General features: G+C 47.5%; 33 protein-coding genes (1 of these 33 cut by a window edge). 12 read left to right on the top strand and 21 right to left on the bottom strand.

The annotated features are described in order from the left end of the window. Positions 1-227 precede the first annotated feature (227 nt). From AABK40_RS17045 to AABK40_RS17025, 5 genes are all read left to right on the top strand, one after another. Positions 228-1151, top strand: a complete 924-nt coding sequence (locus AABK40_RS17045; RefSeq protein WP_338398271.1) for an oxidoreductase — start codon at positions 228-230, stop codon at positions 1149-1151. Between the two features lie 558 nt (positions 1152-1709). Then, positions 1710-2771: a ribosome small subunit-dependent GTPase A gene (rsgA, locus tag AABK40_RS17040; protein ID WP_338398270.1), complete on the top strand. Its 1062-nt coding sequence runs from the start codon at positions 1710-1712 to the stop codon at positions 2769-2771. Positions 2772-3335: 564 nt separating this feature from the next. Beyond that, positions 3336-4118: an SDR family NAD(P)-dependent oxidoreductase gene (locus AABK40_RS17035; RefSeq protein WP_332921397.1), complete on the top strand. Its 783-nt coding sequence runs from the start codon at positions 3336-3338 to the stop codon at positions 4116-4118. 218 nt (positions 4119-4336) lie between these two features. Further along, the gene (locus tag AABK40_RS17030; RefSeq protein WP_332921396.1) at positions 4337-6040 is read left to right on the top strand and encodes a glutamine--tRNA ligase/YqeY domain fusion protein; all 1704 of its coding nucleotides are present in this window, start codon (positions 4337-4339) and stop codon (positions 6038-6040) included. A gap of 171 nt (positions 6041-6211) precedes the next feature. Continuing rightward, positions 6212-7072: a DUF4382 domain-containing protein gene (locus tag AABK40_RS17025; RefSeq protein ID WP_332921395.1), complete on the top strand. Its 861-nt coding sequence runs from the start codon at positions 6212-6214 to the stop codon at positions 7070-7072. 86 nt (positions 7073-7158) lie between these two features. Here AABK40_RS17025 and AABK40_RS17020 read toward each other — a convergent pair whose 3' ends face one another. The 3 genes from AABK40_RS17020 to AABK40_RS17010 all read right to left on the bottom strand — a co-directional run bounded on the left by AABK40_RS17020 (position 7159) and on the right by AABK40_RS17010 (position 8957). After that, positions 7159-7755: a short chain dehydrogenase gene (locus tag AABK40_RS17020; protein ID WP_338398269.1), complete on the bottom strand. Its 597-nt coding sequence runs from the start codon at positions 7753-7755 to the stop codon at positions 7159-7161. Positions 7756-7818: 63 nt separating this feature from the next. Next, positions 7819-8379 carry an NAD(P)H-dependent oxidoreductase gene (locus AABK40_RS17015; RefSeq protein ID WP_338398268.1) on the bottom strand — a complete coding sequence of 187 codons (561 nt, stop codon included), beginning with the start codon at positions 8377-8379 and terminating at the stop codon, positions 7819-7821. Positions 8380-8537: 158 nt separating this feature from the next. Then, positions 8538-8957: a MarR family winged helix-turn-helix transcriptional regulator gene (locus AABK40_RS17010; protein ID WP_338398267.1), complete on the bottom strand. Its 420-nt coding sequence runs from the start codon at positions 8955-8957 to the stop codon at positions 8538-8540. 230 nt (positions 8958-9187) lie between these two features. On the opposite strand from AABK40_RS17010, the gene AABK40_RS17005 reads away from it, so the two are divergent. Then, on the top strand, positions 9188-9793 hold the full coding sequence (locus AABK40_RS17005; RefSeq protein WP_332921391.1) for a hypothetical protein: 606 nt from the start codon (positions 9188-9190) through the stop codon (positions 9791-9793). A 489-nt stretch (positions 9794-10282) separates the two neighbouring features. Here the strand turns inward: AABK40_RS17005 and AABK40_RS17000 are convergent, their stop codons facing one another. The 10 genes from AABK40_RS17000 to AABK40_RS16955 all read right to left on the bottom strand — a co-directional run bounded on the left by AABK40_RS17000 (position 10283) and on the right by AABK40_RS16955 (position 27305). Further along, positions 10283-13171 (bottom strand): endo-1,4-beta-xylanase, encoded by a 2889-nt coding sequence (locus AABK40_RS17000; RefSeq protein WP_338398266.1) that lies wholly within the window; start codon positions 13169-13171, stop codon positions 10283-10285. 159 nt (positions 13172-13330) lie between these two features. Then, positions 13331-15055: an FAD/NAD(P)-binding protein gene (locus AABK40_RS16995; protein WP_338398265.1), complete on the bottom strand. Its 1725-nt coding sequence runs from the start codon at positions 15053-15055 to the stop codon at positions 13331-13333. 73 nt (positions 15056-15128) lie between these two features. Continuing rightward, positions 15129-15566 (bottom strand): GNAT family N-acetyltransferase, encoded by a 438-nt coding sequence (locus tag AABK40_RS16990; protein WP_332921930.1) that lies wholly within the window; start codon positions 15564-15566, stop codon positions 15129-15131. A 266-nt stretch (positions 15567-15832) separates the two neighbouring features. Beyond that, positions 15833-18187, bottom strand: coding sequence for a GH92 family glycosyl hydrolase (locus tag AABK40_RS16985; RefSeq protein WP_338398264.1), 2355 nt, complete (start codon positions 18185-18187; stop codon positions 15833-15835). Between the two features lie 182 nt (positions 18188-18369). After that, positions 18370-19542: an MFS transporter gene (locus tag AABK40_RS16980; RefSeq protein WP_338398263.1), complete on the bottom strand. Its 1173-nt coding sequence runs from the start codon at positions 19540-19542 to the stop codon at positions 18370-18372. 7 nt (positions 19543-19549) lie between these two features. Continuing rightward, positions 19550-20881: a GH36-type glycosyl hydrolase domain-containing protein gene (locus tag AABK40_RS16975; protein WP_338398262.1), complete on the bottom strand. Its 1332-nt coding sequence runs from the start codon at positions 20879-20881 to the stop codon at positions 19550-19552. A gap of 417 nt (positions 20882-21298) precedes the next feature. After that, entirely contained in the window at positions 21299-24448 is a 3150-nt protein-coding gene (locus AABK40_RS16970; protein WP_338398261.1) for a GH92 family glycosyl hydrolase, read from the bottom strand. A gap of 180 nt (positions 24449-24628) precedes the next feature. Further along, positions 24629-25366 carry a GntR family transcriptional regulator gene (locus AABK40_RS16965; RefSeq protein WP_338398260.1) on the bottom strand — a complete coding sequence of 246 codons (738 nt, stop codon included), beginning with the start codon at positions 25364-25366 and terminating at the stop codon, positions 24629-24631. Between the two features lie 309 nt (positions 25367-25675). Further along, entirely contained in the window at positions 25676-25972 is a 297-nt protein-coding gene (locus tag AABK40_RS16960) for a putative quinol monooxygenase (RefSeq protein ID WP_332921924.1), read from the bottom strand. Between the two features lie 310 nt (positions 25973-26282). Continuing rightward, positions 26283-27305, bottom strand: a complete 1023-nt coding sequence (locus tag AABK40_RS16955; RefSeq protein WP_338398259.1) for an aldose epimerase family protein — start codon at positions 27303-27305, stop codon at positions 26283-26285. 316 nt (positions 27306-27621) lie between these two features. On the opposite strand from AABK40_RS16955, the gene AABK40_RS16950 reads away from it, so the two are divergent. Both AABK40_RS16950 and AABK40_RS16945 read left to right on the top strand, forming a co-directional pair. Beyond that, positions 27622-27753, top strand: coding sequence for a hypothetical protein (locus tag AABK40_RS16950; protein ID WP_338398258.1), 132 nt, complete (start codon positions 27622-27624; stop codon positions 27751-27753). Positions 27754-27778: 25 nt separating this feature from the next. Next, the gene (locus AABK40_RS16945; protein ID WP_338398257.1) at positions 27779-29509 is read left to right on the top strand and encodes an RluA family pseudouridine synthase; all 1731 of its coding nucleotides are present in this window, start codon (positions 27779-27781) and stop codon (positions 29507-29509) included. Positions 29510-29757: 248 nt separating this feature from the next. On the opposite strand, the gene AABK40_RS16940 is transcribed toward AABK40_RS16945, so the two are convergent. The 4 genes from AABK40_RS16940 to AABK40_RS16925 all read right to left on the bottom strand — a co-directional run bounded on the left by AABK40_RS16940 (position 29758) and on the right by AABK40_RS16925 (position 46589). Then, positions 29758-31383 carry a PfaD family polyunsaturated fatty acid/polyketide biosynthesis protein gene (locus tag AABK40_RS16940; protein WP_338398256.1) on the bottom strand — a complete coding sequence of 542 codons (1626 nt, stop codon included), beginning with the start codon at positions 31381-31383 and terminating at the stop codon, positions 29758-29760. A gap of 108 nt (positions 31384-31491) precedes the next feature. Beyond that, complete coding sequence (locus tag AABK40_RS16935; RefSeq protein WP_338398255.1) at positions 31492-38502, bottom strand: beta-ketoacyl synthase N-terminal-like domain-containing protein; 7011 nt, start codon at positions 38500-38502, stop codon at positions 31492-31494. 183 nt (positions 38503-38685) lie between these two features. Further along, entirely contained in the window at positions 38686-41151 is a 2466-nt protein-coding gene (locus AABK40_RS16930; protein WP_338398253.1) for an SDR family NAD(P)-dependent oxidoreductase, read from the bottom strand. An 8-nt stretch (positions 41152-41159) separates the two neighbouring features. After that, on the bottom strand, positions 41160-46589 hold the full coding sequence (locus AABK40_RS16925) for a beta-ketoacyl synthase N-terminal-like domain-containing protein (protein WP_338398252.1): 5430 nt from the start codon (positions 46587-46589) through the stop codon (positions 41160-41162). Positions 46590-47039: 450 nt separating this feature from the next. On the opposite strand from AABK40_RS16925, the gene AABK40_RS16920 reads away from it, so the two are divergent. Then, a complete protein-coding gene (locus AABK40_RS16920; protein ID WP_338398251.1) occupies positions 47040-47957 on the top strand; it encodes a DMT family transporter in 918 nt (305 codons plus the stop codon). Positions 47958-48598: 641 nt separating this feature from the next. On the opposite strand, the gene AABK40_RS16915 is transcribed toward AABK40_RS16920, so the two are convergent. The 3 genes from AABK40_RS16915 to AABK40_RS16905 are packed head-to-tail and all read right to left on the bottom strand — an operon-like array spanning position 48599 to position 50905. Next, on the bottom strand, positions 48599-48778 hold the full coding sequence (locus AABK40_RS16915) for a hypothetical protein (RefSeq protein ID WP_332921915.1): 180 nt from the start codon (positions 48776-48778) through the stop codon (positions 48599-48601). Beyond that, positions 48775-50169, bottom strand: a complete 1395-nt coding sequence (locus AABK40_RS16910) for a radical SAM protein (RefSeq protein WP_338398250.1) — start codon at positions 50167-50169, stop codon at positions 48775-48777. Before AABK40_RS16910 ends, AABK40_RS16915 begins: the two co-directional genes overlap by 4 nt. After that, positions 50159-50905: a prolipoprotein diacylglyceryl transferase gene (locus AABK40_RS16905; protein WP_332921913.1), complete on the bottom strand. Its 747-nt coding sequence runs from the start codon at positions 50903-50905 to the stop codon at positions 50159-50161. Before AABK40_RS16905 ends, AABK40_RS16910 begins: the two co-directional genes overlap by 11 nt. A gap of 627 nt (positions 50906-51532) precedes the next feature. Here AABK40_RS16905 and AABK40_RS16900 point away from each other — a divergent pair. The 3 genes from AABK40_RS16900 (at position 51533) to AABK40_RS16890 (ending at position 57260) form a co-directional block, all read left to right on the top strand. Continuing rightward, entirely contained in the window at positions 51533-52759 is a 1227-nt protein-coding gene (locus AABK40_RS16900) for a pyridoxal phosphate-dependent decarboxylase family protein (RefSeq protein WP_338398249.1), read from the top strand. Between the two features lie 335 nt (positions 52760-53094). Continuing rightward, positions 53095-54246 carry a DNA polymerase IV gene (gene dinB, locus AABK40_RS16895; RefSeq protein WP_332921911.1) on the top strand — a complete coding sequence of 384 codons (1152 nt, stop codon included), beginning with the start codon at positions 53095-53097 and terminating at the stop codon, positions 54244-54246. A 74-nt stretch (positions 54247-54320) separates the two neighbouring features. Beyond that, positions 54321-57260 (top strand): DNA polymerase III subunit alpha, encoded by a 2940-nt coding sequence (locus AABK40_RS16890; RefSeq protein WP_338398248.1) that lies wholly within the window; start codon positions 54321-54323, stop codon positions 57258-57260. 102 nt (positions 57261-57362) lie between these two features. On the opposite strand, the gene AABK40_RS16885 is transcribed toward AABK40_RS16890, so the two are convergent. Next, on the bottom strand, positions 57363-57671 hold the final stretch of the coding sequence (locus AABK40_RS16885) for a hypothetical protein (protein ID WP_332921909.1). Its footprint extends 975 nt past the window's final position; 309 of the gene's 1284 nt are visible here — the last part of the coding sequence; its start codon lies beyond the right edge, outside the window; its stop codon occupies positions 57363-57365.

Below are 57671 nucleotides of genomic sequence, written 5' to 3'. Positions count from 1 at the left end.
AGGGCGTGTTTAACATCAAAAGTTGATGAAGAAAACTCGGAGGATAAGCCCTCTTTTTAGCACGCTCTGAAAATTCTTTACCCCTTGCAGTCTCCCTGCAAGGGGTTATTTTTTGTTATTGAAGCAACAAATAGATAAAAATATCAATCATAATCACTACTTTAGTAGCATTACCACACTTTTTGTCAGCTTACCACTGACCTTTTTACCACACACAATTACTTAACATGCCATTTGATTTAGAAAATGTCGCCGTGCAGCCCCGCTATGTGGCCATTATAACGGGCGCAAATTCAGGCATAGGCCTGGAAACCGCCAAAGCATTGGCCCGCAAGCAAATGACCGTAGTCATGGCCTGCCGCAATGCAGAAAAAGCACTTCAGGCCATCAGCACCATTAAAACAGCAGTGCCCGAGGCCAAACTGACCTTTATTCCCCTGGACCTGGCCAACTTCTCTTCCATCGAGGAATTCGCCAGAAAATTCAAGGAGGAATTTCAGCAACTCCACCTGCTGATCAACAATGCAGGCGTGATGGTCCCTCCGCTCTCTTATACCGAAGAAGGTTTTGAAAGCCAGATAGGCATTAACTATTTGGGGCATTTTCACCTGACCAACCTGCTGTTTCCGCTCCTGGACAATACCCCAGACAGTCGGGTGGTTTCTCTCAGCAGCATCGCCCATAAAGGGGCCAAAATCGATTTCAATAATCTGAATGCTGAAAAGGGCTATTCAAAAATGAAGGCCTATGCGCAAAGCAAACTCGCCTGCCTGATGTTTGCTTTGGAGTTCAACAGAAAGCTCCACAAAATTCAGAGTGGCGTGAAATCCGTGGTGGCTCACCCAGGTGTTTCCCCTACCAACCTCATGCAACATTTACCCGATTTGCTGCTCAAAATTTCTGCACCACTCATGCCCATGATCTCCCATGAACCACAGGAGGCCGCACAGCCCATCATCATGGCAGCGCTCGATCCAGAGGCGATCGGTGGAGAATATTTCGGGCCCACAGGCTTTAAAGAAATGAAGGGCCCTCCAGGAATTGTACAAGCCAATACCAATGCTCACGACCAACGGGTGGCCGAACAATTATGGGAAGCCGCCGAGCTTTATACCAACAAAAAATTCAGTGTGATTACTGTTCCAAATTAGTGTTTTGGCACAGCGTTTGTTTATTACTTAGCATAGGTTGATGTTGGGTAGAAAGGGAGCTCAACCACTCGGTTAAGCTCCCTTCTTTTTTACTTTTGACATCCCGATAGAATGATGAAATCATAGTGATAATATAAGGTTATAGTTTGGTATAGTTGAAAGCTCGGAGTGGTTCCCGAGCTTTTGTTTTTTTTACCCCCGTCGATCATCAATTTCGCCTTATGGCAGGCAAACTCAAGCCGCTTAAATCACCCCATCCCTTAGCAGTTCAAATCATCATTACCTGTTAAATCAGGTACCCACTGACGCTTGCCCGTTCATCTGTAAATTCTTTATGGTGCCAATGCCATTCAGCCTGAGTCGAAAAAATATCACGGTGTACTTTGTTGCACTTCCTCAAAAATTGGCTAAATTTGAGGCTGATGATTGTATCAAAATTGTAAATAGCGCCCAAAAAAAGTGTCTTTCTGAACGCTTACTCAGCACCCTCTCCTGTTGCTGACTGGTCGCTGTACCCCAACTTTTCCACTTACAATTTTATACCCAAATTTATCAGCAATGATTAATCATCTCACTGCGTGGGGATTACCCACAAATTACCAGAATCCAACCCCAGAATTCCAGCTTGCCCGTGTTTTAAAAGCACATAAATCCAATTACGAGGTGGTGGCCGAATCGGGCATTTTCAAAGCCACCCTATCAGGAAAATTACTACACAGTACAGAAGACCCTTCGGATAACCCGCAGGTTGGCGACTGGGTGGGCATCATGATTTTCGATGAACAGACCGCCTTCATTATGGCCTGCCACCCCCGAAGCTCCGCTTTGCAAAGGGCAAGTGTGGGTGCTTTTGCACAGGCGCAGGTTCTGGCCGCTAATATCGATGTGGTTTTGATTGTTCAGGGCATGGATCACAATTATAATCTCAACAGGCTTGAACGTTATTTGGTGCAAGTCCGTGCCTGTGCTATTGAGCCGTTAATTATCCTGACGAAAGCCGACCTTTGTTCTGCCGAGGAATGCACAGAACGAAAAGAGGCCGTCCGTGGCATCGCCAATGGCGCAAGGGTTATCCTGCATTCGATGTTTCAGGAAGATTCTGAGGAAATCAACCAGTACCTCAGCCAAGGAAAAACGGCCGTTCTGGTCGGTTCATCAGGCGCAGGAAAATCCACTTTGGTCAACCTGTTGATGGGCACAACTCATATGGCTACGGCAAGCATCAGCGCATCCAATGCCAAGGGTCGCCATACCACCTCACACCGCGAGCTGGTTCAACTTCAAAATGGTGCTTTGCTCATCGATACCCCAGGAACAAGGGAATTTGGATTGACCGACAGCCCAGAGGGAATTGAAATGACTTTCGAAGAGATTTCACAACTCAGCGGAAGCTGTAAATTCAGGGGCTGCACCCACGAACATGAACCTGGCTGTGCCGTGCAGGACGCGCTGGAAGACGGCCGACTGGAAGCGAGAAGGTGGCACAGTTACCAAAAGCTACACCGTGAACAGGACCATTACGGTATGGATAAAGTACAAAGACGCAAAAAGGACAAGGCCCTCGGAAAAGTCTATCGTTCAGCACAAAACGACAGCCGACGCCGAAAGGGGCGATCTTAGAAAATCCCCACTGAATATTCATCAATATCTAATGTCGGGATCCAAGATTGGCACAAGCTTTGTTTAATACTTAGCATAGGTTGATGTTGGGTAGAAAGGGAGCTCAACCGCTCGGTTCAGCTCCCTTCTTTTTACTTTTGATGTCCCTATTTTGTATAGTATAATCATAGTGGTTCATAGGTTATAATTGGTATTAGTTTGAAGCTCGGAGTGGTTCCCGAGCTTTTTTTTACGCCCAAAATTCAATACCTACCTGGCAATAATTCCTGCTTGAACCGTCGATGAGGTGCCCATTAAAACAACAAATAAATAGGCGGTGCTTTCGGTTTTTGAAAAGAAGCCGATGCCAATCTCTTGAAGCAATTCTCAAGTTCAGCAAGATTTTTTCTTTGGGCTGAAATTCATGGATCAGGCGGGCAATCAAGGAGCGTTATAACACCTGCGACCGAAATCTCATTGAATATCCCTAAATTGGTCGCTGAATAACTCAAGGTAAATAATCGACATTTTTACCTGCCGAGCTAAAACGAATTCCGTTGTCTAATTCCAAACGTCCATAACCATATGAAACCAGTCGCATTAATTACAGGAGCATCAAGCGGGATCGGCAAAGCCCTGGCCCGCATCCATGCCGCTCAGGGTGGAGATTTAGTGATCATTGCCCGAAGTGAAGGTAAATTACTCGAACTCAAGGAGGAACTTTCCCAGAAACATCAAATTGCCGTCAAAGTCATTGTGAAGGACCTCACTGACGCCAATGCCCCCCAGGAAATATACGATGAGGTGCAGGCCAGTGGCATTTCCATAGATTTCCTGATCAACAACGCTGGTTTTGGCGGTGTCGGCAAATTTCATCAGCGGGCATGGGAAGACGATCTGGCGATGATCAACCTTAACATTGTGGCCCTATCGGCCCTCACCCGCCTTTTTCTGCCAGACATGGTCAAAAGAAATGCTGGAAAAATATTGAACGTTTCCTCCACGGCCTCTTTGGTGCCTGGCCCTTTGCAAGCGGTGTACTATGCCACAAAAGCCTATGTTACCTCTTTCAGCAATGCCATCGCACAAGAATTGCATGACACCAAAGTAACGGTTACCAACCTGATGCCTGGTGCAACAGCTACAGGTTTTGGGGAAATTTCTGGCATGGACAAAACGGCCCTATTCGACGAAACCGCCGACGCCGATCAGGTAGCACTCGATGCTTACTCAGGCATGATCAATGGTAAACTCGACGTAATCACAGGGCTGAAAACCAGTCAGAAAATCATGCTCAAAATGGCGCCCTTCGTTCCCAAAAAATTGATCCTGAAGCAGGTTCACAGCGCACAGAAAAGTAAAGAATGATATTTCCCCATGGAGGTCATTAGTGCAGCGCCTCTAATGGCCACATGCAAAGCCCTCTTGTATGCGGACAGTCTCCCTGCTCCATTTTGCGCCAAACAATCCTGCTGTGGCTTCCCCTGCCCTTCCGCTCAATTTTATCAATATATTCCTAATCACCTATTTTAAATGTGATCTGCATTAACGATCTTTGAACCCAAAGAAGATAAAATAATTCACATATGAGCCATAATGAGACAGATCATTCAGCTGAAGAGTACAAATCGCTGAATTTTATTGAGTCCATGATTGAAGAAGAAATCAAGGAAGGAAAGCACGGAGGTGTCGTACATACCCGTTTCCCTCCTGAGCCCAACGGGTACCTTCACATCGGACATGCTAAGTCTATTTGTTTAAATTTCGGATTGGCTCAGCAATACCAGGCAAAGTGTAACTTACGATTTGATGACACCAACCCATCAAAAGAAGACCAGGAATACGTTGATGCGATCAAGGAAGACGTTCAATGGCTGGGCTTCGAATGGGACGGCGAGCCAAAATATACTTCTGATTACTTCGACCAACTCTATGCTTGGGCAGTGAAGATGATCAAAAATGGCAAGGCTTATGTTGATGAGCAATCTGCCGAAGAAATTGCCAAACAAAAAGGTACTCCTACTGAAGCTGGCACGGCGAGCCCGTTCCGCGACAGACCAGTGGAGGAATCTTTGGCGATTTTCGAAAAGATGAAAAATGGAGAAATGGCGGAAGGTTCTGCGGTTCTTCGTGCGAAGATCGACATGGCCAACGCGAACATGCACATGCGTGACCCATTGATGTACCGCATCATCAACAAACCACACCATCGCACAGGAAGCAAGTGGCACATCTACCCAATGTATGATTATGCCCACGGGCAGTCGGATTACCTTGAAGGGATCACCAACTCTTTGTGTACTTTGGAGTTTGAAGTTCACCGCCCGTTGTATGAATGGTTTTTGGAGCAGGTTTACGAAGGAGGCATCAAGCCTAATCAGCGCGAGTTTGCCCGCCTGAACCTGAGCTACACCATCATGTCAAAGCGTAAGCTTTTGCAATTGGTAGAAGAAAATATTGTTACAGGATGGGACGATCCTCGTATGCCTACGGTTTCTGGCTTGCGCCGACGTGGTTATACTCCTGAATCGATCCGTAATTTCTGTAAAACCATCGGTATCGGTAAACGCGACAATGTGATTGATGTCGCTTTGCTGGAATTTGCCGTTCGTCAGCACCTGAACAAAATTGATGACCGTGTAATGGCGGTTTTGAATCCTGTGAAGCTGGTGATCGACAATTATCCTGAAGGACAGGAAGAGTGGCTGACCGCTGAAAACAACCCTGAAGACGAGAACTCTGGAACCCGTCAGGTGCCTTTCAGCAAAGTATTGTACATCGAGCGTGAAGATTTCATGGAAGATGCGCCACGTAAGTTCTTCCGCCTGTCGGTGGGTAAAGAAGTACGTTTGAAAAATGCTTATATCATCAAAGGGGAGTCCGTGGTAAAAGATGCCGAAGGCAACATCACGGAAATTCACTGTACTTATGATACCGACAGTAAGTCTGGTTCTGGCACAGAGGCTTCCTTGCGAAAAGTGAAAGGAACGATTCACTGGGTATCTGAAGCACACGCCCTGGATGCTGAAGTTCGCCTTTACGATCGCCTGTTTAACGATGAAGCACCCGACGGACACAAAGGAACGGATTTCAAAGAATTCCTGAATCCAAACTCCCTGACGGTCATTTCCAACGCCAAAGTGGAACCAAGCCTTAAAACGGCCAAGCCATTGCAAAGTGTGCAGTTCCAGCGTATGGGTTATTTCTGCGTGGATAAAGACAGCACAGCTGACCGCCTTGTTTTCAACAGAACGGTAGCGCTGCGCGACAGCTGGAGCAAGAAAAAATAATGATTGCCTGAGCAATCTTTCCAAAAACGCCTGACGGTACCCACTGTCAGGCGTTTTTTATTTATGCCATATTTAATATCAACATTAATAGTAATTTAACTTTTTATCATTTAAACATTACCTTTCATCCCTGAAAAGGATATATTTACACAAATTCAACAAATTACCTATATGAAATTGAATACCTTTTATCAACTGATCGTCCTTTTGGTGGCGATGACATTTACAGCATGTAGTTCCTCAGATGACAATGCCAGTACAGCACGTTTGTCTGTAAGAATGAGCAGCATGGAAGCGCCAGGCAACCTGAGAGTGAATGCCACTGCTGAATATGATTCCATTATTCTGAACATTGAGCAGGTGCGCATCAAAATGAGCAATGAAGGTTCATGGATCACCCTTGAAAACGCCAACCCTGGCCGTTACAACATCAGTAACCCACACCTTGACGGCCTTTTGGGCGAGGTACAATTGCCTGAAGGTGAAATTAAAGAGATCCGTTTTGTACTGGATCAGGACAATGAAATTTATGTAGATGGTGAGCAGCACGACCTGAAAACCCCTTCAGCGCAAACTTCTGGCTGGAAGCTTAAAAAAATCACCAACCCGACCATCAAAGCGGGTCATGCTTATACCCTGAGCATCGATCTTGATCCTTCCTCGATCAGCCATAATAACGGCATCGGCTATAAATTGGACCCTGTGGCTTCGGCAACATTACTGGAAGTGGGTACTGTAAAAGGTGCTGTGATGTTTACCAACATTGAGGGCATCGATGAGGCCTATGTAGAACTTTACAAAGGTGACGAGCTGATGATCTCTACCATGACGGTCGATCACCTTTTTGTATTCCCAGGTTTGTTTCCTGCCACTTACACCGTAAAAGTGGGTACGGCACTCAACGAGGATGGCCACATTGTCGATGGTACTTATATGGAGTCGCAGACCATCCGTGCGGTAAGCTCTCCTGCAATTGCTGTGGAAGCGGGCATCGAATATGAAATTGCACCATTGACACTGACCGCAGAATAATCCCTGCCGCCATATCAATGATACCAAAAGAGGCTGCCCTTTCGTCAGGGCAGCCTCTTTTTTTGATCAATAGCCGAATCGTATCTTTAGCCGACCACCTGTAAAACCGTTCCAGATTCCTCCACCGTTAAGGCTTTCAGATAATAGGTCGCCACCTCGCTCGCAGCTGTTCCCTCCGAACTGTCCATGCCCATCATCTCCATGGTTTCCTTCACCCAGCCAGGGCTCACCACCTGTATTTTCTGCTGATCGAGTTCCAGGCTTACCGCCCTCGCATATCCTTCAATGGCGCTGTTAATCATCGTCAGAGAGCTGCTGCCCTCCATCGGATATTGTGCCAACACCCCAGAGGTAAGGACAAAAACCGCCTTCTCTGCCGCGTATTTCCGACCAATATGCACCAAATTGACCTGCCCCATCAGTTTACTCTGTAATCCGAGCATATAATCCTGACCAGAAAGCGCCCCAATGTTGCCCCATTTTGCGGTGCCACTGGTGGCAATCAGGGCATCAAAAGCACCCACCTTCTTAAAAAAGGCCTCCACGGCTTCTGCCGATTGCATATCCAGCTGCGCATCACCACTGCTTCGGTTCACCGTTAAAACCCGATGACCTGCACTTTCAAGCTGCTGCAAAACTTTCTTTCCCAGTGTTCCTGTGGAACCTACCAAAATCACTTTCATTGTTTTGTTATTTATTTATGGTCTGAAAAACCCCGTTTTCCATCTTTCACTAATAATCCCCTTTTAGCCCTGAATGTTATCAAGCTGCTGAAACAGCCGATCCAGATGCGCCTGTGCCCTTTCGGTTACACCTTCCACCGTATTATATACTCCCTCGATATAGACCATCCCATGTGTATAAACAGGGTCGAAATAGTTCATCTGCGTCAGGTGGGCGGTCTGCTCTATGGGTTTCATAAATTCCTCAATGCGGAAATGATTATAACCCGTAGCTTTGTAAGCATCCTGTGGGCCACCAATGGTAAAACTTGCCATGAAGTTTTTCCCTTTCAGCTGATCTCCCTCTGGGCCATAAGCAAAGTTGAACGTCAGCACTTCATCACACCAGTGCTTCAGAATACCTGGCATATTGTACCAGAAAAATGGATACTGGAAAATGACCGTGTCTGCCGATTTCAGGGCTTGCTGTTCAGCGGCCACATCAATCTTGAAATCCGGATAAAGTGCCGTAAGGTCGCGCACTTCTGCCGAAGGGTATTTTTGCTGAATCCCCTCCACGATAGTTTTGTTGGCAATGGAATCCGAAATCGACGGATGCGCAAGAATAACTAATAGCTGTCCCATAATATTTATTGTTTTTTATTTGTATATACAAGTATTGGAAGGTGTTTAAAATCAGATATTCCTGATGAAAATCTGACGGCTTTCTATTGGAAAGTCAAAGTTTAGATACACCCCTGATATAAATCCCTAAAATGCGCAAATGTTGGCTGAGGTGCCGATTATTCCAATTTATTATTGGCTTGATAAACCCCCTGAATGAGTTTCAGGGCTGCAGCTTCCCCGAGGAGCTCACAGTAATGATCGTGAAGATTTTTTAATGCTGATGTGATCTTCGGAATCACCTCCTCCCCTTTGTTGGTCAAGGAAACTGTCACCACCCGCCCCTCTTTTTTCCGGACAATCAAATCCGCATTCACCAGCTTGTCCACAAAGCGGGTAATGGTGGAAGGTTTCAGGTGCATGCCATCCGCCAATTCACTTTGTAAAGCCGAAGGATTGCCCTGAATATAGATCAGCAAATAGGCATAAGAAGCTGGAATACCCACAGGAACAAAGGCCTCGTCGGCTAATTTGGAAATTTTCCGCGCCAGGGTATTGGCGGCAAAATACAAGCAATGTTCATCGTAAGTTTCATGCATAACGGCCCTATCAGGAGGTGATCGATTTTATAGTTGCACATACAACTATTACCATGCCAAAAGGTTTGTTTTCATTCAAATGAAAAAATATTACAATGAAAAAATTGTAAAGACATATTGCAGAAAAACAAAGCGATCATTTTTAGTTAAAGCGCGATAATTTAAAGGCGAGATGATGGTAAAATTAAATATTATTTAGATTTTACAGTAATTCCATTAAAATAACCTTCATGAATAACATCCAGCTCAACCCTGCCTTTATTCCATTTTCATCTTTCCTCAAGCGCCTGCCGACCTATGGTGAAGCGCACAACCTTTTGAATTCAAATGAAGGGCATTTTTTTATGGAAGAAAGGGGCCTGGCTTTACGGATCGATTATTTTGGGCCGAGCCATAACCAACTGTCCTCAAATGCACCCATTTCAACAGGTGCCAGCCGATGCTGGAAACATGCCCATCAATTAAAAAACCTGAATATTCAGTGCCCAACACCGCTGGGTTATATAGAAACTCAGCATGAAAAAGGGCTGATCAGTTTTTATATTTCACACCATGAACCTGCCAAATTTAACCTTCGGGATATTTTGCTGAGTGAACATGAGGACCGTGAGCTGATTATCGAAAATTACCTGTTTTTCCTTGAGAACAGTCTGCAAAAAAATGAAGTGATCCATCAGCATTTTGACGGCACAGAAACGCACATTCACTATCGGAATGGGGCTTATGAATTTAGTTTGAATAAAATGGTGGACCTGAATTTCGGGCAAAAATTCCGACTTAAAGAAGCCATTGCCTGCCTCCCTCCAATAGACCGTCCGGTAGAAAAAATGAACTAAATTGCCGACTGTTCAACCTCGGGCTTCAGGTTAAAACCCGAAGCGAATACAAAATGCACCTTCGGTACACCAGTCTTGAAAGGACTTTTTGTAATAGATATGGAATTCATTCCATGGTTAAATCGGGACGAGCAAATTTTATGTGGTTTGATAAATTGCAATCATATTGGTGTAACCCCTAATTATTACAAGGATTTATATTGTCCACAGATTACACAGATTTCCACAGATTTTTTATTTCGTAAATCGGATATCGCAAATCCAAAGACACTTTACTATTCTTTTTGATGAGGACGCCTTTAAGAAAAGTGTGCGTTATTTACGGATTGTAGCAATAATGCTGATTTTATGGATTTCACCTTAGGTTTATTCAAATTATTAGGGGAGTCGTCAGGAATAACACCGCGATAAGCATTTCAAATTCAGGTATAAATGGCGACCAGCGGAAGATTCCACCAGTCGCCATTCACAAATTTACTTTAAAAATTTTTATTGCTTCAGAATATTCACCTTTCCAATAAAGGTATGATCGGCCTTGTAAAGCATCAGTCGGTAAATGCCACTGTTTAAATCAGCGCATTGCAATTGCTGATCCATCACCGTCCGCTTGTGGCTACGTCCCATGGCATCAACCATCAAAACATACGCCACAGGCACCTCCAGCAGAATCTCACATTGGTCCTGCACGGGGTTGGGGGAAATGAGGCCGAAAAGGTTTTCATCAGCCACCAATGGCGGACGAGGATCCTCGATGGTCAGCACCTCACTGAAATCCGAAGATTGCCCATAAATATTACTGGAGGTGGCCGTGAGCATTAAAGGGTAATCCGATACCTGCACTTTCAGCACAGCCTCATTCACCTGCAACAGGGAATCATTCCATTGTTCATCATTCAGGTACAAATCATAGCCTGTAAAATTCCCATCACTGATGTTGTTCCACTGAATTTTATACTCATCCTCGGCAAGTTGTTCATAGCGCAGATTCTGAGGCACAAAGGTGTTCTCAAAGGAAACCACATGGAAGTAAATGGATAATGAAGGTGCACGACTCGGGAAAAGGTCATAAGAGGTCGCCGCACGTTTAGCCGCCCCTTCCTCAGGGTTCAGGATAAAGACAAACGGGCTGTAAGGTTTGCGCCCTTTGTTATCAATCAGTTCCTGAATTATCGGCCCAATATTTGGCGTTCGCTGTTCAGGAAGACGATCCTGCGCTTTGTCCCAGTAAGGAATATCCCACTGAACGACCGTTTCTGTAGCAGGCCGCTTACTCAAATATGGGTTGCGATGCGTATCGACAGGTTCTGCGGAATTGTCTGCGTAAATATTGATGATCGAACTGCCTGGTCGGTCATCACGGTCATTCGAAAACTGAATAAACGCACTGTCCACCACGGCACCATGCGGCAGGCCGAAATGCTCAAAATAAAGGCCGACAATATTTTCCCCAATATCAAGATCTCCGAGCATATCAATGCCCCCCGTTAATTTCTCCTCCACATCATGGTTTTGATGGTGGATCTGAAGCTCAATATGGTTTTCCGTTTCTCCCTCCTTGAGCAAGGTAAACAGCAACAGTTCCGAGACGGTGCAACCATAGTCATTTTCCCCCACTAACACATAGCGGTTATTGCCAAATCGGCCAGCAGGATCGACAGAAATCGCCTCGTTTGCCCCATATGCAGGCTCAAGCAAGTTCCCCTCGTGGTCATAGACGCTCAATTTTTCCACACGGTGAACCGCTGCCCAGTCCAGCTCAATTTCAAATACCTCTTCGGAGGTCAGGAGCATCCCCTGTTTTTCGGCAGGCACGGAAAAACTGTTCTCAATATTGTTGTTCAACACCTGACATTGATGCACCTCTGAGCGGTTCAAAATGCCTGAGGCCGATTCTACTTCAAACTGAAATTCATAATCGCCAGCACTTTGGGCAAGCCAGTTGAACGTTGGTGAAAAGTTGGCTTCATCTGCCGTATTCACCTCTTCAGCGTACAGGTAACCATTCACAAACAGCCGTACTTTTGCAGCCGTCGCCCCGCCAGTAGCGGCCGAGATGGTCATGTCGGTATCCACACAATATCTTTCCGCAGGAACACTTGAAAAGTTCACGCTTGGCTTCAGCTCACTCACTTCGGCAAAGTCAACCGTAATCTGCCCACCATCAATCACCTCGTCCAGGCGGTAAACCTTCACCTTACCCTCATGCTCCAAAATAATGTCATAATCCCCCTTAAATACCCGCAATTGATATTCATCTGCCACGCCATCTTCAAAAGCAAGGTCAGTACTCCACTTGTCATGCACCAGGTCGAAGTATGCTTTTCCGCTTTCCTTCAGTTCCCAGTCCGCTTTATAAATAGGCCCATTATTTCGCCATTGATTCCCACTCCAAGCTCCCCAAATGGTAAAGCCCTCCATCAGTGGTTCCGCAAAACAAACCGTCATGATCCGCTCCATTTCCTCATAAGAGCTCTCTTTCATATCGAACTCCGTAACGTGCATTGGAATACCATGAACCGCCACCTCTGAAAGGCGTTTGAGCAACTCTTCTGCCGCAGGCATGCTGGACCAAAAATGCCCCTGCATACCAATCACATCCACAGGTCCACCGGCATCAATATACGCATTCAGGTACTCCCCAAACTGCAGGTGAAAATCATTGCCCGACTGAATCAGGTTGTATTCATTGATGACCAGCTTCAAATCTGGCGCTTTCTCCCTGGCAAACTTGTACCATTCTGCACGCTCTTTTGCGTAATCTTCTTCGGAAAGCTTGAGCAGATCCTTGACAATCTTCACCTCATTCACGGGCTCATTGACCAGGTCAATTTCGTAAATCTCATGCTGCAGTTCGGCCATCTGATCTTCAATATGATCATAAATACTCTGACGGATCTCCTCAGGGTCTTCCATTGCCAAAACATCATTGGGTACGGCATTAAATCGGGTACTTTCCCAAATTGTCCCATGCCCCCGATTGTCGATTCCCCGCTCCATGAACCACGCCCGAACCCGTCCGTAAAGGGCACGATTGACCTCATTTCTCCAGCCCTTCCATTTGCCGGTATTTTCTACCGTTACAGAATTGAAATTCATGAAATGGTTGAAATAAGGATGGTCTGAACCCAGGGCATAACCCCGTGCCTCAAGGCTTTTTACCTGGTTGATATTGACGGTGGTTCCCCATCGAAAGTGATGCTTTTTCAGCTTCACCCGCAGGGAGGTTTCCCCATCGGTCGGCACATTCAGGGTCTTGATGGTCAGCATTGTTTTCCGATGCTGATTTATTCGCTCATTGGCTTCGGTCTCCCAATCTTGGGCCATCCCCAAAAAAGGAAAAAAAGCCATGGCAGTGAACAGTAGAAAAAGTTTTTTCATCAAAAAATAGAATAAAAAGTGATGGTTGATTTTGAGCATAAAAATGATCAATCTCGTGTGAAAAAAACTTTTAACATCAGGACGATTACTACGAATTGGACAAATCGCAGAAAAGAATCTCAAAACGCTGAACACCATCAGCGGGCTGTTTTCGCCCTCCTACCGCTTTGAAAGCCGCTCCGCGCAGGCTTTTGCCCAGGTGGTGGTGCGAGGACCGAAACAATCCACCAAAGAATCTACGCCAATGATCGTCCCCTTCGCCAGGCGCCCCAGAACACTCACTTTTAAAGGCTCATCGGTACCTGAATTGGTCAGCATACCATTTTCATTCACCTGAAACCCCAAGGCCCCTGCTACTTTTGTTACCCGTTCATCGGACCTTAAATTCTTGATCAGGGGAGTGGCCACCTTGGCGATATTCGGGCTGTCCAGTACGGTATTTACCATATATTTCAATGAGACCTCACTGCCTCCTTTTTGCATTTTCCAGCCTTGGGTAACAACTTCAACCTGTGGATTTTCTACATATTTCAGGTTTAAAATCCCTTCTGAAATCATGGCGAGCATTTGTGCTACCCCAAGAACAGGCGGGCCATAGGCATAGCGTTTCATTCGCTCGTGTAAAGCCAGCGCCTGATTGAAAATACCCTGTGGGCATTTGGTGAAAGACAACGCCCGAAAGAGCGTCAGCTGGCAATGTCGCCAAACCTGTCCCATGCAGTAATCCAGGGTAATCCACCGCTCCCCTTTGGCCATGCCCATAAAATCTGCAAGTGCCAGAGCAGCGGCTCTGGACTGGGCTAAGATCAATGGATGTTCAAAATGATCGTGCTCGAGCCACTCCCCCAACAGGGCGGCAACGGCGGTTTCGGAAAGCTGATCCTCCGCCCACCGCTGAGGATGCTGCACATAGATTTCCGCCGCAATTTTAGCCATGGGCTGAATAAGAAAATCCAGATTTCCAACCGTCTCCAGCGATGCGCCATGAGCAACTTCTTCGTGTAGGGCCTCCAAGATGCGGGGGGAAGGTGCATAAGTTTTATCGAGAGCGGCATTGAGCGGTTTGGCCGATAGCGGAAGCCCGTCGAGGGAAAAAGGGAAGATGGTCAGGCCCTGATTTTTATTCCGCACATACACCATATGGCCATGAACAACTTGCCCGAAACGGCCACTCCACTCGCCCACAGCCCTGACCACATCGAGCATCGCCAGGCCAAATCCGCGCAGCCCCAAACCTGTCGGTGCATTTCCTTCGAAATCCCATGCGCGAAAAGCCGACACAGGATAAGGCTGCACCCCTAAATGCGTGGGGAGGGAAGTCGCCGATTGCCAACGCTCAAGCTGCTCATCGAGCTCGGTACGCTGATGCCCAACCGTCAGCAGGGCCTCATCCACACGATAATGTTGCTGCCCACCCACCGAGAGCCGCAGATGGTCAGGCTGCCATTCGAGTCCACAAACTTCCGCCTGAAACAACCGCACCGCCTGCCGCTGTACCAAAGGCAATACCAGGCTGTAAAATCGCGCCTGCAGGTACCGCCCAATTTTTGCACGCGGCGGATAAATATCGGGCTGTTCATCGGCCTTTGTTTCCTTTTGATCCCACTGTTCGGCCCACGCAAGAAAGGAGGGAAAAGCAGGCACCTCCACCATGCAGGAGGTCGCTGGGCGTTCTGGCAGTTCGAGGGTTCGCTCAGCAATATTAATCCAGTTCGTTGCGGGCTGAGAAGGGGCATATACGGGTCCACAACCCCAGGCCGAACCCGTTTCAAACAGCCATATCTGTACGTGATCAAGCTGTTGCTGAAGTTGTTCAACCATTTGCTCGAGGGCAAACAAGCCTCGGGGGCCCATGCCGATGATGGCCAGTGTTTTTTTCTGCATTGAACTGAATTAAAGATTGATCGAGCACTATTTTAACCTGTGCTCCTTTGGGTATTTACGAATGATCTGCAGGTCAGACGTCCTTCAGTTCCGCCACTTTCCGCCCAAAGTGGATGGTTTCAATTTTCAGCCCATTATTGAGGCAAAAGCGGTGAGTTTCCACTTCCTCGAAAGAAGCATTCACAGCCATGTGGTCATAATTATTTTCAAAGCAAAAGCCCTGCAGCCACATCATCAGCGCCTTCCCGTAACCCTTGCCGCGATGCTTTTGAGCCGTAACCATATCGTCGATAAACAGGGTTTTTCCACTGACCAACTGATGCAGCGTCCGAAAGCCCACCAAGGCCACTGGTTTCTTTCCATCAAGAATGTACATCACCTGATAACCTTCCTTGAATTGGTGTTTGACCAAATCTTTGAAATGTAACAGATCATACTGCGGACGCAATTCCGCAAATAAGGGATACAGCATTTCAAGGTCGGTCACCTTTGCTTTCTGAATTTTTGTCATAAGTCTAACGAATTGATTTTCATTAAATCTAACAAATGATCGGGCGCAATGATTTGCAATATTCGATTTTCGACATAAATAACTGACTATAGTGTATTCAAAAACCGAGCATCCTCCTGCAAATTCGGTTTTTGGAAATGGTTTGAATTATTTTTCATCAATAGCGATGCGACGTACCCCTCCACTTGCGCAAAAAAATAGTGTACACTCCTTTGGCTTACAGCACTATGGAACATACACTATCATTAAAATCAGTCCTTAAAATATTAAAACGGCTGCTGTGCAGGGCGCTTGCTTTGGGTTTTCAATTCCAAAATCCCCCCCTGAATAAGCTCAAACCACGGAAGCTGCCCATCACGTACTGGCGTTCCATTCCACTGCGCTTTGCTGAGGTAGGTCCCTTTGCTTTTGGCCCCTTTAAGCACGATGTCCACCGATTTCCCAGGATAGAAATCTTGGTCAAGGCTAATATGCACCCGATCAAAAAGTGGGGTCGACAACTGAAATTGCGGATCGGCCGTGGCGCCGCCCTGAAGGTCAAACAGCCCCATGGAGGCCATAACATACCACGCTCCAAGCTGCCCCTGATCTTCATCCTGCCCATATCCATAACCGTGAATGAGGTCATATCCATAAAATCCATTGCAAATTGCCCGAACCCAGTATTGGGTATCCGCAAAATCGCCTGCCTTATTGAACAGGTACGCCATGTGCAGGCTTGGCTGATTCCCATGATTATAACCTGCCTCAACCCCTGAAAAGGCACTTTTCTCTCCTTCAAAATGGCCACAGAAGGCGCCTTTTTCCGCCTCAGCAAGCAGCTTGTTCAGCCTGCTGACAAATTGATCCTGCCCGATTTTTTCAATCAATCGCTCAGGCTCATGAGGCACATAAAAGGTGTATTGCAAGGCATTTCCTTCCTGAAATCCCGCCCAGGCCGCTTTAGGATCAAAGGGCTCAAGCTTTTCCCCTGAAGTCCAAATTGGGCGGATCATACCTGTTTCAGCATCATAAAGCTGTTCCCAGCCATGCGACAGACGCTCGAAAGTTTTGGCATCCTGCGGGTGCCCGAGTTTCTCTGCCAGTGCTTTTGCAGCATGCGCGCTGAAGGAATATTCCATCGTGTGCGATGCCCCGAAGGAGGAACCATCAACCCCAGAGCCCGAATAATATTTATTGTTGTAACTCAGGGGCACATAGCCTTTTTCCACAAACACCTTCACATCGGCCTTGCCTGCGCCAGGAACGCGCTCCCTCCATTCCAGTTCATTTTTTCGGACTGCCGCATAGGCGAGGGAATCATCATACGTGCCCACACCTTTCAGAAGGGCTGAACTGACCACAAGCCCCGTGAAATTGGTGCCCACTCCCGAGACAAATTTTCCTGCGGCCAAGCCATCCGAGAGCCAACCACTGTCCTTAAAATGATCGAGCTGCGTTTGTACAAAATCGTGAAAATACTGCGGATAAACCAAAGACCACAATTGGGTAAGGTTCCAGAATGCCCCCCAAACGGCATCGGTATTATAATGATGGTAGGCAGGAGTTCCCTGTGCATTGAGGGCTATTTGCCCTACGGTGCCGTCATTTTTGGGGTACTGCCCATTGGCATCACTGCTCAAACCCCGCCCAAGCAACGCGTGAAACAAACCCGTATAGAACTTTCGCTGATCAACCTCTTTACCACCCGTGAGGGTGATTTTTCCCAGCGCCTGCTCCCAGTCTGCTTGAGCCTGCACTCTGGCCTGCTCAAAATTCATGCTATCCGCCTCCACTTTAAGATTGTTGGCAGCATTGGCGCAGGAGGTGTAACTGAGGCCTATTTTGGCCGTCAGGGCCTCCCCTTGAAGGTCGCCAAAATTCAACCGAATACCTATTCCAGGGCCTTGACCAGCCATGGGGCTGCTGAGCACTTTATCGTCACGGAAAACCTCCGAAGCAACAATCTTTTTATCCAGCGCCGCAAAAAAATACATTTTCACTGTTGCGCCTGGCTGATACGCCTTGACATATTCTGGAGCGGTAATTACATAGCCCTGCACATGCTTTTCGTCGATCTGTTGCACAAAAGCATCCATCACTTTCCCCGACTCTCCTTGCTGGTGGCCTACATCGAAAATCAGCCGTGCATCCGTTGCGTCGCCGAAATTGAAACGCTGAAAAGCCACCCTTTTTGTGGCGGTCAGTTCTGCCTCAATGGGGGCATCCGTGAGTACCACACGGTAATAGCCTGGCTGAGCGACTTCCGAATTTTTATCAAAGCGAGAACGATAGCCCTGATCAGGATGCTCAAGGGTAGAGGGTACCGTCGGCCCCTGCCCCACAACGGGCATCAGGCTGATACCTCCGATCTGAAATTCATGGAAACAGGAAAATCCTTCGATGGAATGGTGTTCATTATCATAGCCTACGGCCTCCCATCCCCATCGATTACCATAGGAGGCATCGGTGGAAGGAGCTGGCTTGGCCATACCAAAAGGCACAGCGGCGGGCGTATAGAAAAACCAGCGAGCATGGGAAGCCCCAATATTTGGATTCACCATACTGACCAGCGGCTGAGCAAACCCTTCGTAAACGAGCCCAATAATAAGCCCAACAAAAAGTAAAAATCGCTTCTTCATAATAAAAAATGACAATGGGGAAAAATAGGATGCCCGCACGGATGATAGACATCGGCACAGGCATCAATAAATATTTGAAGTCATCACAATGATGACCCGAGGAAGATTGATATTACAGCGGTTGATCAACACGCCCATGCAGGCGAACCACCTGATGATGACAGGCCGCCACCATAGCAATATTAACCTTCATGTACTAATTCTTCTTCGACAACTTTAAGCTTCTTTTTATCGAAAAGCGCAATTGAAAATATCACCGCAATACAGAACAATAACGCACACAGACTCCAGGAGTGCCCTACGGTATCTGTTAAATAACCCATGATGGGCGGCACCACAGCACCTCCCGAAACGGCCATGATCATCAGGCCTGACAGAGGATCCGCATGCTGAGGAAATTCGCGCAGCACTTTGGCAAAAACCACCGGAAAAATAGGTGCCGCACCCAAAGCCAGCAGCACGATACCCACCTGGGCGAAAATCACGGACGGACCAGTAAAGAGCAAGACAAATCCTGCGAAAGCCACCACCAGGGCGGTCAGGAAAAACACCCGTTCCTTGACAAACTGCAGCAAAAAGGTCGTCAGGAAACGACCGCCCATTGTGGCAAGAAAGTAGATGCTGATCATCAGGCTGCCCATTTCCATACTTTGGTTGTGGTGCTCCACCAAAAAGCTTGAAATTTTGGCATACATCCCCACATCAAGGCCGACACACAGCAAAATACTGAGGAATGCCAAGCGCACAGGTTTTAACTTCAGCAAGCCAAAACAAGAGGCGAAAGTCGGCAGGGGTTGTGCAGACGACTGCACTTTATTTTCGATCGTGAGAAGCCACAAACTCACCAGCAAAGAGATGCCCCCATAAAGGGCAAACAGCAGTCGCCAGTTATTGGCCTGAAAGGCAAAAAAGGCCACCAGCACCGGGCCACAAAATGAGGCTGCGGATTTGAGAATCTGCCCTGCTGAAAGCCAGGAAGCCAGCTTGTCGTCCCCATTAACCTCCATCATCAGTGGATTGACCGACACCTGAATCAGGGTGTTCCCTGCTCCCAGCACAGCAAAGGCCACCAGCATACTGCTGTATTCATACATGGCGATGGGCAGAATACAGGCCACCGCATTCAGCAAAATCCCCAACAGCAGCACATTGCGTTTTCCCCATTTGAGTTGCGCAATACCTGCCGGCAGCGAGAGCAACAAAAACCAGATGAACACCATCGAGGGAATCAGCTGTGCGGCACTTTCAGAGAGCTGAAAATCCTTCTTGATGTAGCCCACAGACACCCCAACGATGTCCACAAAGCCCATCACCAGGAAGGCTGCCAAAAGCGGTAAAATTTTTTTAAGTTTCATAGTAGGTTTATTTGGTTAAAAAATGTTGTGTCTCGTCTCCTCCCCACAATCTCAGCGCATCGATGGCGGTCATTAAAACCCCTGCCGAACCACGGAAGGTTCCAGAACCCGACGGCTTGTTATCCACAGAATACCACTCGTAAAAACCATTATTTTCTTTCACACGCTTCACCATAGGCTCAAGCGCTTCCACTGCCTCGTTCACATAACCGTATTTCACCAGCTGAATAACCATCCGGGCACCAAACCACGTCCAGTCGCCACCGTTTTGGTAGCCGTAAGGATACATGCCTTTGTTTTTAAAATAGCCCTCAGGATAGGTAGGGTACATGGTCAGGCCAATCGATGGCGCTCCGGAGGCTTTTACATTCTCCTGCATCTTGTGGTAGGCCGCCAGTACCTGTTCCTTAGTCAAAAGTCCGGCCTCAATCGCCACTGCCGTTCCCCCATGATAATAGATTTCATTTTCATTGAAATCCTCCGGGAAAGGAGAACCATCCAGGTAAAGGTGCGGAATAAATTTCTGTGCTTTTTCATCCCACAATTGCGCCATGGTGGCTTTGGCAATCTGGCGATGCAGTTTTTGCCATTGCGCGATTTTTGGCGCAGCCGTTTCCATCTCCGACAGGTTCTGCAGGGCAATCAGGAACATGGCATTGTCATAAATATCAATACTGAAATGGGTATTTTCATCGATTTCCACCCCCCAGTCATGCTCAGGCTGTACATCTCCCCAATCGGAAGTTGTCGCACCGGTGAGCAAGCCATACTGTTCACTGAAGCGCGATGTGAGCAGAAAATTTACTGCCGACTCCATGCGCTCAAGGAGGGTCTGTCCCTCGATTTGCTCAGTCAGAATACTGCGGTCCCCAGTGGCTTGAATATACTTATAAACCGATTGGATCAAAGAAGATTCCTGGTCGGTTTCCACCGTATTTTTATGGAAAACAATCCCCTCCACACCGGCTTTTGTATGGTAATAGAGGCTGTCGTAAGGCTTGCCTTTGGGCACAATCACGAAGCCATCGGCAATATTGCCGTCGTCCCCCTGAATGCGGAAAAATGTCAATAGATTCCTGCGGACCTCCTGCTGATCAATCACTTTCAGCGAATGGGTAATGAAGGTGTTGAAATCACGCACCCAAACTTCTCCATAGCCATCGCCGGCATTAAAACCCGTAGAGAGGACTTTCAGCCCCTTTTTCTCCACAAAATCATAATCGGGATTTTCCTTGATCTCCTTCGATAGCTGACTTTTATCCTGTGATTGTTGTTCGCTTTTTTGGCAAGCCATAAGGCTCATCGCCAATGAAATATATACCAGTGTTTTCTTCATCATTCATCTCATTAAAAAATACGGACGGTTCCCCCAGCTTTCGGCAACACCAATGAGGTGCAGAAAAATATCTCTCGCTCTGCCGGAAGCAACAACCCATATAAAGGTTAAAAATTGACGCTGATTTTACATTCAGCGCATTCCATAATCTGGTGGTCAGTGGCTGTAAATCATTTGGCTGCAAATCATTCTGATTGCAAGGCACAACAGCCAAAAAAACTGCTTGATCCACTCACCATTGTAAGTACTCGGTCATAAATAACTTGTTAAATCTGACGGGGGATCCCTGCCTCCTGAAGGGTAGCATTTTGTACTCCCATCCCCGATCACCAGCCACTTTTTTTGGCATCAGATCGCTTTCTGTTAAAAGCAGTAATTACACCAACGCCATCTGACCAAGTGCTTTGTTGGGGTTAAAAATTATTTCGTTAATCGTTCAGGGAGCCCCAATCCCCATTTTTTATTTGGCTTCGGCCCCATTTCCAGCTCCAGCGTTCCTCCTTGAAGCAAGCTTTCTGCGGAAAAGAAAAAAGTATCCAGTGGCTGCCCGTTGAGCTTTGCCGACTGCACATATTTATTGATTCTTGACGTATTATGGGCCTTGATCGTGAAAGATTTCCCCCTGCCGAATTGCTCGCCAAGGTCAATGGTTACTTCCTCAAAAAGTGGTGAGCCAATTTCATAAACAGGTGCTGTTTGCGTACCACCGTCAATTTGAAACAAACCAATAGCGTTCATCACAAACCACGCGGACATCTGCCCCTGATCCTCATCTCCAAGGTAGGCATTTGCTGGCTCAAAACCATAATATCTGTCCATGATTGATCGGCTCCAACGTTGTGTCTCCCAGGGGCGTCCGACATAATTGAACAACCACGCAAAGTGCATCGACTGCTGATTACCCTGAATCACCGGATAATCCCAGTACAAATCATTAGGGGCATTGTATCGCCATTTTTCACTCTCCTCAAAACCCCAGTTCAGCCTTTTAACAAACTCCTTCTTGCCGATCATCTCTGCCAGTGCGGGCACATCCTGCGGCACAAAAAAGGTCAGCTGCCAGGCATTCCCCTCTACATAATGATGATTTGCACCACTTTTGAAAGGGTCAAAATCCGTTTTCCAATTGCCCTCCGCATCACGCATACGAGCGAAACCTGTCGCAGGATCAATCACATTTTTCCACCAGTAGCCCCGGTCATTATAGCGCTCATAATCTGCCATTTTCCCCAAAGATTTGGCAAACTGCCCAACGGTCCAATCGTCAAAAGAATATTCCAGTGAGTTGGAAAAACGCCCTTCGTCATAAGGCACATAATGGTGTTTTAGATAAGTTTCCAAATCACGGTTACCCGCAAAACCACCACCCACCTGTTGCGCTGGGGTCTCCTGCATTTTCTTCACGGCTTCAAACATCAGTTCCGGATCATAATCACGGATCCCCATCTGATAGGCGCCAATCATCATCGGAATTTCATGCTCTGCCACCATCACCGGAATATACTCCATTCCTGCGGGCCCTTTGGCCAGCCATCCGTCTGTTTTGTACATCGCCAGCTGCGAACGCACCCATCGGTTCGACCATTCCGGAGCAACAAGGTTCCATACCTGATTGAGGTTCCAGAAGGTGTTCCAGAAAGCATCGCAACCCAAGGCAAGATCATCAGGACGCTCCAAAGTTTGTACCCGCTCCGAGGCATCGCGCCATTGCCCGTTCACATCCGAGAAAGTATTTCGCTCGCAGAAAGAGCGGTACATACTGGAATAAAAGCGCATCTTTTCGCGGGCATCATCGCTGCTGATGTTCACCCTTGAAAGCAAGTCGTTCCATACCTGATGCTGATGCTCAACCACGGCGTCAAAATCCCATCCGAAGGGCTGATCAATTTCTTTGGCTAAATTCTCACGGGCGTTGTCAATAGAAACAAAAGATATCCCACTTTTCACCTGTACCACACGCGATTTCCGAAGGTCGAAGGTAACATACGCACCGGCATCGGCCACATTCCTCCCTTTCACCTCCTGACTGTTTTTTGAAACCACATCGTTTTTCCACGTGCCGAAATGCTTTATTGGCTGATCAAATTTCAGGACAAAATGAACTTTATATTCTTGGTCGATACCGCCGGCCCAAGTATTGGGAGTCTTCTGATCACTGTAACCTTCAATGGTATAGTCATCCATTTTTCTAAGCTCAAAATCTTCCAGATTATACCAATATTCCGTCGGAATCTGAAGATCAATCATCACCCGGCCCGTCTTTCCTTTATTGAAAGTATAACGCTGAAAGCCCGCCCTTGTCGTGGAGGTCAGTTCCGCCTGAATGTCATGATCCGTCAGGTGGACGCTGTAAAGTCCGATGCCGGATTTTTCCGACTGCTTATCAAACCTCGACCGGTATCCACTGTCAGGCAAATGCTCATCGCCTGTCTGAATTTGCAATGCGCCCTGTGTCGGCATCATGCCCAGGCCCGAAACCGTCCACTCGTGCAAATGGCTGAAACAGCCGATGCTTTCAATGGTCGGGTCATAACCTGCCTGCCAGCCGTAATTCTGATTATCAGGACTCAATTTAACCATCGAAAATGGCATCCATGGGCCAGGGGCAATCATCCATCTGCTGTGTGCACTCCCGAGCTGTGTATCAACATAATGCGCAGGGCCTGCTATTGGCTGCGGCTTTCGCATTACGGTTCCAGCTTTCCATAATTTTCCGTCGAGATAAAGTTCATACTGACTTTCGGTAGGCTGACTGACCGCAGGCATAGGCGCTTCGAGCAGGTAACGCCCCTGTTCTATTTTCTTGCTTAAAATGTTCTTATTATCCAATTTAACTACTAAATCAGGATGCGAAGAAATATGCTCTAAATCCAATAATAAAGGCTGATATGATTGGTTGCCGTTACGGAGCGTATAGCTGGCAGCTTTTGCAGATCGAAGGTAAGCTTTTTTCGGTTGCTCCAGTGCTGTTGCAGGCCCTTGCAAACCAACATGGTCAAACATCAGCCAGGAGCCCTGAAGCGTGGTGAGCTGTATGGCATTTCCTCCCTGCTGAATCCAGGCATTGGGCACTTCCACCACAATTTGCTGAGCTTTGGCTGCCGACAGGTCGCCCTTGAGTGCGGCATCGCCTCCACCGTTGGCAAGCATTACTTTTTGGATATGCCCATTGACGGTCACCTTCAGTTCCGGTGCATTTTCCGATGGCGTGTCGAGAAGATCAATCAACAGCCGGTAATCTCCATCAAGAGGCTTGGCCTTGACATCAAAAAGAAAATTAAGAAAATGGGACCGAATGCCGGCCGTGCCACTGGTGCCACCCCAGGCGTCGGCAGGGCCAGGTAAAATGAAAGGAAAATCCGTGGCAGGCTTGGACACCCCAACCAGAAAATATTTATCCTCCCAGCCAAAGTCATGCGAAAGAAAAGCCTGATAACCTTCCTTCCACAGCGCAAAATCTGTGGCCTGACCATCCTTTTTACCTACCGACCAAATTTCCTGTCCGAAGGCATTGAGTGAAAAAAACAGGCTGCACAAACAGCCCAAAAACCAGCGTTGATATATGTTCATAACTCAAAAAATTTGAATACCCCTTATAATGATCAAATATAAGGAATTCCTATATGTATGGACATACTGAAGGGCACTAAAGCATCAAATAATCGTTTTTAGAAACAAATAACATACTTTGGGATATTATTTGAGCGATATTGATTTAGGCCCAATCTCTCGCCTTAAGAACATAGTCCCCTATCTATGAATATCAATCTCATACACAAAAGCATTCCCCTGATAATAGCCCACATTATATTCAATCGGCGCTCCGTGTCGATCTTTCACCTGCCGAACACGTTTTAACACCGCCCCTTTTCTCGGGATGTCCAATTGCGCTGCCAACGCTTTGGTGGCCAGCACTGCCTGAATCCGCTCTGCGGAAATCGCCGGAACAATCCCCAGGTCCTGCTCCAAAATTTCATACAAAGAGCGGTTAAAATCCTCCTGCCCCGTTAGCCCCAGTGCCGGATGAAAATACGACTCAAAATAAACCAGGCACCGCCCTTCAATTTCCCGAAGCCGCTTCAGGCACAATACCGACGCCCCCCGTTCCAACTGGAAAAAAGCCGCACATTCTTCCGGTGCACTGACCCAGTCGATTTCAAGCGAACGATTGTTCAGGAGCCTGCCCGCCTCATTCATTTCATGGGTAAAGCTGTGCCATTCCTTCAGCTTGGTCATCACTGCCCCCTGCCCCTGCACCACGGAGGTCCCGACGCCCTTCTTCCGCACCAGAAGCCCCTCCACGACGAGCTGATTGATCGCCTGACGGACGGTATTTCTGGAAATCTCCAACTGTTCCGCCAAATCCACTTCTTTAGGCAATAGCGCCCCCTGCTGATACTGCTCCTGCAGCATCAGTTCGCGCAAATACTGGGATAATTGCTGATAGATTGGCGTAGCGGATTGATGATCAATTTTAAACTTTGACATACGACACTTATATATTGGAATATCAATATTTATAAAAATTATTGATTCCTTGTTTAATGATAATGGCAAGTTGGTTAAAGATCTTGAACTTGACAACAATTAAACCCCCGCTACAGCAAATTCTGCGAACTTGAGTAATATTTGACGTATCGGGATATTTCCGAAAGCATAAAAATGAGCGGATGATGCTTTACAATGCTGCTGTAAAAAACGCTTGAGCACAAAAAAACACCCCATGAAGAAGGCATCAAAACTGCCATTCATGAGGTGCTCTATTCAATAAATTCATCAAACAAATGCGCCTTTTTATCAGGCGATATGGCTCATCTCGTGAATCGTGAATTCAGCGACTGCACCTTCGGTCGCCGCCATATAATCTTTCAGGTGCTGATTACCCATATGCTCCTGCCATAGTTCGCGGTTTTCCCAGTTTTCGAAAAACAAAAACAGGTTGGGGTTTTCATTGTCCTGATGCAAATCATAACTGATACAGCCTGCTTCTGCGCGGGTAACATCAATCAGTTTTAATAATTCTGATTTCACCAATGCTACTTGTGTAGGTTCAGCTAAAATTTTTGCGACGATTGTTAATTTTCTGTTAGACATTTTAGTTTTTGTTTGTAACCCCTGCCCATCCCGCTGCTTCAATAAAACACGGAATGAACAAGATTATTCTTTAGTACTTTACTTTTTACAGTTGCAAAACTAAGTATAGCTAAGTTATGCTCCAATATCTATCCAAATGGATAGTATAAAAAAATGTTCAACAATAGCCGATCATCACGATAAAAAACACTGATTGAAGCACCTCAGGGCGGTTTATTTTTAGTCAAAATAAAAAGGCCCGCACTTCAAAAAAAGCACGGGCAACAAATTAGAACTGAACAAAAGTCTAATTCTACACGACTAATCGTTTTTAAAAACTGAAATCAAAAATGGTTTCACTATTAAACTCTTCCCCTTTTTTCAGGATTCCTGAAGGGAAGTTCACCTGATTGATGGCATCGGGGTAGTTTTGTGTTTCTATGCAAAAGCCCTGTCTTTGATTAAAAGCACCTTCGAGGTAATTGCCGACATAAAACTGAAAACAGGGTTGGTCAGAATATACTTTCAGCTGCACATTGGTGGCCGAAGATTTCGCTTCAGCAACCAGCCCTGTAATCCTTCGGTAATTATTGACCACAAAATTATGGTCATAGCCCCGTGCACTTTTCAGCTGCGGGTCGTTGGCATTAATTTCTTCCCCAATCTGTTTGAAATAGCTGAAATCAAAAGGGCTGTCCGCCACCAGCGCCCTTTCTCCAATAGGAATAGAATACTCATCGGTGGGAGTGAATTGCGAAGCATGAAACTTCATCTCATGCAACAGGCAATCCTTACTTTCTGTGCCTTCAAGGTTAAAATAACTGTGATTAGTCAGGTTCAGTGGGGTATCTTCAGAACTGCTTGCCTGATAATTGATTTTCAGCTGATTTTCATCCGTAAGCTGATAGGTAACAGAAATTTGAAGCGCTCCAGGGTAACCTTCCTCCCCGTCTGCTGCGGTTGCCCGCATCCTGATGGTTTGCTCGTCCAGCACTTCCGTTTGCCATACTTTGCGGTTGAATCCGCGGCGTCCGCCGTGCAAATGGTGGTTTCCAGCATTTTTCGCCACCTGATATTGCTTGCCATTGAGGGTAAAGGTTCCATTAGCCACCCTGTTGGCTACCCTGCCCACCAGCGCACCCACATAAAATGGATCTGCCTCATAATCGGCCAGGGTTTCATATTGCAAAACCACATTCTTAAAATCGCCATTGCCCATCGGCAGGTTAATACTCCTGATAATCGCACCATAAGTCAGTAGTTCCACTTCCATATTATGGCGGTTGGTCATTACAAAAGCGCTTACCTTTTGTCCTTCAGAAGTAATTCCAAAATCACTTGATTGAATACTCATAAAAATACTCTCCTTTCCCGTGTGAAAAATAAGGTACTGCCAAAGCAAGTCCCGAACACTTTGGGCTACATTAACTGTAGCTTTAATCAGCGTGTATAAAAAAACGCTCTTATGTGATAACAAAAATTACAACCACGCTAAAGCCATTTCCCCTGCTTTATTACAGGGCCTTCAACACCAAAAATCAATCGATAAAAAGCGGTTATCCGCAAAAAAAATCAGCTTATCGATCTCAAAAAATCCCCTTTCACTCTCATTCAGTGTGGCTTTTAAAGGTAACAAGCATCTGTTCCTTTTGCAATAGCCTGTTCATTTTATGATTTTATTCAGAATGATTATTGTTAAGCCCACTAAAAGAGCCCTCACCACCACCAACAGATCAGCCCGCGACACCTTCAGCAAGAAAGAAGGCTACAAATTAGAAGGAATATTGCGGCACAAACCTTAGCTTCGCAACAAAAAAAGGCAGGGTTTTGGCTGATCCTGTATCTGTTTTATTGAAGAATTTTATGAGCGTACCTCCGATTTCCTACAACAGCATTTTGCACCCCCTTCCCGCAGGCATCGACATTGCCCAGCTGCCTGCGCAGTTCACTTACCCGTTCAACTACACCCCGCATGCTGCATCCGTGGCGGTGGCCGAAGAATTACAGCAATACCTTGCTCAAAAATCGGAATGGGCTGAAGAGCTTTCGCTGAACAGAACAGGCGGACATATCGGGAAAATGTTTGGGGTGCTGATCGTGGAAACGCCCACAGGAGAAAAGGGCTACCTGACGGCATTTTCTGGCGCCATTGGCGGAAAAAATGACTGGCAGGGGTTTGTCCCTACGCTCTACGACCGCTTTGACCCCGAAGGTTTTTTCAAAATTGGCGAGGAGGAAATCAATAAAATCAACCGAAAGGTGGAGGCCTTCGAACAGTCGGAGGAATATCAGCAGGCGAAGGTCAGGGCTGTGCGTACCCGTGAGGAATCGGAACTGAAGATTGAGGCGATCAAACAGGAAGTGAAGGCACGAAAAGCACAAAGAGCCCTTGAGCGCACCGCCGCTGCCGAGCGGCTTTCGCCTGAGGATTTTGAGGCCCTTTTAAACCGCTTCAGTTTTGCAAGTCAGCACGACCGCCGTTGGATGAAAGGCGCCATAAAGGAGGAAAAGCGGAAAGTTGCCATTGCACAGGAGCAGCTTCAACAACTTTCCTCCGCCATCAAAAACTTGAAGGAGGAGCGTCGGGAGCGGTCGAACAAAATTCAGCAACAGATATTCGATTGCTACAACTTTTTAAATATCCGTGGGGAGCGCAAGAGCGTCCGTGAAATTTTCGGGGAAGAACTTCCTCCTGCAGGTGCGGGAGACTGTGCAGGCCCACGCCTTTTGCAATATGCCTTTGCCCGTCAGCTGAAGCCCATTTGCATGGCTGAATTCTGGTATGGCACTTCCCCAAAAACGGTCATCAGAAAACACTTGCGCTATTATCCGGCCTGTCGGGGAAAGTGCAAGCCAATTTTTGAGCATATGCTCCAGGGGCTTGACATTGAGCCCAACCCCATGCACGGACGAATGATAAACCCTGAAAAAATCAAGCTGATTTATGAGGATGATGACATTGTGGTGGTCAATAAGCCTTCTGGTTTTCTTTCTGTACCCGGCAAAGAAATTTCTGATTCCATACAGGAACGGGTAAAGCAGCAATGCCCTGACGCCACCGGCCCCATGATTGTGCACCGGCTTGACATGGACACTTCGGGCGTGATGGTGGTGGCCAAAAATGACGCCGCCTACAAACATTTGCAAATGCAGTTCATCAAAAGAACGGTCAATAAAAGATACACTGCGATTTTGGAGGGGTATGTTAAAAAAACCGATGGCTATATCGATTTGCCGCTGCGTGTCGATCTGGACAATCGCCCCAATCAGATGGTGTGCTTTGAGCATGGTAAACATGCCCGAACCCATTTCGAGGTAATTTGGCGAAAGAACGGGCAGACGAAGGTTCATTTCCATCCGATTACCGGGCGGACGCACCAACTGCGGATGCACGCTTCACATGCCGACGGGCTGAACTGCCCAATTGTGGGGGATGATCTTTATGGACAGCGAGCGCACCGATTGCACCTGCATGCGGAAATGCTCGAGATCGTTCACCCGGTGCGTAAAGAGCCCATGACTTTTCATATTCCTGCTGATTTCAGCAAAAAAGAATAGCGGAGCGTTGCCAATATTGAAAGGAGGAATTTTTGGCCCAACAGACAAAAACCTGCGAATGCAGGTTGAGTTTGACTTTCAAATGAATGCCACAGGTTGTTGCAGGAACGACCTTGATGATTGTTCACAACAATGATTTAAATAAAATATACTGGATAACCATCCGCAGCTTGTGATTGCTGACTGATCGAAAATATTCGCCAATCGCCAATCACAAGCACTCGATGATCATTTTTTCCGCCTAAAAACTACCGCACACTTGCCTGACGCAAATCGCTGCAAACCTCCACGCCAAATATCTTCAGCAACTGAATACGCTGCAAATAAGTCGCGCCATTCAGCAAAGCAAGCGCTACACGGTCCGCTTTTCTGTTCTGCCATTGCTCCAGCTCCGAGCCTTTCACCCAGTCGTTGAAGGCGCCCATTGCTGGTCCGCACCATATCTGGTAATCCATCTCACGACCCTGTGCACCGCTGTTTGCCCAACTCGACGATAAGCCGAGATACCAACGGAAGATCAAAGCCATCTTACGCTTAGGATTGCCCTTCGCACGGATAATTTGCTCGGGGTCCCGTGCTTCAAAAAAGGACACACATGACTGCCAGATATTTTCAAGGGTATCTTTGAAAACCGTTTTTTCCAGCACCGCACGATCCTTGGCAGGAATCTCATCAATGCCATTATATTGCTGATAGAAGTCATAAAGCTTCTGCGCACGCATACCGAACAGTGTTCCTTTTTTCAGCACCTGTAATTTTACGCCCAGCTCGAACATATCCGAAGCCGGCGCCATCATGATGTCCGCCATACCAGCATTGGCCAACACTTTTCGAACATAATCCGAAGAGCCCGACTCCAGACAAGCCTGGTTAATGGAACCGGTTACCACATAATCGGCACCCATCGAGAAAGCACCCAGCGTAGATTCTGGCGTAGAAATCCCTCCACCTGCACCAACACGTACAGCCACAGGATATTGCAACTCCTGCTGCAACTGATTTCTCAAATTCAAAATAGAGGGCAAAAGGCAAACCAGCGAACGGTTGTCCGTATGCCCACCAGAATCCGCCTCAACGGTAATATCATCCGCCACCGGCAATTGCTGTGCTAAACTTGCCTGCTCGGCTGAAATATGACCTGCAGCCACCAGCTTTTCCAAAATTGCCACCGGTGCCGGACGCATGAATTTCTCCGCCACTTCAAGTCGGGAAATTTTGGCAATAATCCTGTTGCCCACCTTCACCGAACCATCTACATTTCTTGATAAGCCCGCCGCCCGGAAACGCACCACATGCGCTGTTAAATCCATAAAAGCCGAAGCCTCAATCACCTTGACGCCCTTGCGCAAAAACAACTCGCAAGCCTCCCGTTCCAAAGCCTCCTCGTTCGGGCTGTGGATCAGGTTAAAAGCATATGGGCCTTCAGGAAGTGCCGCCTGAATCTTGTCAATCGCCTGCTCGATGCGCGCAGGAACCAAACCGCCTGCACCAAAAGAACACAGCATGCCCGCCTTGCCAAAAGCAATCACCAAATCCTCCGAAGAGATACCATTGGCCATGGCACCGCCCATATAGTTATAGGACAAGCCATAAGTTTTCCGGAAGTTTGCATCGCCCAGTTGTCGGGCATCCACTGCCGGAAGCATGCCCAAAAGTTCCAAGGTCTGCAAGTCCGCAGGGTTATCCGTGCCCATACCACAGGCAAGGCCTACTTCACCTTCCGTATTCCGAACGATGTACACCGCCTCGGTGCATTCCTGCAAAGTGCGTCGTATATCCGCCTCCGAAAACGACAGCCTGTCGTTACTTCCGAACCATTTATTGTTTGTCGTTGGCAATGCAGAACGCATGGCCGTTTTTGTTATTGTTATCATTGTTATATGCTGTTATTTTTTGGTCAAGCATCTCGCTTGGATCAACCTTTAATGAAGACATTAGTCCAAGCGGGACGCTTGAACTAATGTGGGACTAATGTTGGATTATCACGCACCGCGCAACTCAACACCAAGATTTTCCACCTCGTAAATCCGCAATTCACCTTTCCACAAGGATGCATCGGCTACAATCACCACTTGGTTACCCTCAGTGCGCACCTCTTTGATATGTACCTCAAGGTTCATCTCATGATCCGTCTGCAAAATTTGCCCACGGTATTTCCAAACCGTTTTATGGGCACCACCTACATGCTGAATGGTCGCATTTTGCAGGTTTTTACCCAATCCCTGTTGCACAGCATATAACTGAATCGCCTGATACATCGCTTCTACACCAAGCGAGCCCGGCATTACGCTGTCCTGATAAAAGTGGCAGGTAAAGAACCACTCGTGTGCTTTCACTTCTTTGGAGGCAAGCACATAGCCCTGCCCATGTTTTCCGCCGTCCTTGATCACCGTTGCGCGGTCAATCAGTTTCAGTTGCTGACCCGACAAATGCAGCTGTGGCGATGCAGAAAATATTGGGCTGAATAATTTTTTCTGTGCAAAAGGGCTCGACAAATCAATGCTCATGCCTCCGGCTTTCGCCTCATCTTTCCACGGTTTAACAATCTTTCCCTGATCCAGACCTGCCTGCGAGGCAAGGTCGTCTTTGGTGAAAAACCCAAAAGAGGATGTTCCTTTATAAAACAACTCCCCATCAACGAATAACTCAAAGCGGTAACGCTGAAGCACGGTGCCCGCCAAGTTGGTGTGACTGTACAAACAGGACTTATTGGTTACTGTCTTGCCACGAAGATCCACCCACTTCACCATTTCTCCGTCACCATCAAGGTTACGGAAGAACAAATCCTTATCAGGGAAGGCCAAAGTAGAACCGAGGTACGCCCCCAAGAAACCACAAGGCTGTAAAGCCACCTCCATCAATACCGAATACGGCATCTCCGGCGAGGCATTTTGCTGATAATACCAGGCATCTGCCGGCACATCATATTCGGAAGTAATCACCGGACTGTTATTGAAGGTATGGCGCTCGCCATCCACCGACAATACCCTGCTGATAAACTGCAAATCCGTGTTCGGCTGACGAGAAAGGCAACGTCCTTCATAGACATCATACTCCGGACCAAAGCAATCACTCACCTTGCCCAAAGCGAACTGCGTGATCTGCGACTCATTGAACAAGACTGGTTGCTCGGTCGGCTTCACTTCAATACCATTGACCAAATTTTTGGTTGATTTCAGGTAATTCGGATTGTCCTTCTCCTGCAATTTCAGGCCGAGATTCTCAAAAAATACGGCAATGTAGCCATCATAATGAATCTCCAGATCGGCAATTACATAAGGCTCCGGCGTCAAGCCGATTTCCTTCACATCCATTTTATAAATCAACTGGCCATCCTTGGCAGGCACCTCTTTTCGGCAACGCACCTTCTGCGGAACACCCAAAACCGGCTGAAAGCGCGCATCCTTTGTCAGGCGTTGCATCCCAAGATACATCATGAAGAAGCGCAACAGCTGTCCGCCACCTTCTGCCTGCAACGAGCCCGCCAAAACTTCATCATCACGGAAGTGGCAAGGGAAATACCAGTCATCAGCTTTCAGGTCTTTTACCGCCTCAATATAGCCAAGACCTGAAGTACCTCCGGTACGCTCCACTTTCGTGATGCGATCGAGCATCAGAATCTCTTCAGGAGGCAGACGCAAAGATTTATTTTTACCATTGCTGATGTAGTTCTCATTAAAACAGGACACAAAATCACCGGCAACCATATTGCGCAGTTCTTCCTTATTGAAAGTCGTTTTATCACATGCCAAAAGTGGGGTAAAGAACTGCTTTTTACGTCCTGCACGGTCAGCCAATTCCGAAGGAGAGAAAACAACCCCCTGCCCTTCTGCCAGTTCAGCATCAGAGAAGAACCCAGCACAACCGCCGTCCATTTTCAATACCAGGCGGTCTTCAACATAGCATTTGTAGCTGAAGAAGAACAACAGGTTTTTACCATTTCTGACATAATTATTGATGCTGATATCATAACGGAGCGTTTGCCCTTCATAAGGAAGATCATCCATGAAAGTCAGCGTACAATCCAACAGGCGATACACATACTCCCCTTTGTTTTCAAAATCAATCCCCAGATAAGAGATCAGCAACAAATCACACTGCCCCGACTCTACGGCCACTGCCCAAGGAATCTGCTGATCGGTCGTGAACTTTGAACCGTAAGGAATATCATATTCCGTCGTTACGGTCGAAGGCTTGTACTCATGCGTTTTGGCATTAAGGTCGGTTACCCTGCTCACCAGCAAATAAGGGTGCATCGGTAACATTACCCGACGCTTATAACTGTCGATCACCGAAAACTCCTCGCCAAAAACATCGGCAATTTTACCTGTGGCAAAAGTTTCAAGGTCTTTTTCATCCCAAATGACTTTTTTGCCATTCAGGTACATAGGATCATTATAATCCTGAAGTTTCAAGCCATTTTCACCCAATTGGGCTTCAACAGAAAAAGTGGTCGTATTCATATGATTGTTGTCCGTGATGTTTAATTTTTGAGCCGCCCCTCCGAAAGAAGTAGCGGTATTTTCAGTAGTGGCTGCCTGAGCGGTCTGCTGTAATGGCGCTGCCGGCTGCTGAAGCATTTCCGAATGACTTTTATGGCCATTTTTTGTGCTGGCAACGGCTGTTTTGGTAATGCCGGTCTGAAACAACGCCCGATGTGTTGCCGTCAAGGCAAACTCCCGGTAGGGCTCTCCCCCCGTTTTCAGGCTGATATTTAAAATTTTCTCCTGTGGCTTTTCTGCCTCCGGTGTGTAAAAATCAGTAAGGTTTACCGCTACACCATGCGCCATCATCATGGCAGTGGTAGCACACAGGTTTTTCAGTGCACTCACCCCTTTGCGGTCAGAAGGAATGCAAACATGCGGCTTATCCTTCAGGTTGATGTCCGTCCAGCGGCTGAGGGTCGCATTGGCGCCCACCTCCACAAACAGGCGGTGCCCATCGGCATGCAAGCTGCGGGTAAGCATTGGCCAGTTCACTTTTTGGCAACAAACCTCCATGGCATTTTCTGCCAAAGCCTGTTGTTCCAGCGGTAAAGGTTTGCCCGTTACGCCCGAATAAAAAGCGAGTGGTGGCTTCGATGCGATAGGCAACATGTGCATCTCAATGAAAGCCTCCGTTTCCCGTCGGCAGAAATCATGATGTACAATATTGTTGTTGCGGATTTCCATGCCCTGCAGACCGAATTTTTCCAATGCCTGAAGCAAAGCGGTACGGTCACCAGAAATAATGATCTCCTCGTCGGTGTTGATAAAAGACAAAAAGACTTCTTCATGCAGCGGCAACAGCTCGGCTGTACACCAGTCGGCCAGGGTGTTGTAACCCGACATACCACCACGCACATTCAGCAAATAGCTCGTCCATCGGCCTCTGGCCTCTTTGGGCGTAACACCCCAGTGTTCGGCAAGGAGGGTCAGTCGCCCACCTACTTTTTCCGAAAACAGGTTGGAGGTCAAAAACTTCTGATCGATATATTTGGCGCTCCATACATTCTGCGCATACATCATCGAGCTGGTTTCGCCCATGCTGTAACCCAGCACGGCATCACCTGGCACGCCCAGTTTTTCCTGATAAATATGGGTCAGCATTGCAGAATAGGTACAACCTGCCGACATCATCGGCAGCGCCATGCTGCGCAATCTGCGAAGTTGCTGACGTTGCTCTTCCTCATTGAGGGCATGCAGGTTTCGGGGATAAATCTCGGGAGCAAAAATCGCCGACTGCATATGGTTTACCCTTGATCGGATCACGTCATATAAATCTGGAAAAGCCTGAAACAAGGCTGTTCCCAGACCGATATAAGCCGAGCCCGCACCAGGGTACATCCAGGCAATTTTACCCTCTTCACCCAATGGGTTAGGTGTAAAATAACTGCCCGAAGGTGTTTGCAATGTTTTTCCGGCTTTGGCACAGCTAAGCAGATTTTTACCGAAAAGTGCCAGCTCTCTTTTAAGTTCCTTTGGGTTTGCGGCGACAATTACTGCCACAGCAACGGATTTAGAAGTGGAAAACGCTTCACACAACCGATCCGACAAGTCCGTGAAATCCGCCGAAGAAGCCTCCTGCGCAAAAATTTCCGCCTGTAATGCTTCTACCGTAGGTGCAGAAAAAGGAAACAGCCTTGCGCCCCCTTTCTTCAGGTAGGCTGATCCTTTGCTTGAAGTTGGGTGGCTGCCTTCTGACAAAATCAGGTGAGCGGCGGTACCATCTGAACTGATGCCCTGAACACCTGCCACCAGACGCTGGGCATAAACTTCGGGAAACCATGGCGTGGAAACCGTTGGGAAATAAAAAGCGGAGTCCGACAGTTGTGTTTCTGTTTTTGGGGCAGACCATTGTGGAATTGCCGGCACAAAACGATGATACAACGACAGGGCCGTTTTAATGATAGAGGCAATGCCCGAGGCCGAAAAAGTATGGCCAATATGCGCTTTGGCTGTTCCTATTGCTGTGGTAGGATAAGCCGGCATCCCTTCTGCAAGCGGCGGCATTTTAGGGAATAAAGCACTCAGAGCTTCCATCTCTGCGGCATCATCATGTGCAACGCCATTTGCGGCCACCTCAATCAGCCCGACCTCTTTGGCCGTTACCTTTGCCTGCTTCATCGCTTGCTGGGCAGCGGATTTGATCGTCTCGCTATCCACGGCACCACGCAAGTCGGTTTTTTGCGACTGCACAATGGCCAGACCGTCCATATATGCATAAACGCGCTCATTGGTGATGTCGGATTTGCGCTTGAGCACAATGGCGCCGGCACCCTCCCCAACGAGCCAGCCGCTGGTATCTTTGCTCCATGAGCATGATGCGGTACCGTCATTCATCGGATGAAGGTGGTGTCTCGTCGCCACACCTTCTAAACTTCCGGCCAAGTCAATGGCCCCCAATACTACGGCGTCCACTTCGCCTGTGGCCAGCAGGTTTTGTCCTACTTCGAGTGCTTTGTAAACCGCATTTTCATTGGATGAAATGGTAAATGATGGACCTGTAAAATCCCATAAAGCAGAAATTCTACTGGAAATGATGTTGCCGATAAAGCCGGTATGCTCGCTTGGCGAGTGGTCATCAAAGGCTGGGAATATCGCATTTCTGAGAATGCCTGTCAGGGAAGATTCCTTGGCATCTTCCATCGACAAGCCTGCCTGTTCGAGTGCCTGTGTAACCTGCCAGCTCAAATCCCATCGCCCCATTCGGTGATGTATTTCGAGCTCAGACTCCATGGCCATCAGTACGGCAACATTGGCACCTTTACCCTCAAGACCCTCCATTTGAGCATCTTTGAGTGCCTGATCGGCCACCTTGAGCATTAAAGTTTGCTGAAAGGTCAGGCGCTGGGCTTCTTTAGGTTGAATTTTAAATCGGCGCAAATTCAGGTCGAAGGACTCCAGCCAGTTGCCCTGAATTTTCTCTGCTTCGGGCAGGCCGAACAAACGACTTACCGAAGGCAACTGCTCCAGGCCTTTCCATCGGCGTGGAGGCAATGAGCGAAAATGTTGTTTTCCTTCAAAAAGCGTGAAATAGAACTCTTCCAAATTGGTTACTTCCCCAAAATGCAAGTCCATCCCCGTGATCGCCAAAGGTGAAGGGCTGTATTTCTCGGCTGTCTTTTCTGCTGAAGAAGTACTTTGTTGCTCCTGTTCTTCTTCGTAAGCCGATAAAATAATATGGCCATTCGTTCCCCCGAAACCGAAGGCATTAATCCCTGCACGGGGGGTACCATTTTTGGCATTCCACGCCTGATTCTCCAGCACCATCTGTTCGCCGCCTACCTTACAGCCATCCACCTGCAAAGGTGCATCGACTTTGATGGTGGCGGGAATAAATTTTTCGCGCATCGCCAGTACTACCTTCATCAGGCCCGTCATGCCGGCGGCGGTCAGCAAATGCCCCATATTTGATTTCACCGAACCAATTTGTGGAGGATTGCTTCCAAAAAAATCACTGATGGAGTTCATCTCTGTTTTGTCGCCGAGTGGTGTTCCGGTGGCATGGCACTCCAAATAGTCGATTTGCTGAGGGGTAACGTCCGTTTGAGCGTAGGCCCTTTCAAATGCTAATTTTTGTCCTCTGGGATTTGGGCTGAGCAAAAATTTACCTTTGCCGTCGTTGGATAACCCTACGGCATCAATGACTGCCAGAATCTGGTCGCCCTGTGCTTCTGCATCCGACAGGCGCTTCAGTACCACCATACCCGCTCCTTCCGCAGAAGTGAGTCCACCGGAAGCACTTTGCAGTGGTGCCGAGGTTTCGTGCATGCGTGGATAGGCATGAAAATACGAAAAGCCCATGTGAATAAACAGGGGATCGGATCCGCTGACCGCTCCGGCCAGCATCATATTGGATTTCCCGCTCAGCAGTTCATCACACGCCAGCTTTACGGCATACAATGAAGACGCACAGGCGGCATCCAGGGCGTAGTGTGTGCCTTTCAGTCCAACAGCCTGCGCTATTAAAGCTGCGGGGGCATTGGAAAGCAGGGTGTTTTCGAGGCTTGCTGAATAATTGGTCTGGTAAGGTGGGACCTTCACTTGGTGGCCGGTCAGTTCGGTGATCAGCTCCTGCGCCATATCAGCATAAACCTCTGAAAGCAATTGGCGGGAACGCTGGGTGGGGAACGACAAATTACCCATGATTACGCCACAGTCGGCCATGGGCTTACCCCAGTATCCGGCATGTTTCAGCGCCTCACGGGCAACAAATAATGACCATTGAAATTGTTTGTCCTGCTGAAGCAAAACGTCTGCTTTAAGCTGAAATCCTTCCGCATCAAACTGAAAATCTTTTACATAGCCTCCGCGGAGGGAGTAACATTTGTCAAGTTTTCCTTTTTCGTCGTGGTAGTATTTTGCAGGCTCAGCACCAAACTGTTCCTTTCCAGACTTGCTCACCAGGTCTTTATTGTCCATCAGGTTGGTCCAGAACTGGTCCAGGTTATCAGAACCGGGAAAAAGCCCTCCCATCCCGATGATGGCGATTTTTTCTTTATGATTACTCATGTTGTGTGTCAGTGGGTTGTGATTGACAAGGGACATTGCCCGTATCAATGCAACTATCTCGAGAGTCCCTCTCGTGATAGCCATTCAATAGAATAGTTGTACTTTCTCACAAGACAGCGCCTTGCGAGAAAGTATCACCCACCCCCGGCACAAGCAGGACGCTTGCGCCAGGGGTGGATCTAATTAATTCCAGGCCAGTTCCTTGCTGATGGTTACACCGGCACGATGGCTCTTCATATACAGTTCACCCGTTTCCGCATCGAAAGCTTCAATGTCGGCTTCCATACTGAAATCATCAGATTTCAATACCTTCAGCAAAACATAGAACGGCCTGCCAAATGGCAACGCGCTGTAGGTTTCCACCCACTCGGTACGCAAGGGCAAGGAGGCACAGTCGTGATACTTCCGTACCCAAACCAAAAGCCCCTGATACATAATATCCGTCAGGAATGGGTTCAGTGCCTTAACAGGGAATTGCCCCTGACGCTCTGGCGCTACGCCCTGATGCTCACAAAGCAACAGGCATTGTTCCTTGGTGACAGAGATAATCTGCTTTACGCCCTGAAAATCCGTTCCGTGAAACAGTGTGCCATCGGCATAAATTCCCGAAGCATCCTGCACTTCTACCGCCTGAACTTGTGGTAAAGGCAAGATCGGTGCCTGCGGCTGATCTGCAAGCAGGTGTACGGTGGACTGATAATGGTTCAGTGGCAGCTTTCCGCCGCTATCCGAAGAAATGGTTACTTTCACGGTGATCTGCTGCTCGTCCTTGCTGATTTCCTCGAGGGTCAGCAAGTATTCAAGAGGCTGCTTGCCATCAAAGACGATCCCTTTGAACAGCTTGGCATCTTCCACGCGGTGCACCTGATATCCGGCATAAAAATCTGCCGCCGATTGGGCCATCCATACCGAAGCATTGATGATTGGCAGAACGGCATTGCCCTGAATTTTATGATGATCCAAAAATGGATTGGCTTCTTCCGTCAGTACCCTGCTGATCACGTTCTTGGCTAAATCACCATCCGTTGGTGCTTTGGCCAAAGGAAGAGTTCCTCCCAAAATCACCTGTGGCTGATCTGCAAAAGCAGTGCTCAGCTGATCGACCATCGCTATGGGGCCCTCCTGTGAAGGCACCAGACTCACGCCGTGGGCTTCAAACATTTTCTTGAGTTCCCCAGAGACCATTCCGGCATCCCAGGCACCCCAGTTAATAGACGTTACGTGCCATTCAGGATGATTTTTCTTGAATACATGTGCTGTTCTGTTCAACACCTCATTGGCAATGGCATAGTCGGTTTGCCCAACATTTCCATAAAATCCGGCTACTGAGGAGAAGAAAACCACATGCTTGATACTGTGGATGTCCACCAGTTGCGTTACCGCCTGCAATCCCTGAATTTTCACATCGTAAACGGCGTCAAAATCTGCTTCCGTTTTGTCTTCTATCAGTTTATCTGCGAGTCGGCCAGCGCCATGAACCAAGCCGGTAATGGTGCCTGTTTTAGCAACGACCGGCTGTACGGCAGCTTTCAGCGATTCCACATCTGTTACATCGGCCGAAACATAATAGGCTTCTGCTCCCTGCGATCGCATGAAGGCCATATTTTCCAAAATCTCCCGCTGTGCCTCCACACCACCAACCAATTTATTGATGGTTCTCGGCAAAGGTTTCTCCCCTTGTGCCTTCAGGAATTCCATGGCTTTTCTTTTCAGTCCGGGACTGTCAGCAATGCCATTTGCCCATGACGGCTCCGTGGTGCTCAGGGCGGAACGCCCGACGAGGATAAACTTACACTTGAAGGTCGTTGCCATCGCTTTTACACAATCTGCTGTTACGCCTCTTGCCCCACCAGTAACCAAAAAGACCGCCTGCTGATCAATGGTAGAGGTCAGTGATGTATCTTTAAGCGGAGGCATTTCTTCCGCCACCAATACTGCCCGTTGCCCCGATGCATTGTAGGCGATATCGCTCATGCACTGATCGGCATCATGCATCTCGGCAATGATCAAATCGGCCACTGCGGAAGGGTGAAGTGTTAAATCGAAGTCCACACTGCGGCAAAACACCTTCGACCATTCGAGGTTCAGGGATTTGGTCAGCCCATACAGGCCACCGCCCACTACCGAGACATTCCCCGGGTTGGCGGTTCCGAGTGCGCCATCGAGTCGGGTGATGGTCATGAAGCTGGTGCGCTGCTCTTCCGCCAGCTTGTTCAGGCTTGCTTTCAAATGTTTGGCAAGCAAGAAAACCATTTTCACCAATGCTTTTTCGGTTTCGAAATGGCGACCAAGCTGCCCCAATGGGAATCGGAAATGAGGGTGCAAAGCCACCACATTTGCCACGGGAGCATTCATGGAAAGTACCGCATTTTTTATGGCTTCATCGCTGATTTCTGGCAGTAAAATTTCCTTTACGCCAGCCGGAAGGCTTACCAATGCTTTCCTTACCAGTGATTCAGGAGGAGTCAATACCACCACCTGATGCCCATGGCTCAACAGGTGTTCACATAAGGTTGCCGTAAGGGCTGTGCCCTCGTTGGTCAGTACCGTTAATGCACCTACTTTACCTTTAATGATGAGCTGATCTGCCTGAGGAATCCATTTCAACCGAACGGCAGCGCGTGGTACGCCTGGATAATTGCCTGACACGTATTGGGTCAGGCCATGATCTTTCCCGGCGTTGCCGTTTCTGTGGTTGCGCCCGCTTTGCCTGCAATATATTCTGCGATTTGATCCAAGGTGCGCAATTCCGCCAAATCTGATGGATTAACACCCTGAATTGATGGATTGGCATCGGTCATCGCTCCGAAAATCTCTACACGCTTGATCGAGTCAATTCCCAAATCAGCTTCCATGTCCATCGACATTTCCAACATCTCGGCTGGGTAACCTGTCTTCTCTGCGATCACTTCCATTAATGAAGCATCGATGTCTGAACGACTTAAACCATTTGAAGCCGCTGGCGCTGATGCTACTACTGGTGCTGATGTTGGAGTTGGAGCTGGTGTTGGGGTTGGGGCTGCTACTGGTGCCGCCGCTGCTGGCTGAGCCGTTGCACCCGCTTTGCCTGCAATATATTCCGCGATTTGATCCAAGGTGCGCAATTCCGCCAAATCTGATGGATTAACGCCCTGAATTGATGGATTGGCATCCGTCATCGCTCCGAAAATCTCTACACGCTTGATCGAGTCAATTCCCAAATCAGCTTCCATGTCCATCGACATTTCCAACATCTCGGCTGGGTAGCCTGTCTTCTCTGCGATCACTTCCATTAATGAAGCATCGATGTCTGAACGACTTAAACCATTTGAAGCCGCTGGCGCTGATGCTGCTACTGGTGCTGATGTTGGAGTTGGAGCTGGTGTTGGTGTTGGAGTCGCTACCGGTGCCGCCGCAGCTGGCTGAGCTGTTGCACCCGCTTTACCTGCAATATATTCCGCGATTTGATCCAAGGTGCGCAATTCCGCCAAATCTGATGGGTTAACACCCTGAATTGATGGATTGGCATCTGTCATCGCTCCGAAAATCTCTACACGCTTGATCGAGTCAATTCCCAAATCAGCTTCCATATCCATCGACATTTCCAACATCTCGGCTGGGTAACCTGTCTTCTCTGCGATCACTTCCATTAATGAAGCATCGATGTCTGAACGACTTAAACCATTTGAAGCTGATGGTGCTACTGGTGCTGAAGCTGGAGTTGGTGTTGGCGTTGCAGTTGGAGTCGCTACTGGCGCTACCGGTGCCGCCGCTGCTGGCTGAGCTGTTGCACCCGCTTTACCTGCAATATATTCCGCAATTTGATCCAAGGTGCGCAATTCCGCCAAATCTGATGGATTAACACCCTGAATTGATGGATTGGCATCGGTCATCGCTCCGAAAATCTCTACACGCTTGATCGAGTCAATTCCCAAATCAGCTTCCATGTCCATCGACATTTCCAACATCTCCGAAGGGTAACCGGTCTTCTCAGCGATCACTTCCATTAAAGAGGCGTCGATGTCTGAACGACTTAAACCATTTGAAGCTGATGGTGCTACTGGTGCTGATGTTGGAGTTGGAGTTGGTGTTGGGGTTGGGGTTGGGGCTGCTACCGGTGCTGCCGCTGCTGGCTGAGCCGTTGCTCCCGCTTTACCTGCAATATATTCCGCGATTTGATCCAAGGTGCGCAATTCCGCCAAATCTGATGGATTAACACCCTGAATTGATGGATTGGCATCCGTCATCGCTCCGAAAATCTCTACACGCTTGATCGAGTCAATTCCCAAATCAGCTTCCATGTCCATTGACATTTCCAACATCTCCGAAGGGTAGCCTGTCTTCTCAGCGATCACTTCCATTAAAGAGGCGTCGATATCTGAACGACTCAAACCATTTGAAGCCGCTGGGGCTGATGGTGCTGAAGCTGGAGTTGGAGTTGGAGTTGGTGTTGGCGTTGCAGTTGGAGTTGGAGTCGCTACTGGCGCTACCGGTGCTGCCGCAGCTGGCTGAGCCGTTGCGCCCGCTTTGCCTGCAATATATTCCGCGATTTGATCCAAGGTGCGCAATTCCGCCAAATCTGATGGATTAACACCCTGAATTGATGGGTTGGCATCGGTCATCGCTCCGAAAATCTCTACACGCTTGATCGAGTCAATTCCCAAATCAGCTTCCATGTCCATTGACATTTCCAACATCTCCGAAGGGTAACCGGTCTTCTCAGCGATCACTTCCATTAAAGAGGCGTCGATGTCTGAACGATTCAAACCATTTGAAGCCGCTGGGGCTGATGTTGCTACTGGCGCTGGGGTTGGGGTTGGAGTTGGTGCTGGTGCTGAAGTTCGCGTCGCTACTTCGGCAGGGGCTGCCACAGGTACGGCCGTTGGCTGAGGGCTTGCAGCAACAGGCGCCTCCTGAGGGGCAGGAGCTTCAATTGCGGCCTGTGGCTGTGCCTGAACACCGCCACCAAGCAGATTACCCAGCGGTTGCTGGAATATTGCCGCCAACATATTTTCAATTCTACTCTGCTGAGCGGTCAATCGCTCTAAATCTGCTGCAATTTTATCTAACTGTGCTTGCGTAGCCATGGATTCTTTCGTTTCTGATTCCTGTTTTTGTTGTAATTTTTCCTGAACATAGGCAGCGATGTCCTGTGTTTCCACCATCACCGTTTCGATTTCTTCCGCCAGTCCCTGGGCAGGGGCCTCGGTGGTTGCCGAGCCTGCATTGTCGATGGCTATGGCCTCTTTCCATGCCTGCTGACGCTGCGGAGAAACATAGTTGTTTCCACTGATCTCGACATTCATCTTCCCTTTAGGGGTTGGCGTGGTCAATGGTCGCTGGAACTGATCAAACTGCTGAACGGGCATGCCCAATACAGCAAGCTGCATCACCGCCTCACGCAGTTGTTGCTCACTGTTTTTCTTGGCGTTGGCATTCATCGCCACCACCGTATGCGGACGATCACCCAAAATATCTTTCACCAGATTGGAAAGGATATTCTTGGGGCCAAATTCCACAAAAATTCGTCCGCCCGCGGCGTAAATATTTTCGATCTGCTCGCGGAAATGTACCGGACTCAGCATATGTTTTTTCAGGCTTGCCTTGATGCGCTCAGGCTCATTTTCAAAAGGCTGTCCGCTGGTATTGGAATACACCTGCTTGTCTGTTGCCCGAAAAGTCGCCTGCTCAATTTCTGCAGCAAAAGGTGCCGAAGCATGCTCGACGTATGGCGTATGGAAAGCCGCCGCTACGGGCAACATCGTGGCCATCAGTCCTTCCGCTTTCAGGCTGTCTTTCAACTTTTCAAGGCTTGCTGTCTCCCCGCCGAGGATCACCTGCTGATTCGAGTTGATGTTCGCTACCTGAACATTAGGAAAGGCTTGTAACTTTGGTGCAATGGCCTCTGCTGATGCTTTAACAGCAAGCATTGAACCGGCATCAGTGCCTGTATTGGCACCCATTGCCGCACCACGCGCAGAAGATAAATGGTGGAATGTCGCCTCATCGATCACCCCCGCCGCCCAAAGGGCTGTGATTTCTCCGTAACTGTGGCCGGCGAAAAAGTCTGCATTAAAACCTGCCGATGCCAGCAACTGATACATGCCGGCACTCAATGCGCCAATAGCAGGCTGTGCATGATTTGTTTTGGTCAGTTCGGCCTGCTGTGCTTTTTGTGCTTCTGCATCAAAAGCCGGAACAGGAAAAACGGTATCGGTCAGTAATGGCAACCCTTGTGCCTGACGAACCTGATTGGCCGCTTCAAAACTTTTCCGTACCGGTGGGAAGCTGCACGCAAGGGCATTTCCCATATTGGTGTACTGAGACCCCTGACCTGCAAATAAGGCTACGGCCTTTTCGTTGGCTTCTGCAGCCCTGAACCAAATGCCAAGCAGTGGATGTGACCACGACTGCGCTCCTGGTTTTTCGCTGAGTAACTTCAGCGCTGCAATAAATTTTTTGTTGGCTTCCTGAACGCCTTTGGCTACGAAGCCCACTCGTGGGTGCGTTGCCGGAATTTGCTGTTGTGCCGATTTTACGGCAAGTTCTTTCAGGTAGAAGGTAGCATCTTCCGCAGTTTCAAGCGCCTTTAAGTGTGCGCTGACAACGCCCTGAAGTTCGGCTGTAGTAGGTGCCGACAACAGGATGCCCTGAAACAGTTGATGAACCCGATAGGCCTCATCAGTAGAAGTATGCTCTTCCATTGCCATATGAAGGTTCACACCGCCAAAGCCAAAAGCGCTGACACTCGCCCGGCGAGGCAGGTGTGAATCCTTTCTGAACCACGGTCTTGTCATGCTGTTGATGTACAAGGGTGATTTTTCAATTTCCATTTTTGGGTTGGGCTTGCTGACGTTGATCGTGCCCGGCAACACCTTATGGTGTAATGCCAAAGCGGCTTTGATCATTCCTGCAACACCCGCAGCAGCCTTACAATGGCCTACCTGCGATTTTACACTCCCCAGTGCAATATGATTTTTGCGGTCGTTGCCCTCGGAGAACACCATGCCCATAGAGCGGGCCTCGGAAGCATCACCAGCATTGGTACCTGTTCCGTGGGCTTCGATCAGCCCGACGGTATGTGCGGGATAACCCGACTCCTCATAGGCACGGCCCATTGCCAATGCCTGCCCTTCCGGGCGAGGGGCATAAATACTTTTATATCGTCCGTCGCTTGATCCGCCGATCCCTTTCAGTACCGCATAAATACGGTCGCCGTCACGCTCTGCATCTTCAAGGCGTTTACAGACGATCATGCCGACACCTTCACCGATCAGCATTCCGTCGCCTTCATGATCGAAAGGACGGATACTGCCCTGTTTGGAGAATGCCGGTGTTTTGGAGAACGACATATACATGAATGGGGAGTTGTCGGTATCTACCCCTCCGGTGATCATCATGTCGCAACGGCCCTCGATGAGTTCGCCAACGGCCATTTTTATGGCTGACAACGATGCCGCACAGGCCGCATCAACCACAGAGTTAATGCCTCCGAGGTCGAAGCGGTTCGCTACCCGACCAGAGATCACATTGCCCAACATTCCAGGAAAAGAGTTCTCTGTCCATGGAATGTAGGCCTTTTTCATTTTTTCTATTGCCTGATCAATCTTTGCCTGTGGCAAACCCATTGATGAAAGCACTTTTTGCCAGATAGGATACTGGAGTCTGCCGGTGAGTGGGGTAATTAATTTTTGTCCACCACCTACACCCAGAATACAACCTGTACGCTCACGCATTGCGGCAGTGAAGGCGTCCGATCCTGGTGCGTAACCGGCATCAATCAGTGCATCCCGTGCCACCAGCAAGGAAAGCAACTGTGAAGCATCAGTAACTTCAAGGATGTTTGGTGGAAGTCCGAATTCCATAGGGTTGAAGCCCAGATCAGGAAGGAAACCGCCCATCTTACAATAGGATTTATCCTCGGCGCGAGGATCTGCATCGTAATAATCTTCCACTGCCCATCGAGAGGCAGGAACTTCAGTAATACAATCAACACCATCGACAATATTTTCCCAATATTGGTCGAGGTTTTTAGAGTCTGCAAAGGCAGATGCCATTCCGACAATTGCCACTGGAGTTTCCTTTAATAATTGATTGGTGTCAGCCATAAAAATATTTGGTTTGTTACGGTTATGCCGTTATTTTTTTCATTTCACAAACGTATAGGCAATTCCAACCCCTGTTTTGTGACAAAATTCGATAATTTTTTATGAAAATAATGAACAAAAATAAAACTGAAGTCGTTGCGCGCCCTAAGCATGAGGGAGTTAGGGCTCATCATTTTTTTGAAAAAATTAACCTTCAGTTTCCAATCAACTGATTAGTTTCAGGAAATGAACAAGCCCATGCCATCGCTATAATGGTCTTTGCTGACCAATGTCTCCTCCCGCTCCTGATCTCCAAACGGCCTCCACCATTCCCACAGGAAAAAAGGAAACTAAGACCTAAAAACACCTTTTTATCCGCCTCATAAACTGGGCAAAAAAAGTTATTTCGCCCCCTCGGTATAGGAACAAAAAAAATAGCCCCTAACTTTGTATTCTAAATCGATTGAATTCATGAAAAAAGCGCATGCAGCCCTCGCATTGGGGGCCCTTTTGATCTCCGCATCACCTGTTTTTATTAAAGCGGCCGCCGCACCGGGCGTCATTGCTGTATTTTACCGACTGCTGATCGGTTCGCTGGTGATTCTTTTTCCATTCCTGTGGACTACCTTCAAAAACAAAACACGCTATCCGCTCAAAGGGATTGCCATTGCCACACTTGCCGGCATATTCCTTGCCTCCGATATGGCCCTTTGGTCTATGGGAATCATGGCCTCCAATGCCACCATGCCCACCTTGGTGGTCAATCTGGCCTCCCTGTGGGTGGGAATCGGTGCGACCCTCTTTTTTAAGGAGCGCCATCCGATGACCTTTTGGCTGGGTTTGCTTGCGGCCTTTACGGGGGTATCCTTTTTGATTATCCACGACTTTTACGTGCCGGCAGGTCTTTTGGAGGGCTTACTGCTCGGCTTGCTCGCTGGTCTGTTTTATGCCGGCTTTATGCTGTGTACCCAAAGCGGCAGAAAGCAGCTTGAAACCATCCCTTTTCTGTTTTTCAGTTCCGTGGCCACCACGGTAGCCCTGGGGGTTTACGCCCTATTGCTTCATGCCCCCTTTACTGGCTACTCCTTGCATTCATGGCAAATGTTTGCCGCAATGGGTATTTTAATTCAGGCCGGAGCCTGGTTTATGATCAATTATGCGCAGGGACATATCCGTGCGTCACTGGTATCGCCCACCCTGTTGATTCAGCCGATCTTCTCTGCCGTAATCGCCTGGCTATGGCTTGGCGAAACCCTTTCCCTTTGGCACATCAGCGGGGGGATTATTGTCGTGATTGGTATTTATATGGTGCACTTCTCCACCCAAAAGGGCAAAACCAAAAAACGGACTCAGCAAAGCCCGACCCCTACTGTGGAGATCCACGAATAAGGCAATTGGTCATTTTGAAAATTGACATTTAACAGGAACTGACCATCCGTTCAAAAAAATAGTTTTATTTCACACATTTAACCCTACGAATCACGCTTTTTGGCACAGGCTTTGCCTAACTATTAGCATAGGTTGATGTTGGGTAGAAAGGGAGCTCAACCGCTCGGTTCGGCTCCCTTCTTTTTACTTTTGACGTCCCTATTCTGAAAAAGTATAATCATAGTGGTTCATAGGTTATAGTTGGTATTAGTTTGAAGCTCGGAGTGGTTCCCGAGCTTTTTTTTATGCCCAAAAACAGGGAAATATGCTCTTACAGCCCTATTATATACGATACCACGAGTTGTAATTATTTTTCATGCGCTTTCCGAGCTCACAGCTTATCATCAGTATTCCTTCTCTTTCTCGGTGCTATTTTCATGAAGACCTGTTTGCAAAAACAACAACAATATCAATTTTCAGTATTAATACTTCGCTTTTGATAAACGCGGATACCGCCATTGATTTTCGGCACAACCTTTGATTAATAACTAACATAGGTTGATGTTGGGTAGAAAGGGTAATGAACCGCTCGGTTCGTTACCCTTCTTTTTTTGTTACGCAACAGTCTTTGTTGGAATAATTATATTTAAATCCATTAAAGATCAGGATAACAAGCTTCCACATATCCCCGTTCCAATCACGAAATAAATCGCTGCAAAGATGAAGTACTTCATCGCCCGAGATGGTTTGTCTTGACGCGCCTTAAAACCCAGAATCAGCAATACTATTGCAGGAATATGGCAGAAGATATAAATCAGGATAATTAAAACAAGGTAGTTCATTCGTATTGGGATTGAAGGTTTTTTAACTGTTCAGCAAGCTCGTCGCGGTAAAGGATGTTCATCGTTTCAAAAGGAATAATCTGATTGTCCTTATTGACAATATGCACACACGACTTCTTTATTGCCCGAACATCGAAATTATGGGCATCAACAAAATCCATGATAATGACCCGGAAAACATTGTCGTAGCCATATGCTGAAGTTTGCACGGCAGGCAAGCAACATAACAAATCCTTGAATTTTGAACGAACCCGATCAACGGAAATACCTGTACTGAAGACCTCAACCATTCGATTTTGCAGCACCTCGTCCCCCTCAAAAACAATGGTATTTTTACTGTTGTCCAACAGGTCCGAAGGATCAATATAGCGCGTCAGCGGATAATTCCCCCATTCAGATTTAAAGACATAACCCATGGCCAGTGCATCAGGATTGCAAGGGACGGGAATAATATCTGCAGGTTCAAAAATACGGGCCTGTTCGAGCAGCTTGCGCCTTACCTCTGTGAGGGTCATCCTGTTTTTCTCCTGACTGAAATTTTCCAGCCGGCCGGCGGATTGCGTAGGCTGAAAAGTAACCCCACGCACGCATCGCTGCTGAAGGCCATAGTCAATCACTTTGCCGAGCTCGTGATCATTGAGTCCCTTTTCAAGTGTAACCACAAGCGTGGTAGATAAATTGTGTCTGTTCAGTGCCGCCATCGCCTGTTCCCTGATCTTGGCAAGTGATGCGCCCCTCATTTTCTGCAAGGCCTGATCCTCAAAAGAATCAAACTGCAGGTAAACCTCAAAATCGGGCATATACGATTTCAGGCGCGCCACAAATTCCGGCTCCTGTGCAATCCGAATACCATTGGTATTGATCATCAGGTGCTTGATCGGTAAACTTTTCGCGTAATCCAGAATTTCAAATAACTGTGGATGCAAGGTGGGTTCACCGCCACTAATCTGCACCACATCGGGCTCCTTTTCATTTTCCACCACCACGTCGAGCATTTTCCGCACCTCCTCAAAAGTTCGGTGCCTTCCGGCTGTAGGCGAGGAGCCAGCATAGCAGGTTGGACAAGTTAGGTTACAGCGGTCGGTGATTTCTACTACCGTCAGGCAGGAGTGTTGCTCGTGGTCAGGGCAGAGGCCACAATCGTAAGGGCAACCGTAATGGGTTTTTGCATTAAACCGATAAGGAATATCGGAAGGTTTATTGTAATTCCTGATATTCTTATAATAATCAATATCATCAGCAATCAGCACTTTCGTCCGGCCATGTTCCGGGCAACGCTTCAGCATAAACACCTTTTCATCTTCGAAAACGATTTTCGCATCTATGCGCTTCAGGCATTCAGGACAAAGGCTGATGGTATGGTCGTAATAGGTATAATTTCTAACGGGCATAATATTGTCGTCTTTTAATCGTCAAAAAATAATAGGCCCAACAGAGTACGCATAACCACTGAATGCTACTCAGGCCTAAAACAAAAAACACATTCGGCTTGAGGAATTCCATCAGGAACCGGAAGCCGAAGTAGGCTAACATAAACAGTGCAAACAGCAAACCGTCCTGGTGGCGGGCCAGCCTTTCCTTTCGCCAGTGCAGCCATACAAACAGCACGATCAGAAAGCACAGTTCATAAAGCATAATCGGGTGGCGCATCAGGCCATCGCCGAGGTTCATTCCAAATAAAATATCGGTTTCTGTGCCATAGGTAAACTCATGGGTACCGCTGAGAAAACAACCGATTCGCCCTATAAAAATACCCAGGATAATCGGCAGGGTGAATAAATCTCCCGAAGAATGTTGCTCCCCGATTTGATATTTTGCCAGTTCCACCCCAATTACGCCACCAAACAATCCACCCATGATGGTCTTGGTATTCAGCAGGGTCATCAGGTCGGTGTTGGCGAAATCAACAATGGGATTCTCAAGGTAGCCAAAAAACCTCGACCCGAAATAGGCGCCGATTATTGCGCCGAGGATAATGACCAGGCGGTGGTATGAACTGATTTTATCAACGGCCGACCGCTGAAGATACCGGTAATATCTGAAGCCTATAAAGAAGGCAAGATACTCGAGGATCAAATGAATATTCAGTGGCCAACCTAAAATATGGTACTCAAAAGGTAATCTCAAAACAAACAGAAAAATATTAGGGCGTATTTAAACCTTAAAAATTAATGATAAAAATTTAGCGTACTTCAGCGGTAATAAAGGGATCTGTTAAGCATAACAGTCGAAAAATAATTCCATATCAATTCCAATATTCTGAATTCGCTCTGGGGTGGATAATTTTTAAATACGCACGATGTTGAAACCTATAAAAGTTGTTATTACAAGGTAGTATTATATCGGTTAAAGATAATAAACTATACCTATTTTATTGCTCAGGAACTTTTACATAAAAAACAGATTCCCCCTCAAAAAAAATCTTAAAAATCCCGCTTCAAAAAACCTTTTGGCACAGGCTTTGCCTAACTATTAGCATAGGTTGATGTTGGGTAGAAAGGGAGCTCAACCGCTCGGTTCAGCTCCCTTCTTTTTACTTTTGACGTCCCTATTCTGAAAAAGTATAATCATAGTGGTTCATAGGTTATAGTTGGTATTAGTTTGAAGCTCGGAGTGGTTCCCGAGCTTTTTTTTTATGCCTTTTTTTCAGTGGCTACTTCATGCAGGATATCCCCGAAAAAAATACTTTTGAGGTAATGAGAGGAGGATTTTGTACCTTTGCAGTGAAATTATCACTCAACTTTTTTTACTGCAATGGAATTTTGGCGCAAACGAACAGATGACGAGATCAAGGAAACCGTATTCAAGGCCTTGGCGGAAAACACCAATTATCTGGAAGAAAATATTTTAGGTGTTCCGGGCTCCTACCTTGACGAGAAGGTTTTCAACCACGATGCCCCCTTTCTTAAAGATGCTCCCTTTCTTTCGACCATGCTGCATAACCCCAACCATATTGGGTGTCATACGATCGGCAAGTCGGAGTCATTTTTCGCCGGCACCCATCAGCTCGAAAAAGAATTGATCGAAATCTGTGCGGTAGATATTTGCAAAGGAAAAAAAGGGGAACACGATGGCTATGTGGCTTCCGGAGGTACAGAGGCCAATATGCAGGCGATCTGGATTTACCGCAATTTCTTTCAGCAAACACAACAAGCGAAGCGCGAGGAAATCGTGATTATCACCAGTGCCGACAACCATTATTCGATGGATAAGGCGGGGAACATTCTGGCCCTCGATGTGGCCAAAGTTGAGGTAGATGAAAACAGCCGAAGCATCAGTAAAAAAACGGTGGAAGCCTGCATTGATGAACAGCAACGCCAGGGCAAGCGTTTCTTCATTATTGTGGCCAATATGATGACCACGATGTTTGGCTCGGTGGACAGTATCGACACCTACCTTGAGGTACTCAAAACCCGCAACCTCCACTTTAAATTACATATTGACGGCGCCTATGGCGGATTTTATTACCCTTTTTCTGAAAATGAATTTCAGATGGGCTTTAATCACCCAGACGTTTCCTCGATTACGCTCGATGCCCACAAAATGGCGCAGGCCCCTTATGGCACGGGAATTTTTCTTGCCCGCAAAGGGCTGATGAACTACGCCACTACCCAGGAGGCCAGCTATGTGGAAGGTGAGGATTGCACACTGATTGGGAGCCGTTCCGGCGCCAATGCGATTTCGGTATGGATGATTTTGTCCAAATATGGACCTTATGGCTGGTACGAAAAGATTTTTATTCTTCAGAAACGTACTGAATGGCTTTGTAAGGAATTGAATGCGCTTGATATTGACTATTTCCGCCACCCGAAATCGAACATCGTAACCATCAAGTCGAAACACCTCACGCCAGCCATTGCCCACCGCTACAGCCTGGTACCCGATTCACACCACGCCCCAAAATGGTACAAAGTTGTCGTGATGGAACACGTAACAATTGAAAAACTGATGCCATTGGTTGAAGACTTAAAGCGTGTTTAACATTCGCCGCATCAGTAAGCAGAAATAACCCTTCAGTGCTTTCACTGAACATAAGCCACAAAGCAATAATAGATGCTTTGTGGCTTTTTTTATCCCATTTCATGGAATGAAAATATCCCCTTCTGCTATCATTTCCGACTTGGAAACACGCCCTTCAACCTTTCAGTCAGCAGAAATTCACCCATAGACATGGCGGTATTTACGACGTGTTTTTGAAACATATCCGCCCGAAAATTAGCATTAATCCACGCAACAAGCCTATATTTGCATCATATACCACCCCAATAAAGGTGAATTAGTCGCCTAAATTCGCTTTTATTGCAACAAAAAAATATATGAACTCAATATTACACATGGATTTGGACAGTTTCTTTGTTTCCGTAGAACGGCTGAGAAATAGTGAACTGAATAATATTCCGCTCATTATTGGAGGAAAATCCAACCGGGGGGTCGTGGCCTCATGCAGCTACGAAGCCCGGCAGTTCGGTGTAAAATCAGCAATGCCCATCCGCATGGCGAAAATGCTTTGCCCTCACGCGACAATTCTTTCAGGAGATATGGAACAGTACAGTCAGCATTCCCGCTTGGTTACAGAAATTATTGCTGATCATGTTCCTTTGTTTGAAAAGGCTTCGATTGATGAGTTTTATGTAGACCTGACCGGCATGGATCGCTTTTATGGTTGCCACCAATGGGCGGTGGAGCTTCGCCAAAAGGTGATCAAGGAAAGTGGGCTGCCGATTTCCTTTGGGCTGTCGGTCAATAAACTGATTGCTAAAATGGGCACAAATGAAGGCAAACCCAACGGTGCAATCCGTGTACCTGTTGGGCACGAGAAGGCTTTTATTTCCCCTTTGTCGGTTCGGAAAATCCCGATGGTAGGGCAAAAAACCTATCAGACGCTTTCAGCGATGGGCGTCCGGACCATCAGTACCCTGCAACAAATTCCACGGCCATTACTTGAGCGTGAGTTCGGGCGGTCGGGCATAGTACTCCACCAAAAATCACATGCCATTGACCACAGCCTCGTTACGCCTTACAGCGAACAGAAATCAGCCTCGAAAGAGCAAACTTTTCAGCACGACACCATTGATGTGGAATACCTCAAATCGAAGTTGGTCAGCATGACCGAAGACCTCGCTTATGAACTTCGGAAACAGAAAAAACTGACCGGATGCATTACGGTAAAAATCCGCTATTCGGACTTCAATACCGTCAGCAAACAGCAACGCATCGCCTACACTTCCCATGAGGATGTCCTGATACGCATTGCCAAAGGGATTTTTGATCAGCTGCACGACCGCCGAGTGCTCGTCAGGCTGATCGGCATCCGCTTCAGCCATTTGGTGCAGGGAAGTTTCCAGATCGACCTTTTTGAGGACAACACCAAATCCTTGCGCTTGCATGAAGCTAAAGATTTGCTCCGCCAGAAATACGGGGAGCAAGTTGTACGCAGGGCAGTGAGTCTGAGTAAGGCGCGCATGTAATTCCCTTCCATATTGCTCAAAATCCCAAATCTCCCATTGCCTATAAAAATCGTTCACCCCAAAATTTCACCGCTTTGCTTTTTCATTGTCATACTTTTTTCAGCTTTCGCTATGGCCTGCTTTCCCCCGAAATGCTGGTACAGGAACTTAAGGCCAAGGGCTACACCTCTTTTGTGCTCACCGATATCAACAATACTTCAGCGGTTTTTGAGGTATATCGGGAAGCCCTGAAACAAGGGCTGAAAATGAATGTCGGTATAGAATTCCGCCGTAACGGACAGTGGCAATATACTGCCGTCGCGAAATCGGCCACGGGTTTCCGGATTATCAACGAACACCTCACCGCCCACCAGCACTGCAACTCATTCCCCCCATTATTTCATGAGGAGGTACTGGTCATTTTCCCGATGAATAACCTGCCCGAACGCGCGCTCACGGCCAATGAATTTATCAGCTTTCCGCCAGAGCAAGTCCATCGATGGCCAAGCCTTAAACATCTGCATCCCTACCGAGAACATTTACTGATGGGGCTGCCCATTACTTTCTCGGCACCGAAAGACCGTCAGCTTCACCGCCTGCTTTGCGCCATTGATCAGAATGTGCTGCTAAGCAAACTTGACAAAAGCCGAATTGCCACAACTTCAGCATTTCCAATACCGAAAAAAGACTATATTGAATACTATGCAAGCATGCCTGATGTGGTACAGCAAAGTCAGGAATTATTGTCGATGTGTACCCTTCATTTTGATTTAGAAAAACCTCGCAACAAACGGTTTTATACTTGCTCCGACAAAGACGACATGGCCCTGTTGCGGAAACTGACCTATGATGGTTTTGCTTATCGGTATTCAAAAAACGACCGCTATGCCCGTGCCCGTGTAGAGAAAGAACTGCGGGTAATCGAACAGCTGAAAATGGGCGCTTATTTCCTTATTACCTGGGACATGCTTCGCTATGCAGGGAATTGTGGTTTTTATCATGTAGGGCGAGGATCGGGGGCAAACTCGATCGTTGCTTACTGCCTGAAAATTACCGATGTTGATCCTGTGGAACTGAATTTATATTTCGAACGGTTTATTAACCCCTATCGGAGTTCACCGCCAGATTTTGATATTGATTTCAGCTGGGACGAAAGGGATCAGATACTTGACTATCTTTTTAAAAGGTACGGCAAAGACCATGTCGCACTGATGGCCTGCTACAATACTTTTAAGGCAAAATCGCTAATCAGGGAATTAGGAAAGGTTTTTGGCCTGCCAAAAGGGGATATCGACTGTATGATTGATGAACCCAACAAGCCTAAAAAGCATCATGAAATGGCTCGGAAAATTTACCGGTATGCCCACCGGCTTCAGGGAATCCCCAACCACCTTTCCATACATGCTGGTGGGGTACTGATTTCAGAAGCACCCATTACTTGCTGTACGCCATTGCTCCAGATGCCAAAGGGTTTTCCTATTGTTCATTTCGACATGCATGTGGCGGAAGATATCGGATATTATAAGTTTGATGTCCTCAGCCAAAGGGGGCTTGGGCATATCAAAGAATGTGTAAAGCTGGTGCAGGAAAATCTGGGGGTGAGTATTGATGTTCATGACATTCAATCCTTTAAAAAGGATGAACGGATTAAGCATAACCTGAAAATTGGCAAAACGATTGGTTGCTTTTATATTGAATCGCCTGCGATGCGCCAATTGCTGCAAAAATTATCTTGCGATAATTATGTGTCGCTTGTTGCTGCCTCGTCAATCATTCGGCCAGGGGTTGCAAAAAGTGGCATGATGAAAACCTATATTGAACGGGCACACCATCCTGAGAAAGTGCAATATTTACACCCTGTGTTTGAGGAGCACCTTGGAGAAACCTATGGCGTGATGGTCTATCAGGAAGATGTGATCAAGATTGCCCATCATTTTGCGGGGATTTCCCTTGATGAAGCCGATATTTTACGTCGTGCAATGAGCGGAAAGACAAGAAGCAAAACGGCCTTTCAGGAACTTCAAGATCAGTTTTTTGCCAATTGCCAGGCACGAGGGCATGCTCGGGCGCTTTCTGAAGAAGTCTGGCGACAGATGGAAAGCTTTTCGGGCTACTCTTTCTGCAAAGCGCATTCGGCGAGTTTTGCAGTAGAAAGTTACCAAAGCCTTTTTCTGAAAACTTACTATCCGCTGGAGTTTATGGTGGCGGTGATCAATAATTTTGGAGGATTTTATTTTGCGGAACTTTACCTGCACGAAGCCCGACTTGCAGGGGCGAATATTCACGCGCCCTGTATTAATCGGAGTTCATGGCTGACCAGTATTCGGCAAAAGGATATTTACATCGGCTTTGTGCATATCAAGAGCATCAATCAAAAACTCATTCAGGAAATAATAACGGAGCGGGAGCAAAAAGGGCCTTTCAGGAGCCTCGCGGATTTTACCAGCCGAGTTGCCATTGGCCGTGAACAACTGGAGTTGCTCATCAGGATTGACGCCTTTCGCTTTACGGGCCACAGCCCTCAGCAATTACAGTGGAAAAAAGGGCTTTGTCTGCGCCCCAACAAACCCAAAGTGGCAACAGGACTTTTGTTTGCCTCGGAAATGGCACAAGAGCAAAAATATGAGTTGCCCACACTTGAGCAGGAAGGCAATGAGGGCTTTTTTGAACAGCTTGATCTGCTGGGCTTCCCCCTCTCAAGCCCTTTTGATATTTTGCGCACTTCCTTTCGCGGAGACTTCCCTGCTATTGACCTGGTTAAATATCAGGGGCAGACGGTCAGGATGCTTGGCTATTACATCACGCGAAAACCTGTGCGCACGGTAAAGGGAGAGATCATGAATTTTGGCTCTTTTATTGATGCCTGGGGGTATTTTTTTGATAGTTGCCACTTTCCCCCAAGTCTTCAGCATAGTCCTTTTCAGGGGCGGGGTTGTTATTTGATCAAGGGAAAAGTCGTGGTTGAGTTTGGATTCCCAACCGTGGAGGTGGAAAAGATGGTGAAGCTACCGCAAAAGGCGGACCCAAGGTATTGATCAGCCTGTGCGGCAGTAGCAACATTCTGAGCATAAAAAAAGGAAGCCCATGCACGATAAAACACTACCATTACCGTGCTTATGTGGGGCTTCCTGTACTTTTTAGAAGATAAATCCTACGCCAAACTCCAGCTGGTTTGGTTCGGCTTCTGTATTTTCGTATTTGTTGGTTCTGAACTGATAATTCATTTTGAAGGTCCAGTTTCTTTTAGGTCTGAAATTCAAACCTACCGTAACAATCTCCAGGTCTTTTAAATCCCCACGCACGGAAGATAAATCCTCCATCGCTTCAAGTTTGTCGATCAGTTGACCATCAATAGATTTATGGGTGTTCATTCGCTCATAACGCACAAATAATGGCAATTTCCAGTCGCTGTTTGGCAAAATATGCGGCATAATATTGTAACGCCC

The organism is Persicobacter psychrovividus (assembly GCF_036492425.1).
Lineage (GTDB): Bacteria > Bacteroidota > Bacteroidia > Cytophagales > Cyclobacteriaceae > Persicobacter > Persicobacter psychrovividus.
The sequence above is the reverse complement of the archived record's forward strand: the minus strand, read 5'-3'. Positions and strand labels throughout refer to the sequence as shown.

Coding starts and splice junctions, on each gene's coding strand:
- AABK40_RS17045 (WP_338398271.1), top strand. CDS start 228: ATGCCATTTGATTTAGAAAATGTCGCCGTGCAGCCCCGCTATGTGGCC.
- rsgA (WP_338398270.1), top strand. CDS start 1,710: ATGATTAATCATCTCACTGCGTGGGGATTACCCACAAATTACCAGAAT.
- AABK40_RS17035 (WP_332921397.1), top strand. CDS start 3,336: ATGAAACCAGTCGCATTAATTACAGGAGCATCAAGCGGGATCGGCAAA.
- AABK40_RS17030 (WP_332921396.1), top strand. CDS start 4,337: ATGAGCCATAATGAGACAGATCATTCAGCTGAAGAGTACAAATCGCTG.
- AABK40_RS17025 (WP_332921395.1), top strand. CDS start 6,212: ATGAAATTGAATACCTTTTATCAACTGATCGTCCTTTTGGTGGCGATG.
- AABK40_RS17020 (WP_338398269.1), bottom strand. CDS start 7,755: ATGAAAGTGATTTTGGTAGGTTCCACAGGAACACTGGGAAAGAAAGTT.
- AABK40_RS17015 (WP_338398268.1), bottom strand. CDS start 8,379: ATGGGACAGCTATTAGTTATTCTTGCGCATCCGTCGATTTCGGATTCC.
- AABK40_RS17010 (WP_338398267.1), bottom strand. CDS start 8,957: ATGCATGAAACTTACGATGAACATTGCTTGTATTTTGCCGCCAATACC.
- AABK40_RS17005 (WP_332921391.1), top strand. CDS start 9,188: ATGAATAACATCCAGCTCAACCCTGCCTTTATTCCATTTTCATCTTTC.
- AABK40_RS17000 (WP_338398266.1), bottom strand. CDS start 13,171: ATGAAAAAACTTTTTCTACTGTTCACTGCCATGGCTTTTTTTCCTTTT.
- AABK40_RS16995 (WP_338398265.1), bottom strand. CDS start 15,055: ATGCAGAAAAAAACACTGGCCATCATCGGCATGGGCCCCCGAGGCTTG.
- AABK40_RS16990 (WP_332921930.1), bottom strand. CDS start 15,566: ATGACAAAAATTCAGAAAGCAAAGGTGACCGACCTTGAAATGCTGTAT.
- AABK40_RS16985 (WP_338398264.1), bottom strand. CDS start 18,187: ATGAAGAAGCGATTTTTACTTTTTGTTGGGCTTATTATTGGGCTCGTT.
- AABK40_RS16980 (WP_338398263.1), bottom strand. CDS start 19,542: ATGAAACTTAAAAAAATTTTACCGCTTTTGGCAGCCTTCCTGGTGATG.
- AABK40_RS16975 (WP_338398262.1), bottom strand. CDS start 20,881: ATGATGAAGAAAACACTGGTATATATTTCATTGGCGATGAGCCTTATG.
- AABK40_RS16970 (WP_338398261.1), bottom strand. CDS start 24,448: ATGAACATATATCAACGCTGGTTTTTGGGCTGTTTGTGCAGCCTGTTT.
- AABK40_RS16965 (WP_338398260.1), bottom strand. CDS start 25,366: ATGTCAAAGTTTAAAATTGATCATCAATCCGCTACGCCAATCTATCAG.
- AABK40_RS16960 (WP_332921924.1), bottom strand. CDS start 25,972: ATGTCTAACAGAAAATTAACAATCGTCGCAAAAATTTTAGCTGAACCT.
- AABK40_RS16955 (WP_338398259.1), bottom strand. CDS start 27,305: ATGAGTATTCAATCAAGTGATTTTGGAATTACTTCTGAAGGACAAAAG.
- AABK40_RS16950 (WP_338398258.1), top strand. CDS start 27,622: ATGATTTTATTCAGAATGATTATTGTTAAGCCCACTAAAAGAGCCCTC.
- AABK40_RS16940 (WP_338398256.1), bottom strand. CDS start 31,383: ATGATAACAATAACAAAAACGGCCATGCGTTCTGCATTGCCAACGACA.
- AABK40_RS16935 (WP_338398255.1), bottom strand. CDS start 38,502: ATGAGTAATCATAAAGAAAAAATCGCCATCATCGGGATGGGAGGGCTT.
- AABK40_RS16925 (WP_338398252.1), bottom strand. CDS start 46,589: ATGGCTGACACCAATCAATTATTAAAGGAAACTCCAGTGGCAATTGTC.
- AABK40_RS16920 (WP_338398251.1), top strand. CDS start 47,040: ATGAAAAAAGCGCATGCAGCCCTCGCATTGGGGGCCCTTTTGATCTCC.
- AABK40_RS16915 (WP_332921915.1), bottom strand. CDS start 48,778: ATGAACTACCTTGTTTTAATTATCCTGATTTATATCTTCTGCCATATT.
- AABK40_RS16910 (WP_338398250.1), bottom strand. CDS start 50,169: ATGCCCGTTAGAAATTATACCTATTACGACCATACCATCAGCCTTTGT.
- AABK40_RS16900 (WP_338398249.1), top strand. CDS start 51,533: ATGGAATTTTGGCGCAAACGAACAGATGACGAGATCAAGGAAACCGTA.
- dinB (WP_332921911.1), top strand. CDS start 53,095: ATGAACTCAATATTACACATGGATTTGGACAGTTTCTTTGTTTCCGTA.